The organism is Mesorhizobium sp. CNPSo 4684, assembly GCF_057784315.1.
Genome location: NZ_JBWLUX010000025.1, coordinates 1 through 56,594, shown reverse-complemented (window position 1 = coordinate 56,594; position 56,594 = coordinate 1). Strand labels below are relative to the sequence as shown.

Annotated in this window: 53 protein-coding genes, 1 tRNA gene and 1 pseudogene (1 of these 55 running past the window's edge); 25 read left to right on the top strand and 30 right to left on the bottom strand. The window is 63.7% G+C overall.

Annotated features, from left to right (window positions below):
• The 4 genes from AC04SG_RS22560 to AC04SG_RS22545 form a co-directional block, all read left to right on the top strand.
• Positions 1-260: the 3' portion of a DMT family transporter gene (locus AC04SG_RS22560; RefSeq protein WP_488552849.1), read on the top strand. 625 nt of this gene lie to the left of the window's left edge; the window shows 260 of its 885 coding nt (coding positions 626-885); its start codon lies off the left edge, out of view; its stop codon occupies positions 258-260.
• Positions 261-325: 65 nt separating this feature from the next.
• On the top strand, positions 326-1,348 hold the full coding sequence (locus AC04SG_RS22555; RefSeq protein WP_488552877.1) for a LacI family DNA-binding transcriptional regulator: 1,023 nt from the start codon (positions 326-328) through the stop codon (positions 1,346-1,348).
• Positions 1,345-2,328, top strand: a complete 984-nt coding sequence (locus AC04SG_RS22550; protein WP_488552848.1) for a 2-hydroxyacid dehydrogenase — start codon at positions 1,345-1,347, stop codon at positions 2,326-2,328. Before AC04SG_RS22555 ends, AC04SG_RS22550 begins: the two co-directional genes overlap by 4 nt.
• Before the next feature lie 92 nt (positions 2,329-2,420).
• On the top strand, positions 2,421-2,828 hold the full coding sequence (locus tag AC04SG_RS22545) for a hypothetical protein (protein WP_203277663.1): 408 nt from the start codon (positions 2,421-2,423) through the stop codon (positions 2,826-2,828).
• Positions 2,829-2,837: 9 nt separating this feature from the next.
• On the opposite strand, the gene AC04SG_RS22540 is transcribed toward AC04SG_RS22545, so the two are convergent.
• Positions 2,838-3,611, bottom strand: a complete 774-nt coding sequence (locus tag AC04SG_RS22540) for a gamma-glutamyl-gamma-aminobutyrate hydrolase family protein (RefSeq protein WP_488552847.1) — start codon at positions 3,609-3,611, stop codon at positions 2,838-2,840.
• Positions 3,612-3,907: 296 nt separating this feature from the next.
• Here AC04SG_RS22540 and AC04SG_RS22535 point away from each other — a divergent pair, with 296 nt between their 5' ends.
• Positions 3,908-5,017, top strand: coding sequence for a TRAP transporter substrate-binding protein (locus AC04SG_RS22535; protein ID WP_192255072.1), 1,110 nt, complete (start codon positions 3,908-3,910; stop codon positions 5,015-5,017).
• Between the two features lie 254 nt (positions 5,018-5,271).
• Here the strand turns inward: AC04SG_RS22535 and AC04SG_RS22530 are convergent, their stop codons facing one another.
• From AC04SG_RS22530 to AC04SG_RS22515, 4 genes are all read right to left on the bottom strand, one after another.
• Complete coding sequence (locus tag AC04SG_RS22530) at positions 5,272-6,300, bottom strand: zinc-dependent alcohol dehydrogenase family protein (RefSeq protein ID WP_488552846.1); 1,029 nt, start codon at positions 6,298-6,300, stop codon at positions 5,272-5,274.
• Between the two features lie 119 nt (positions 6,301-6,419).
• On the bottom strand, positions 6,420-8,198 hold the full coding sequence (locus tag AC04SG_RS22525) for a TRAP transporter large permease (protein ID WP_488552845.1): 1,779 nt from the start codon (positions 8,196-8,198) through the stop codon (positions 6,420-6,422).
• Positions 8,195-8,800 (bottom strand): TRAP transporter small permease subunit, encoded by a 606-nt coding sequence (locus tag AC04SG_RS22520; RefSeq protein ID WP_488552844.1) that lies wholly within the window; start codon positions 8,798-8,800, stop codon positions 8,195-8,197. Before AC04SG_RS22520 ends, AC04SG_RS22525 begins: the two co-directional genes overlap by 4 nt.
• A gap of 198 nt (positions 8,801-8,998) precedes the next feature.
• The gene (locus AC04SG_RS22515; RefSeq protein WP_488552843.1) at positions 8,999-9,904 is read right to left on the bottom strand and encodes a branched-chain amino acid ABC transporter permease; all 906 of its coding nucleotides are present in this window, start codon (positions 9,902-9,904) and stop codon (positions 8,999-9,001) included.
• Positions 9,905-10,056: 152 nt separating this feature from the next.
• Between AC04SG_RS22515 and AC04SG_RS22510 the strand changes: the two genes are divergently transcribed.
• The 10 genes from AC04SG_RS22510 to AC04SG_RS22465 all read left to right on the top strand — a co-directional run bounded on the left by AC04SG_RS22510 (position 10,057) and on the right by AC04SG_RS22465 (position 22,066).
• Positions 10,057-10,668, top strand: coding sequence for a CGNR zinc finger domain-containing protein (locus AC04SG_RS22510; RefSeq protein WP_112563752.1), 612 nt, complete (start codon positions 10,057-10,059; stop codon positions 10,666-10,668).
• Entirely contained in the window at positions 10,661-11,191 is a 531-nt protein-coding gene (locus AC04SG_RS22505) for a hypothetical protein (protein WP_488552842.1), read from the top strand. Before AC04SG_RS22510 ends, AC04SG_RS22505 begins: the two co-directional genes overlap by 8 nt.
• A gap of 216 nt (positions 11,192-11,407) precedes the next feature.
• Positions 11,408-14,878 (top strand): indolepyruvate ferredoxin oxidoreductase family protein, encoded by a 3,471-nt coding sequence (locus AC04SG_RS22500; RefSeq protein ID WP_488552841.1) that lies wholly within the window; start codon positions 11,408-11,410, stop codon positions 14,876-14,878.
• A 136-nt stretch (positions 14,879-15,014) separates the two neighbouring features.
• The gene (locus AC04SG_RS22495) at positions 15,015-17,327 is read left to right on the top strand and encodes a putative bifunctional diguanylate cyclase/phosphodiesterase (RefSeq protein ID WP_488552876.1); all 2,313 of its coding nucleotides are present in this window, start codon (positions 15,015-15,017) and stop codon (positions 17,325-17,327) included.
• A 174-nt stretch (positions 17,328-17,501) separates the two neighbouring features.
• Complete coding sequence (locus AC04SG_RS22490) at positions 17,502-18,269, top strand: N-acyl amino acid synthase FeeM domain-containing protein (RefSeq protein ID WP_488552840.1); 768 nt, start codon at positions 17,502-17,504, stop codon at positions 18,267-18,269.
• Positions 18,270-18,376: 107 nt separating this feature from the next.
• Positions 18,377-18,526 carry a DUF3096 domain-containing protein gene (locus AC04SG_RS22485; protein WP_488552839.1) on the top strand — a complete coding sequence of 50 codons (150 nt, stop codon included), beginning with the start codon at positions 18,377-18,379 and terminating at the stop codon, positions 18,524-18,526.
• A gap of 157 nt (positions 18,527-18,683) precedes the next feature.
• A complete protein-coding gene (locus AC04SG_RS22480) occupies positions 18,684-18,908 on the top strand; it encodes an aa3-type cytochrome c oxidase subunit IV (protein ID WP_488552838.1) in 225 nt (74 codons plus the stop codon).
• Positions 18,909-18,989: 81 nt separating this feature from the next.
• Positions 18,990-20,237 (top strand): Re/Si-specific NAD(P)(+) transhydrogenase subunit alpha, encoded by a 1,248-nt coding sequence (locus AC04SG_RS22475; protein WP_488552837.1) that lies wholly within the window; start codon positions 18,990-18,992, stop codon positions 20,235-20,237.
• Entirely contained in the window at positions 20,237-20,662 is a 426-nt protein-coding gene (locus AC04SG_RS22470) for a proton-translocating transhydrogenase family protein (protein ID WP_435053189.1), read from the top strand. Before AC04SG_RS22475 ends, AC04SG_RS22470 begins: the two co-directional genes overlap by 1 nt.
• A gap of 6 nt (positions 20,663-20,668) precedes the next feature.
• Positions 20,669-22,066 carry an NAD(P)(+) transhydrogenase (Re/Si-specific) subunit beta gene (locus AC04SG_RS22465; RefSeq protein ID WP_488552836.1) on the top strand — a complete coding sequence of 466 codons (1,398 nt, stop codon included), beginning with the start codon at positions 20,669-20,671 and terminating at the stop codon, positions 22,064-22,066.
• Positions 22,067-22,140: 74 nt separating this feature from the next.
• On the opposite strand, the gene AC04SG_RS22460 is transcribed toward AC04SG_RS22465, so the two are convergent.
• Positions 22,141-23,055, bottom strand: coding sequence for a hypothetical protein (locus tag AC04SG_RS22460; protein WP_488552835.1), 915 nt, complete (start codon positions 23,053-23,055; stop codon positions 22,141-22,143).
• Positions 23,056-23,064: 9 nt separating this feature from the next.
• Positions 23,065-23,352 (bottom strand): hypothetical protein, encoded by a 288-nt coding sequence (locus tag AC04SG_RS22455; RefSeq protein WP_352582502.1) that lies wholly within the window; start codon positions 23,350-23,352, stop codon positions 23,065-23,067.
• A gap of 48 nt (positions 23,353-23,400) precedes the next feature.
• On the opposite strand from AC04SG_RS22455, the gene AC04SG_RS22450 reads away from it, so the two are divergent.
• Positions 23,401-24,852, top strand: coding sequence for a hypothetical protein (locus AC04SG_RS22450; RefSeq protein WP_488552834.1), 1,452 nt, complete (start codon positions 23,401-23,403; stop codon positions 24,850-24,852).
• A 96-nt stretch (positions 24,853-24,948) separates the two neighbouring features.
• Here the strand turns inward: AC04SG_RS22450 and gyrB are convergent, their stop codons facing one another.
• The 3 genes from gyrB to AC04SG_RS22435 form a co-directional block, all read right to left on the bottom strand.
• Positions 24,949-27,420: a DNA topoisomerase (ATP-hydrolyzing) subunit B gene (gyrB, locus tag AC04SG_RS22445; RefSeq protein ID WP_488552833.1), complete on the bottom strand. Its 2,472-nt coding sequence runs from the start codon at positions 27,418-27,420 to the stop codon at positions 24,949-24,951.
• 146 nt (positions 27,421-27,566) lie between these two features.
• Positions 27,567-30,197 carry a caspase family protein gene (locus AC04SG_RS22440; protein ID WP_488552832.1) on the bottom strand — a complete coding sequence of 877 codons (2,631 nt, stop codon included), beginning with the start codon at positions 30,195-30,197 and terminating at the stop codon, positions 27,567-27,569.
• A gap of 84 nt (positions 30,198-30,281) precedes the next feature.
• Complete coding sequence (locus AC04SG_RS22435) at positions 30,282-30,851, bottom strand: NADPH-dependent FMN reductase (RefSeq protein ID WP_488552831.1); 570 nt, start codon at positions 30,849-30,851, stop codon at positions 30,282-30,284.
• A 217-nt stretch (positions 30,852-31,068) separates the two neighbouring features.
• On the opposite strand from AC04SG_RS22435, the gene AC04SG_RS22430 reads away from it, so the two are divergent.
• On the top strand, positions 31,069-32,439 hold the full coding sequence (locus tag AC04SG_RS22430; protein ID WP_488552830.1) for a cytochrome P450: 1,371 nt from the start codon (positions 31,069-31,071) through the stop codon (positions 32,437-32,439).
• A 15-nt stretch (positions 32,440-32,454) separates the two neighbouring features.
• On the opposite strand, the gene AC04SG_RS22425 is transcribed toward AC04SG_RS22430, so the two are convergent.
• From AC04SG_RS22425 to AC04SG_RS22390, 8 genes are all read right to left on the bottom strand, one after another.
• A complete protein-coding gene (locus tag AC04SG_RS22425; protein ID WP_488552829.1) occupies positions 32,455-33,435 on the bottom strand; it encodes a complex I NDUFA9 subunit family protein in 981 nt (326 codons plus the stop codon).
• A gap of 163 nt (positions 33,436-33,598) precedes the next feature.
• A complete protein-coding gene (locus AC04SG_RS22420) occupies positions 33,599-34,051 on the bottom strand; it encodes a DoxX family protein (protein WP_488552828.1) in 453 nt (150 codons plus the stop codon).
• A gap of 321 nt (positions 34,052-34,372) precedes the next feature.
• Positions 34,373-35,374 carry an Ldh family oxidoreductase gene (locus tag AC04SG_RS22415; RefSeq protein WP_192255113.1) on the bottom strand — a complete coding sequence of 334 codons (1,002 nt, stop codon included), beginning with the start codon at positions 35,372-35,374 and terminating at the stop codon, positions 34,373-34,375.
• A 112-nt stretch (positions 35,375-35,486) separates the two neighbouring features.
• Positions 35,487-36,296 carry an ABC transporter permease gene (locus tag AC04SG_RS22410; RefSeq protein WP_488552827.1) on the bottom strand — a complete coding sequence of 270 codons (810 nt, stop codon included), beginning with the start codon at positions 36,294-36,296 and terminating at the stop codon, positions 35,487-35,489.
• A complete protein-coding gene (locus tag AC04SG_RS22405) occupies positions 36,296-37,009 on the bottom strand; it encodes an ABC transporter permease (protein WP_312887792.1) in 714 nt (237 codons plus the stop codon). Before AC04SG_RS22405 ends, AC04SG_RS22410 begins: the two co-directional genes overlap by 1 nt.
• Before the next feature lie 158 nt (positions 37,010-37,167).
• Positions 37,168-37,965 (bottom strand): transporter substrate-binding domain-containing protein, encoded by a 798-nt coding sequence (locus tag AC04SG_RS22400; protein ID WP_488552826.1) that lies wholly within the window; start codon positions 37,963-37,965, stop codon positions 37,168-37,170.
• Positions 37,966-38,019: 54 nt separating this feature from the next.
• Positions 38,020-38,835, bottom strand: a complete 816-nt coding sequence (locus tag AC04SG_RS22395) for an ABC transporter ATP-binding protein (RefSeq protein WP_488552825.1) — start codon at positions 38,833-38,835, stop codon at positions 38,020-38,022.
• Positions 38,836-38,978: 143 nt separating this feature from the next.
• Positions 38,979-39,134 (bottom strand): hypothetical protein, encoded by a 156-nt coding sequence (locus tag AC04SG_RS22390; protein ID WP_488552878.1) that lies wholly within the window; start codon positions 39,132-39,134, stop codon positions 38,979-38,981.
• Here AC04SG_RS22390 and AC04SG_RS22385 point away from each other — a divergent pair.
• The 4 genes from AC04SG_RS22385 to AC04SG_RS22370 all read left to right on the top strand — a co-directional run bounded on the left by AC04SG_RS22385 (position 39,061) and on the right by AC04SG_RS22370 (position 43,040).
• Positions 39,061-39,933, top strand: a complete 873-nt coding sequence (locus tag AC04SG_RS22385) for a dimethylarginine dimethylaminohydrolase family protein (protein WP_488552824.1) — start codon at positions 39,061-39,063, stop codon at positions 39,931-39,933. The genes AC04SG_RS22390 and AC04SG_RS22385 overlap by 74 nt on opposite strands.
• Positions 39,903-40,571 (top strand): TetR family transcriptional regulator C-terminal domain-containing protein, encoded by a 669-nt coding sequence (locus tag AC04SG_RS22380; protein ID WP_203277644.1) that lies wholly within the window; start codon positions 39,903-39,905, stop codon positions 40,569-40,571. Before AC04SG_RS22385 ends, AC04SG_RS22380 begins: the two co-directional genes overlap by 31 nt.
• A complete protein-coding gene (locus tag AC04SG_RS22375; protein ID WP_488552823.1) occupies positions 40,568-42,148 on the top strand; it encodes a 5-guanidino-2-oxopentanoate decarboxylase in 1,581 nt (526 codons plus the stop codon). Before AC04SG_RS22380 ends, AC04SG_RS22375 begins: the two co-directional genes overlap by 4 nt.
• Positions 42,149-42,332: 184 nt before the next feature.
• Positions 42,333-43,040 carry an SDR family NAD(P)-dependent oxidoreductase gene (locus AC04SG_RS22370; protein ID WP_488552822.1) on the top strand — a complete coding sequence of 236 codons (708 nt, stop codon included), beginning with the start codon at positions 42,333-42,335 and terminating at the stop codon, positions 43,038-43,040.
• A 21-nt stretch (positions 43,041-43,061) separates the two neighbouring features.
• Here the strand turns inward: AC04SG_RS22370 and AC04SG_RS22365 are convergent, their stop codons facing one another.
• The 6 genes and pseudogenes from AC04SG_RS22365 to aroA all read right to left on the bottom strand — a co-directional run bounded on the left by AC04SG_RS22365 (position 43,062) and on the right by aroA (position 48,758).
• Positions 43,062-43,364 carry a hypothetical protein gene (locus AC04SG_RS22365; protein ID WP_488552821.1) on the bottom strand — a complete coding sequence of 101 codons (303 nt, stop codon included), beginning with the start codon at positions 43,362-43,364 and terminating at the stop codon, positions 43,062-43,064.
• Positions 43,365-43,459: 95 nt separating this feature from the next.
• Entirely contained in the window at positions 43,460-44,281 is an 822-nt protein-coding gene (locus AC04SG_RS22360) for an MOSC domain-containing protein (RefSeq protein WP_488552820.1), read from the bottom strand.
• Positions 44,282-44,538: 257 nt separating this feature from the next.
• Positions 44,539-46,236, bottom strand: a complete 1,698-nt coding sequence (rpsA, locus tag AC04SG_RS22355; RefSeq protein WP_112563700.1) for a 30S ribosomal protein S1 — start codon at positions 46,234-46,236, stop codon at positions 44,539-44,541.
• A gap of 207 nt (positions 46,237-46,443) precedes the next feature.
• Positions 46,444-47,094, bottom strand: coding sequence for a (d)CMP kinase (gene cmk, locus AC04SG_RS22350; protein ID WP_488552875.1), 651 nt, complete (start codon positions 47,092-47,094; stop codon positions 46,444-46,446).
• Between the two features lie 30 nt (positions 47,095-47,124).
• A pseudogene (locus AC04SG_RS22345) lies at positions 47,125-47,403 on the bottom strand (DUF6881 domain-containing protein); the annotation flags it as partial.
• Entirely contained in the window at positions 47,400-48,758 is a 1,359-nt protein-coding gene (aroA, locus tag AC04SG_RS22340; protein WP_488552819.1) for a 3-phosphoshikimate 1-carboxyvinyltransferase, read from the bottom strand. The pseudogene AC04SG_RS22345 and the gene aroA, both read right to left, overlap by 4 nt.
• A 206-nt stretch (positions 48,759-48,964) precedes the next feature.
• Here aroA and AC04SG_RS22335 point away from each other — a divergent pair, with 206 nt between their 5' ends.
• The 3 genes from AC04SG_RS22335 to AC04SG_RS22325 all read left to right on the top strand — a co-directional run bounded on the left by AC04SG_RS22335 (position 48,965) and on the right by AC04SG_RS22325 (position 50,088).
• Entirely contained in the window at positions 48,965-49,357 is a 393-nt protein-coding gene (locus AC04SG_RS22335) for a TIGR02300 family protein (RefSeq protein WP_181056631.1), read from the top strand.
• 172 nt (positions 49,358-49,529) lie between these two features.
• A tRNA-Ala gene (locus tag AC04SG_RS22330) sits at positions 49,530-49,605 on the top strand.
• A 156-nt stretch (positions 49,606-49,761) separates the two neighbouring features.
• Positions 49,762-50,088, top strand: coding sequence for a hypothetical protein (locus AC04SG_RS22325; RefSeq protein ID WP_488552818.1), 327 nt, complete (start codon positions 49,762-49,764; stop codon positions 50,086-50,088).
• Between the two features lie 48 nt (positions 50,089-50,136).
• Here AC04SG_RS22325 and AC04SG_RS22320 read toward each other — a convergent pair whose 3' ends face one another.
• Genes AC04SG_RS22320 through msuE form a run of 5 tightly spaced genes read right to left on the bottom strand, consistent with a single transcriptional unit; the run spans position 50,137 to position 54,822 of the window.
• The gene (locus AC04SG_RS22320; protein ID WP_488552817.1) at positions 50,137-50,901 is read right to left on the bottom strand and encodes an ABC transporter ATP-binding protein; all 765 of its coding nucleotides are present in this window, start codon (positions 50,899-50,901) and stop codon (positions 50,137-50,139) included.
• A 24-nt stretch (positions 50,902-50,925) separates the two neighbouring features.
• The gene (locus tag AC04SG_RS22315; RefSeq protein WP_488552816.1) at positions 50,926-51,924 is read right to left on the bottom strand and encodes an ABC transporter substrate-binding protein; all 999 of its coding nucleotides are present in this window, start codon (positions 51,922-51,924) and stop codon (positions 50,926-50,928) included.
• Positions 51,925-51,963: 39 nt separating this feature from the next.
• Positions 51,964-52,812, bottom strand: a complete 849-nt coding sequence (locus tag AC04SG_RS22310; protein WP_488552815.1) for an ABC transporter permease — start codon at positions 52,810-52,812, stop codon at positions 51,964-51,966.
• A 25-nt stretch (positions 52,813-52,837) separates the two neighbouring features.
• Positions 52,838-54,214, bottom strand: a complete 1,377-nt coding sequence (locus AC04SG_RS22305) for an LLM class flavin-dependent oxidoreductase (protein ID WP_488552814.1) — start codon at positions 54,212-54,214, stop codon at positions 52,838-52,840.
• A 50-nt stretch (positions 54,215-54,264) separates the two neighbouring features.
• A complete protein-coding gene (msuE, locus tag AC04SG_RS22300) occupies positions 54,265-54,822 on the bottom strand; it encodes an FMN reductase (protein WP_488552813.1) in 558 nt (185 codons plus the stop codon).
• A gap of 332 nt (positions 54,823-55,154) precedes the next feature.
• Between msuE and AC04SG_RS22295 the strand changes: the two genes are divergently transcribed.
• Positions 55,155-56,174, top strand: coding sequence for an LLM class flavin-dependent oxidoreductase (locus AC04SG_RS22295; protein WP_192255148.1), 1,020 nt, complete (start codon positions 55,155-55,157; stop codon positions 56,172-56,174).
• A 171-nt stretch (positions 56,175-56,345) separates the two neighbouring features.
• Here AC04SG_RS22295 and AC04SG_RS22290 read toward each other — a convergent pair.
• Positions 56,346-56,594 (bottom strand): fumarylacetoacetate hydrolase family protein (locus tag AC04SG_RS22290; RefSeq protein WP_488552812.1); only part of this gene is annotated, 249 nt, incomplete at its 5' end.

The following is a 56,594-nucleotide window of genomic DNA, read 5'->3' as shown; positions in this document are numbered from 1 at the left end:
CCGGCGGCCACTGGCTTCTGGTGCAGGCCTACCGCCTGGCGACCACCACGGCGCTGGCGCCGTACCCCTATTCGCAAATGGTCTGGATGATCCTGTCCGGCTGGATCATCTTCCACCAGTTCCCCGACCGCTGGACGCTGGTTGGCGCGGCAATCATCGTCGCCAGCGGCCTCTACATCATCCATCGCGAGCACCGTCTGCGGCTGCGCAATCGCACGACTGTCGACGTCGAGGCGGAGGCGCTGGCGAAAAAACTTTGATTTGCTCCGAATCCGATGGCATAACGCCGCATTTAAAAAATTTAAAAAACTCGGGGAGCGAAGGGCTGGCACAGAAGATCAAGCTTTCGACGATCGCGGATGCGCTTGGCGTGTCCACGGCCACGGTCTCCCTCGCATTGCGCGACAGCCCGCTGGTCGCCGGTGCCACGCGCGATCGCATCAAGGAACATGCCCGCGCCATCGGCTATATCTACAACCGCCGCGCCGCCTCGCTGCGCACCTCGCGCTCGGGCATTGTCGGCGTCGTTGTGCACGACATCATGAACCCGTTCTTCGCCGAGATCCTGCGCTCAATCGAGAGCGAACTCGACCGCAGCCGGCAGACCTTCATCCTGTCCAACCATTACGACCAGCTGGAAAAGCAGCGCACCTTCATCGACACGCTGCTGCAGCTTGGCGCCGATGGCGTTATCATGTCGCCGGCGATCGGCACACCGGCTTCCGACATCGTGATGGCAGAGGAAAACGGCCTGCCGGCGGTGCTGATCGCGCGCACCGTGGAAGGTGCCGACGTGCCGGTGTTTCGCGGCGACGATGCCTACGGCACAGCACTTGCCACCAATCATTTGATCTCGCTCGGCCACAAGCGCATCGCCATGATCGGCGGCACCGACCAGACCTCGACTGGACGCGACCGCTATCAGGGTTACCTCAACGCCATGGAAGCGGCCGGACTTGAAGTCAGGCCGTCCTGGCGCATTTCCGGCCCGCGCACAAAGCAGGGCGGATTCGAGGCGGCTGGACAGTTTTTGGCGCTCAAAGACAAGCCAACCGCCGCCTGCTGCTGGAATGATCTCGTCGCCATCGGCCTGATGAACGGCATTGCCCGCGCAGGCCTGGTGCCGGGCGCCGATATCTCGGTCACCGGCTATGACGATCTTGAGGAGGCGGCAATCGCGACACCGGCACTCACCACCGTCTGGAACGGCCAGCGCGAGGTCGGCCGCCGCGCCGCCAGCGCGCTGCTCGACAAGTTGAACGGACAGGCGGTACGGCCGTCGCAGGAACTGATCAAACCGGAACTGCATGTGCGCCAGTCGACCGGCAAGCCGGTGGAGCGTGTATGACCAAGGCCGAACAATTGAATTCCGTCGCCGTTCTGGTGCCGGGGCATTTCAACGACCATGCGGTCGAGCGCATCGACCGCACCTTCAGACGGGTCAAGATCGAACGCGCCGATCCCGCGCTGGTCACCGACGAAATGCGCCGTGACGTGCGCGCTATTGCATCCTTCGCCGGCGTCAACGCTGCGATGATGGATGCTTTGCCCAAGCTCGAACTCATCGCCTCCTTCGGTGTCGGCTACGATTCGGTGGATGCCGTTCACGCGGCCAAGAAAAACATCATGGTCACCAACACGCCCGATGTTCTGACCGAAGAGGTCGCCGACACCACGATCGGCCTTCTGCTTAACACCGTGCGTGAGTTGTACACGGCCGAGAAATGGCTGCGCGACGGCAGCTGGGTGAAGAAGGGCAACTATCCGCTGAGCCGGCTGACCTTGCGCGGCCGTCATGTCGGCATTTTCGGCATGGGCCGCATCGGCCTGGCCATTGCGCGGAGGCTGGAAGCGTTCGGGCTGCCGGTCGCCTACCACAACCGGCGCAAGGTCGAAGGTCTCGCCTACCAGTACCACCCGACGCTGAAGGGCCTTGCCGAAGCGGTCGATACGCTGATTTCCGTGGTGCCGGGCGGTGCTTCCACCGAGAAGGCGGTCAATGCCGAAATCCTGGCGGCGCTTGGCGCCAATGGCGTGTTCGTCAACATCGGCCGCGGCAGCACGGTCGACGAGCCGGCTCTTGCGACGGCCCTTGCGAACGGCGTCATCGCCGCCGCCGGGCTCGACGTCTTTGCCGACGAACCGAATGTGCCCAAGGCCTTGCTCGAAGCGCCCAACACCTCGCTGTTGCCGCATGTCGGTTCGGCCTCGCACCACACGCGCCGCGCCATGGCGGACCTGTGCGTCGACAATCTGGTGTCCTGGTTCAGCGAGCGCCGGCCGCTGACGCCGGTGCCGGAGACGGCCCATGTGAAGGCATCCGGTTAACGCCGGGGCGCGACGGCCACATTTATTAACGTCAGCTTAACCCTTCGAAATGATTATTCATCCGGGGCGCGTATGCGTGGATGAATACCAGAATGAAGACACTTTCCGTATTGACCGCCGCGGCGGCGCTGTTCGGCGGCGTTCAGCTGTTTCACGGTGGCGCTGGGCAAAGCGCTGCCGACGAGGTCATGCCGTCCACCAGCTTCAGGCTGGTCGCCAATGGCGACGAAGGCGACTGCGCGGTCACCCGCGGCGCCGCGATTAACGATGGCCTTTTATTGTTGACGGTGGCGCCGAATTGCCGCCGGCTGCTGCCCGGCATTGAGCGGGCGAAATTCTGGCGCGAGGAGCAGGACGGCACGGTGGCTTTCAGCGCCGACGGCATCGACCCGATCGTCACCTTCTCGGTTGCCGACGGCGATGGGTACGAATCCTACGCGCCGGCCTTGCCGCTGCTGTCGTTGGCGACAACCGACAGCCCAGATCAATCCGGCAACTGATACGATCGATTATTCGGCCGCAGCCCGCGCGCCGGCTTTCGCCGCCGCATGCAGGCGCACCGCATCGCCGAAAGCGCGGAAAATCTTGGCCGAGTTGCTGTCCGACTTGACCCAGTATTCGGGGTGCCATTGCACGCCCACGGCAAAGGCGCGGGCATCCTTCACCGAAACAGCCTCGACCGTGCCGTCGCCGGCCACCGCTTCGACCTGCAACTTGGAGCCAAGCCGGTCGATCCCCTGGCGGTGCAGCGAGTTGACCTTGATGTCGCCGGCGCCGAACACGCCGGCCAGGCAGCTGCCGGGCTTGATCGAAATGGTCTGGTGGATGGCGAAGCGTTCGTCCTGGTTGTCGCTCACCGGCGCGCGATGGTCGAGCGAGCCTTCGCGCTCCTGGATCTCGGTGCCCAGTGTGCCGCCCAGCGCCACGTTCAATTCCTGGATGCCGCGGCAGATGGCAAGCAGCGGCACGCCGCGCTCGATCGCCCTGCGGATCAAGGGCAGCGTGGTGGCATCGCGGGCCGGATCGTAAGGGCCGTTGGCCTCGCTGGCGTCGCCGCCATAGAGCGAGGGATGCACGTTGGATTTCGAGCCGGTGACCATGACGCCGTCGACCGACGACAACAATTCATCGAAATCGAGCCGGTCGCCGAAGGACGGCACCAGCAGCGGGAACACGCCGGCACCGGAAAGTGCCGCCTCGATATATTGCTGTGGGGCGGCATGCCAGGTGTAGTTGTCGAACTGACGGACGTCGGTCGAGATGGCGACGAGCGGCTGGTGCATTTTGGGTCCGGATTCCCTTTGGCGCGAAGCGAATAGCTATTGTGCCTGCAAAATAGGCGATCCGAAGGCGCTTTTCCATGGCAAGTTTCGTTGTCTCGCATGGGCCACGCCATAAACGTTAGACTATAGTTGCAGGCCGGGCGCCAAGCCTGCGGATTTGTCACCAGCGCCGCCGTCAAATCCCGCTGCCATGCTGGACTCGACCCCTTGCCCGTGTATTGTTTCGGGCAAACCGATACCGGGGCGTGAGGAGATGTCCCTGATATCGGTTTGTTGGTCCAATAGGGAGGAACTGCATGGATCGTCGTTCATTCATCCGCAAGGCCGGGGTCACCGGCGTGGGCGCCGCGGCGGCTGCCGCCACGCTTGCCGCGCCGGCAATCGCCCAGTCCAATCCGAAAGTGACGTGGCGGCTGGCGTCATCCTTCCCCAAGTCGCTCGATACGATCTATGGCGGCGCGGAAGTCTTCTCGAAAATGCTGTCGGAGGCGACAGACGGCAATTTCCAGGTTCAGGTCTTTGCATCCGGTGAACTGGTGCCCGGCCTGCAGGCCGCCGACGCCACCACTGCCGGGACGGTCGAGGCCTGCCACACGGTGTCATACTATTACTGGGGCAAGGACCCAACATGGGCGCTCGGTGCTGCAGTGCCGTTCTCGCTCAATGCGCGAGGCATAAATGCCTGGCACTATCACGGGGGCGGCATCGACCTGTTCAACGAGTTTCTCGCCACGCAAGGTCTTTTCGGCCTGCCCGGCGGAAACACCGGCGTGCAGATGGGCGGCTGGTTCCGCAAGGAGATCAACACCGTCGCCGACCTTTCCGGCCTCAAGATGCGAATCGGTGGCTTTGCCGGCAAAGTTGTCTCGAAGCTCGGTGTCGTGCCGCAGCAGATCGCCGGCGGCGACATCTATCCGGCACTGGAAAAAGGCACGATCGACGCCGCCGAATGGGTCGGCCCCTATGACGACGAGAAGCTCGGCTTCTACAAGGTCGCGCCCTACTACTACTATCCCGGCTGGTGGGAAGGCGGCCCGACCGTCCATCTCTTGTTCAACAAGGCGAAATACGAAGAGCTTTCGCCTGCCTACAAGTCGCTGGTGCACACCGCCGCGCAAGCGGCGGACGCCAACATGCTGCAGAAATACGACTATCTCAATCCTGCGGCAGTGAAGCGGCTCGTGGCCGGGGGCGCGAAATTGCGCCCGTTCAGCCAGGACATCATGGCCGCCTGTTTCGAGAAGGCCAACGAGGTCTACGCCGAGATGGAAGCCTCGAACGCACCGTTCAAGAAGATCTGGGACTCGATCAAGGGCTTCCGCAAGGAGCACTATCTCTGGGCGCAGGTGGCCGAGTACAATTACGACACCTTCATGATGGTCCAGCAGCGCAACGGCAAGCTGTAGGCTAGTTCCCTTCTCCCCGTCACTATCCGGGGAGAAGGTGCCGGCAGGCGGATGAGGGGCGGCGCTGGCTTAGGCGACTGAATCGCCTGGGCCTGCGTGGAGGTCTGAAGCGCAAACTCGTGCTTTATTCATCCAACATTGGCGCCGCCCCTCACCTGCCTGCCGGCATCCTCTCCCCGTATAGTGACGGGGAGAGGGAAGCTGTCATCGACGGCTTCGCCAATCGCCAACGTTGCAAGACGGAGGCCTGCACCTCAGCCTATTCCAGGCACCACCAGCACCTTGACCTCGCCGGGCGCGGCCGGATTGGCGATCACCGAGGGGGCTTCCTCGAGGCCGACCTGTCTTGAAACGAGCTTGTCGATCTCGATTGCCCCAGACGCGACAAGGTCCGCCGCCCGCCTGTGGGTGAAGGGGTTGATGAACGAGCCGAGAACCTTCAGTTCGCGAAACAAGAGGTCGAACGGTTCGAAGGGCACCTTCATGCCTTGCGGCATCACGCCGACAATCACAACCGTACCGCCCGACTTCGCCAGCCGCATCGATTGTTCGACGGTATCGGGGACACCCGCGCATTCGAGCACCACATCGACCCCACCGGGCACAAGGCCGGCCGGGCCGGCGATGGCCTCGATCGGATCAACGGTACTTGGGTCGACCGTCGCCGTTGCACCGAGCTCTTCGGCGAGCCCCCGGCGGGAGGCCTGCCGGGTCGACAGGATGATTGTCGACGCTCCTGCGAGCCTGACCAATTGCACGGTAAGCAGGCCGATGACACCGCCGCCGAGCACCACCACAGAAGCGCCGGGCCTGATGCCGGCGAGATCGACAGCGTGCAGGCAGCATGCCAGCGGCTCGCAGAAGGCGCCATGCGTTGGCTTGAGGTTTGCAGGCAGAAGGAAAGCCTGGCTCTGCGGCATCACGACATAGTCGGCGAAGCCGCCGTCGCGATGGATGCCGATGGCCCTGAGATTGCTGCACAAATTGACGCGGCCTGCCCGGCAATGACTGCAGCGCCCGCAGGAGATGTTGGGATCGCCGGTGACGCGGTCGCCCACGGCGATGCCGGAAACCGCTTCTCCGACAGCCTCGACGATGCCGCAGAATTCGTGACCAAGTGTAACCGGCGGGCTCGAAGGGAATTCGCCGTGGAGGAGATGACGGTCGGTGCCGCAAACGCCGCAGGCTTCGATGCGCACCAGGACATCCTGCGGCCCCGCAACGGGCTTGTCCACTTCCCGCAGCGCAATGCTACCCACGTCTTCCAAGCGCACAGCTCTCATGACGTCCTCCCTCAGAGCAATTCCAGGAAAAGTGCAAGCGATTTTCCGTCCGGAATTGCGTCAAAACAAAGAGATAGAGCGTTTCGCCGTTTCCGCAAAACGGCGAAACGCTCTGGCCATCAGTTGAAGTTCGGCGGCTGCGACAGGTCGGTCGCCGGCGCCGCCGGCTTGGCGGGTGGCGTCTCGCCGAAGTTCGGTGGCTGCGACAAATCGTTCGACGATGGCGCCGCGGGTGATGCGCCGCCATCGGCTGGCGGTGGTGTGCCGAGTGGCGCAAGGCCTGGCATGTCCGGCAACTTGATCTCGATCGTACCCGGATCGACGGCCGCACCCTTGTAGCGCATGACCATTTGCGGGAAGGCGATGGTCAGACCGATCATGATCACCTGGATACAGACGAAGGGCACCGCGCCCCAATAGATCTGGCCGGTGGTCACCGGCGCGATCTGCTTGCCGGTGAGGCGGTCGAGATAGGGCACGCGGGCGGCGACAGAGCGCAGGTAGAACAATGCAAAGCCGAAAGGCGGGTGCATGAAGGAGGTCTGCATGTTGACGCCGAGCAGCACGCCGAACCAGATCAGGTCGATGCCGAGCTTGTCGGCAGCCGGCGCCAGCAGCGGCACGATGATGAAGGCGAGCTCGAAGAAATCGAGGAAGAAGGCGAGCACGAAGACCAGGATGTTGACGCCGATCAGGAAGCCGACCTCGCCGCCCGGCAGCGAGGTCAACAAATGCTCGACCCAGACGTGGCCGTTGACGCCATAGAAGGTCAGCGAGAACACCCGCGCGCCGATCAGGATGAACAGCACGAAGGACGACAGCCGCGTCGTCGACGCCAGCGCCTGCTTGATGACATCCAGCGACAGCCGCCCCTTCATCGCGGCCATGGCAAGGGCGCCGACCGCGCCCATGGCACCGCCCTCCGTCGGGGTGGCGATGCCGAGGAAGATGGTGCCCAACACCAGGAAGATCAGCGCCAGAGGCGGGATCAAAACGATGATCACCTGCTGCGCCAGCCTGGACATCATGTTGATGTTCAGGCCCTTGTCGGCGATAGCCACAATGTAGATCAGGATCACGCCAACGCTCGCGCCCAGAATGTCGGCATTGTCGCCATGCGTCGGCGCAAGATAGCGATAGGCCGCATAGGAAGCCGCGACTGCCACCAGCAGTGCCGCCAGGAGCGACACGACACCGTGGCCGAGGGTGCGGGCCGCCAGCGGCAGCGCCGGCATTGAGTTCGGCCGGACGATCGACATGATCAGGATGTAGAGCGTGTAAAGGCCGGTCAGGACCAAGCCCGGGATCAGCGCGCCGGCATACATGTCGCCGACCGAGCGGCCGAGCTGGTCGGCGAGCACGATCAGCACCAGCGACGGCGGGATGATCTGCGCCAGCGTGCCGGATGCCGCAATCACGCCCGATGCCAGCCGTCGGTCATAGCCATAGCGCAGCATGATCGGCAGCGAGATCAGTCCCATGGCGATGACCGACGCCGCCACTACGCCGGTGGTGGCAGCCAGCAGCGCGCCGACGAAGATCACCGCATAGGCAAGCCCGCCACGGATCGGCCCGAACAGCTGGCCGATCGTGTCGAGCAGGTCTTCCGCCATGCCTGATCGTTCGAGCACGATGCCCATGAAGGTGAAGAACGGAATGGCCAGCAGCGTGTCGTTCGACATCACCCTGCTGCCGTAGAAATTGTCCGGCAAGGCGTGCAGCAGCGGCCAGGCGAGGTTGATCGAGCCGCCCGAATAGGGCGACAGCAGGACGCCGATGAAGAAGAACATCAGGCCGTTGGCGGCGAGCGAGAAAGCGACGGGGTAGCCGATCAGCAGGAAGATGACCAGCGAGGCGAACATGATCGGCGCCATGTTCTGGGCGATGAACTCGATCATGGGCGCGCCTCCTGGGCGAGCGCCTTGGCTTCTTCGGCAAGGGCTTTCGCCTCGAGCTCGGCCTGTTCGTGCGCAGATATGAACGGATTGGGATCGTCCATGTCGCCGCGCATGATGGCGATCTTCTTGATGATCTCGGAGATGCCCTGCAGCGCCAGCAGGAAGAAGCCGACGAGCAGGATCGCCTTTGCCGGCCAGATGATCAGGCCGCCGGAATTGTTCGACATCTCGCCGCTGCGAAACGACAGCGACACATAGGGCACGAAATAGATCACCATCAGAGTCACGAACGGCATCAGGAAGAAGACATGGCCGAGCAGGTCAATCCAGTGCTGCACGCGGCGCGAGAACATGCCGTAGACGATGTCGATGCGGATGTGGTCGTTCTGCTTCAGCGTATAGGCGGCGGCCAGCATGAAGGCGGCGCCGAACAGGTACCACTGCAGTTCCAGCCAGGCATTGGACGAGATGTCGAACATCTTGCGGATGACGGCATTGGCGGCGCTGACCAGGATAGCCAGCAGTATCAGCCACGATATCCATCTGCCGATGAACTCGTTCATACGGTCAATCGTTCTGGATAGAGCGAGCAGCCCTGCCATGCATTCCTCCCTTGTGTCGAAGGCGCGCCGGCTCCCCTTGTTTTCCGTCGCGCCGCTGTGGCCCAACGGTATGCCGTGCGTGGTCCGGCGGGTCAACATGGCAGGGGCGCGATCAACGCCGTTGTGACTTGAGGCAGGGGATAAAGTGCCGGCCGGCTGCTGCGTCATGCAACCAAAGTCTGATGCAGGATGCGGCGATCAGGCGATCTTTTGCTGGTCGCGGCCGGGACCGATCAGCACGAGTGCTGCGACCAGGAACAGATACATCCAGCCATCGCGCCATTCGATCGGGAAATAGCCGGCCCATAACGACTCCGCCATGCCGAAGGCGGCCGCACCGAGCGCAGCCCGCGGCGGCGAGAGATAGCCGCCCACTGCCGTGACAAACAGGATTTTCAGCCCGTAGACGAGGCCTGAGCCGAAGCTGACATTGCCGTAGTAGAGCCCGGCCATGACGCCGGCCAGCGCGGCGCAGAAGCCGCCGAACAGCACCGCTTGCCGGAACACGCTGCGCACATCGACGCCGCACAAGGCGGCCGCGTGGGGATCGTCGGAGACGGCCCGCCAGCGGCGGCCGAAGCCGGAGCGGGCGAACGCCCAGGCGGCGAGCATGATTGCCGACAGTACTATCGCGCAGTCGATGAGCTGGATGAGAGTCAGCGTCGCCTGGAAGCCGGCGCCTTGCGCGAAAACAACGGGCTGCGCCAGCATCGGCGGCAGCCACCAGTCATGCGTGTCGGCGGCAATGCGGCTGGCTTCCGACAGCACCAGCAGGATGCCGAGCGTCGTCACCACAATGGCATTGGGCGTACGGTCGGCCAGCGGTTCGAAGACGCTGCGCGACAGCACGTGGCTGATCAGTGCGGCGTAGAGGAAAGCCGTGACGACGCCGAGCACCACCGCCGCCAGCAAGGTCAGCCACAGTACCTGATAACCGAAGGCCACGGTCAGGATCATCGTCTGGCCGCAAAAGGCGAACAGCGCACCATAGGCGAGATTGGTCCGATGCAGGATGCCGTTGGTCAGCACGTAGCCAAAGGCGAGCAGCGCATAGAGCGCGCCTGAATGCAGCCCGTTCAGCATCTGCTGGAAGAAATAGAGCATAGACAGACCTCAGAGCATGTCGCCCAAAAGTGCAGAGCGGTTTTGGGGCGACGACATGCTCAAACAAAAAGGCAGCGGAGGCTGCGCCCGGGCCAAGGTTTGCATCGTGGAATCTAACTTGTCAAACGCGATTTATCGGTTAGATTTCTGATATGACGGTATCCTGGACCCCGCATCGCTTCACTGGCGGCATGCTTGCGCTCGACACGGCCAACACCGTGGTGCTGCGCAACGATCCCGAAAAGACCTTCGACCGGTTTGCCGATCCGGCCGAGATCGCACGCTTTGCCGAGGCCGCCACCGGCTTTCGCGGCGCCGAGCTTGGCGGCAGGCGGCTGGAGGCTGCCTCGCCGGACAGGATCGCGCCCGTGGTTCTGTCGATCCGCGAGACGACCGACCGCCTGTTTCGCGGCGCGGTGTCGAAAGGTGCGCTTGCCGCCGACGATCTGGCTGTCTTTCTCAAGGCTTGCGCCGGCGGTCTTGAGCACAGCCCAGCTGAAATCGGCGCGCCGGGAAGGCCGTTCGGCGATCCGGCGACACCGATCGCCTTTGAGGCGGCGCTGGCGGTTTCAGCCTTGTCGCTGCTGCGCGACGATACGGTTGCCAGGCTCAGGATCTGTCCCAATTGCAGCTGGCTGTTCGTCGACAGAAGCCGCAATTCCAGCCGCCTCTGGTGCGACATGGCGGTGTGCGGCAACCGCCAGAAAGCAAGCCGTCACTATCGCCGCCGCCGCACGGCGCCTCATGAGGTCAAGAATGCCTAGGGGGTTTTTTCGTTCGATCCTTGTCGGCGCAGCATTCATTGCCGCCGTCGCGCTCGGCGCCTGCCGCAACACCGGCGGTGATGGCAAGCTGTTCGAGGTTTCCGGCAAGGTCGTCGTCTTCAACTACCGTCTCGCCCGGGCGACCTATGTCGTGACGCTGCGGCCCCTGCAGCCGATGGGCGAGGGCCAGGTGGCGGTCGCCAGCTTCCAGAACCCCGCCGGCGGTCCTCCCCTGGTGGTCGAGCAGAAGGTTTGGCCGAAGCTCGACAAGGTCAGCCTGGAGAGCCCGGCGCTGACCTGTATCGTCAAGGACAAGCCTTATGCGATCTCCATCAGCATCAGGGGTCCTGACGGCACATTCCTGCAGAAGATCGAGACCACGCTGATCTCGACGGAGGACCAGTCGATCCTGCCCGACCGGCCGCTGGTGGTCGACCAGCTCTATACGGCCAATCCTGACCTTGCCGGCCATCCCGACGGCAAGCTGCCGGGCGAGCCCAAGCCTGATTGCTCGAAAGGCTGACGTGTTTTGCCCGACGCGACTCAGTAGAAATTTTCGGTCGCCGCACAGCCGCTGAGGATCGGTTTCGTGCGGGAGCAGCGATAACGGGCGACCGTTCATTGCGCTTTGCCTGGCACTTTCGATTTCGTTTGACCTGCCTTGCAAGCGGAGAAAGACTGCGCCATCTCACTCCTACGTTGGCTGCCTGCCCCCCCGCCGCCGCAGAGGAAATGCCTGATGACGCTGCATGACGTCGCGCTCGACGACAAGTTCGATCTTGGCAAGGAGCGCATCTTCCTGTCCGGCGCGCAGGCGGTCATCCGCATGCTGTTGATGCAGCGCGAGCGCGACCGCCGCGCCGGCCTCAACACGGCTGGCTTCGTCTCCGGCTATCGCGGCTCGCCGCTCGGCGGCCTCGACATGCAGCTGTGGCGGGCGAAAAAGCAGCTGGCGCAGGCCGATATCGTCTTCCAGCCCGGCCTCAACGAGGAGCTTGCCGCCACCGCCTGCTGGGGCTCGCAGCAGACGGAATTGCTGGGCGAGGGGACGCATGACGGGGTGTTTTCGGTCTGGTACGGCAAGGGGCCGGGCGTCGACCGTTCGGGAGATGTCTTCCGCCACGCCAACCTCGCCGGTTCGTCGAAGCATGGCGGCGTGCTCGCTCTGATGGGCGACGACCACATGGCCGAATCCTCGACCAATGCGCATGCCACCGAATTCCTGTTCGTCGACACCATGGTGCCGATCCTCAACCCGGCCGGTGTCCAGGAGATCATCGACTACGGTCTCTACGGCTTTGCCATGTCGCGCTTTGCCGGCACATGGGCGGCGATCAAATGCGTCAAGGACAACATCGAATCGACGGCCTCCGTCGATGCCGCGCTCGAGCGGCTGGACATCGTCGTGCCGGAGTTCGACATGCCGCCCGGCGGTCTTAACATCCGTCATGAGATCGACATGCTCGGCCAGGAGGAGCGGCTGCATGAGCACAAGCGCGCCGCCGCGTCCGCCTTCATCCACGCCAACGGGCTGAACCGCATCGTCTATTCCGGCGGCCGCAGCCCGAAGCTCGGCATCATCACGCTGGGCAAGAGCTATCTCGATGTCCGCCAGGCGCTGGAAGACATCGGCGTCGACGAGGCCGCCGCCAACCGCATCGGCATCCGCCTGTTCAAGGTCGGCTGCCCGTGGCCGCTCGACCTGCAGCATATCTCCGAATTCGCCCGCGGCCTCGACACCATCGTCGTCGTCGAGGAGAAGCGCTCGCTGATCGAGGTGCAGCTGCGCGAAAACCTCTATGGCACCGCCACCCAGCCGGCCATCGTCGGCAAGAAGGACGAGCGCGGCGACTGGCTGTTCCCGGCCAAAGGCGCGCTCGACCCCAACGAGATCGCCATTGCGCTGGGCGAGCGGATTCTGCGCACCATCGGTCCCTCGGAAGAGATCGCCGCGAAGGTGGCGAAGCTGCGCCAGTTCCAGGCGATGCTTGCCGATGCCAGCGATATTGGTTCGCGCACGCCGTTCTTCTGCTCCGGCTGCCCGCACAATTCCTCGACCAAGGTGCCCGACGGCTCGATCGCTGCCGCCGGCATCGGCTGCCACTTCATGGCGCTGTGGATGGATCGCAACACGGTCGGCTTCACCGCCATGGGCGGCGAGGGCGCGCAATGGGTCGGCCAGGCGCCGTTCTCCAAGCGCGACCACATTTTCCAGAATCTCGGCGACGGCACCTACAACCACTCCGGCACGCTGGCGATCCGCTTCGCGCTGTCGACCGACGCCAACATCACCTACAAGATCCTCTACAACGACGCCGTCGCCATGACCGGCGGCCAGCCGCATGAGGGCGGCCTGACGGTGGACATGATCGCAAGGCAAGTGCGTGCCGAAGGCGTCGAGCGCATCGCCATCGTCACCGACGAGCCGGACAAATATGCCGGCAAGGCCGAATTCCCGGCCAGTGCCACCATCCATCACCGCGACGACCTCGATCTCGTCCAGCGCGAGTTGCGCGACGTCAAAGGCGTCTCGGTGCTGCTCTACGACCAGACCTGTGCGGCCGAAAAACGCCGCCGCCGCAAGCGTGGCACCTTCCCGGATCCCGACAAGCGGGTGTTCATCAACGAATTGGTCTGCGAGGGCTGCGGCGATTGCGGCGTGCAGTCGAACTGCGTCTCGATCCAGCCGGTCGAGACCGAGTTCGGCCGCAAGCGCAGAATAGACCAGTCGAGCTGCAACAAGGATTTCTCCTGCGTCAACGGCTTCTGCCCGTCCTTCGTCACCGTCCACGGCGCCAAGATCCGCAAGGCTGAAGGCATTGCCGGGCGGACCGATCCGCTCGATGGCGTGCCGGTCCCGGCTGAATTCCCACTCGGCAGCGAGGGTTGGGCGGCGATCATCGACGGCGTCGGCGGCACCGGTGTCGTCACCATCGGCGCGGTGCTGGGCATGGCTGCCCATCTCGAGGACAAGGGCTGTGGCATGATCGACATGGCCGGCCTCGCCCAGAAGGGCGGTTCGGTGTTCACCCACGTCCGCATCGCCCGCACCCCGGACGATATTCATGCCATCCGCGTTTCGGCAGGCAAAGCCGACCTGGTGCTCGGCTGCGACCTCGTCGTGTCCGGCGCCAAGAAGGTGCTTGGCGCGGTGCGCGAAGGCCATACCATCTTCCTTGCCAACACCGCCGAGATCATGCCCGGCGAATTCGCCCGCTCGGCTGATTTCTCGCTGCCGATCGAGCGGCTGAAGAAGGCGATCCGCGCTGCCGCCGGCGACGACAAGGCGCATTTCTTCGACGCGACGCGAACCGCCACGCAATTGTTCGGCAATTCGCTCGGCGCCAACATGTTCATGCTCGGCTTCGCTTTCCAGCATGGCGGTCTGCCGTTGTCGGCCGAAGCCGTTGAAAAGGCTATCGAATTGAACGGCGAAGCGGTGGCGATGAACATCGCCGCATTCCGCTGGGGCCGTCGCGCCGCGCATCAGCCGGAGTTCGTGCGCGGCCTCATTGCGCAGCCAAGCAAGGCCGCGCCGATCGCCGAGACGCTGGACGATGTGATCGCCCGCCGCGTCGCTTTCCTCACCGCTTACCAGAACGCCGCCTATGGCCGGCGCTATGCCGAAAAGCTGGCGGTTTTGCGTGCCGCCGAGGCAAAGGCCGTGCCCGGCTCGACCGCGGTGACCGAAGCTGCGGCCAAAAACCTGTTCAAGCTGATGGCGATCAAAGACGAATATGAGGTGGCGCGGCTCTACACCGACGGCTCCTTTGCCACGGAACTGTCAAAGCAGTTCCAGAGCTACGAAAAACTCGAATTTCATCTGGCGCCACCCATCATGGGCAGGCGCGGCAATGACGGCAAGCCGAAGAAATCGAACTTCGGGCCGTGGATGATGAAGGGCTTTCGCCTGCTGGCGGCGCTGAAAGGCTTGCGCGGCACGGCTTTCGACGTGTTCGGCTACAGCGCCGAGCGGCGCATGGAGCGACAGCTTCTGGCCCGCTATGAGGCCGATCTCGAGCTTGTCGCGGCGGCACTTGCCCCAGGCAGGATCGAGGCCGCCGTGGCGCTAGCCTCGGTGCCGGCGCTCATTCGCGGCTACGGCCATGTCAGGCAGGCCAGCGCTGAAAAGGCCGATGGCGAGCGCAAAAGGCTTGTCGAGCGGCTGGCCAACACGCCGGCGCGGCCTGAACTTCAGGCCGCGGAGTGACGCCTTGTTTACCTGAACAAGAATTTTCGCGGTTTACGCCGGGACAGCCGACTTGACGGCAGACGCCGAAACGGCATCTCTAAACCTTTCTTAAGGCGATTATGCCATGACTGCGGTTCGTGCGACACCGCAGGCCATGCAAGAAAACAAAGCCGCAGAGATAGGTGAGGACGTCTATGCTGGGTTCGTGCGATCGTTGTTCAACGATCCGGGGATCCTGCTGATTGGCGCGTTTTGCCACGGCCTTATCGGTATTCTCGTTTTCTTTACCTCAGGGCACCCGGCCTATCTTGCACTGGCCGCACTTATGCTTGCGGCCGGCCTCTACCGTTATTACGGCATCCGCAAAGGCCTGCGCGTCGGCAGTTTCGAGACTTATGAACAGGCCAAGAAGTGGGAGCGCTACTACCTGGTTGGCGGCACCATCCAGGCTTTCTTCATGGGGCTTTTCTGCTTTACCTCAATTTATCTCATTCCCGATGTCTTCGGGGAAAGCGCTGCCATTGCCGTCATAATGGGCTCGACGGTGACCATCGTCGGCCGCAATTACGGCTCCAAGACCATGGTCGCGGTGCAGGCCTTCACGGTCGTGATGCCGATCGCGGTCGGGCTGATGCTCAAGGGCCATATCGGCGATTTCATCCTCGGCCTCTACATTGTGCCGTTCATCTTCATCATCACCCGCATGGCCAGCCACGTTCGCACGGTGCTGTTCAACGCCATTTCGGAGCGCAAGACGGCCGCCAGGCTCGCCGAGCGCTTCAACCGAGCGCTCAACACCATGTCGCATGGCCTGGTCATGCTCGGCCCCGACGGCAAGGTCGTCGTCGGCAATGCCGAAGCCGCGCATCTGATGTCGCTGCGCTCACCGGACCAGCTGCTCGGCCGGTCGATCCATTCCCTGCTGCTGCGCGGCGTCGCCGGCGGCATGCTGGCGCCCAAGGACTGCCGCTATGTCGAGGCGCAGCTGACACGCGCGCTGCGCGAGGGTCGCGACCGCAAGGTGCTGGTCTCCTTCTCCAATGGCCAGTACTTCGAGTTCTCGGCACGCGAAGGCAATCAGGACCTCGGCGTCATCACCTTCGAGGACGTCACCGCCCGCGTGGAGGCGGAAGAAAAGATCCGCTTCATGGCACGCTACGACAGCCTTACCGGCCTGCCAAATCGCGCCTATTTCCATGAGCTGGTCGGCGAAGCCATGGCGTCGGGCAGCCGCGACCGCCTGTGCGCGCTGGCGGTGATTGATCTCGACGATTTCAAGAGTGTCAACGACACGCTCGGCCATCCGGTTGGCGATGGGCTGATCTACGCCGTTGCCGAACGCCTGGCGGCCGTCGCCGGTCAAGGTGTCAATGTCAGCCGCTTCGGTGGCGACGAGTTCATGATCTTCTTCGACCGGGTCGAGGATGAAAGCCATCTGACCGGCCTGCTCGACCAGATTTTCGCCGATCTGCAGGGCGAGGTGGATGTCGCCGGCCACGGCCTGCGCATCCAGGCCAGCGCCGGCGCTGTGCTGTCCAAGGTGGAGGACACGGATGTCGACGCCATGATCGTCAAGGCCGATCTGGCGCTCTACAAGGCCAAGGAGCTCGGCAAGAACAACTGGCGGCTGTTCGAGGCCGCGATGGATGCGGCGTTCCGCAACCGCCAGCTGATGAAGGCGGACCTGCGCACCGCCGTTGAAGGCAAGGCGCTGCGGGTGGTCTATCAGCCGATCGTGGCGATGAGCACCATGCGCATAGCCAGTTGCGAGGCGCTGTGCCGCTGGGATCATCCCGATCTCGGGCCAGTTTCGCCCAGCGTCTTCATTCCGCTGGCCGAAGAAATGGGCATCATTTCCGAGATCAGCACGTTCGTGCTCGAGGCGGCGTGCGTCGAATGCGCCAAATGGCCCGGCCAGACCAGCGTCTCGGTCAACCTTTCGGCCAAGGATTTCCGCAACCGCGACGTCGTCCAGAAGGTGCGCGATGCGCTCGCCAGTTCGGGGCTCGCCGCCGGCCGCCTCGAGATCGAAGTCACCGAAACCGCGCTGCTCGACGACAAGTCGCTGACGCGCCAGTATATCGAGGAGATGAAGCAGCTTGGCGTGCGCATTGCGCTCGACGATTTCGGCACCGGCTATTCGAGCCTGAGCTATCTCCACAAGCTGCCGCTCGACAAGATCAAAATCGACCGTTCGTTCCTGATGGACGTGACCCAGAACAAGCGTTCGCTTGACCTGTTGAAGGGCGTTGTCGACCTGACCCGGGTGCTCGGGCTGACCGTCACCATCGAAGGCGTGGAAACCTTCGAGCAGCTCAAGATCCTGGTGCATTCGGTGAAGCCGGATCTCGTCCAGGGCTTCCTGTTCGGCGCGGCACTGAGCGCGTCGGGCATCGAGACCATGTCTAATGTGACCTGGCCTTTCGCCGCGGAATTGCGGCCGGTGGCAAAACTCGCAAAACCCTGAATTTGTCGCGATTAAATTGCGCTTGAAACGCCGCTTTAAAAGGCGTTGTATTGTCTAGGCGTTAACCAATCGTTAAGGTTAATGTTCGGTAAACGGAGACGATTTAAGTTTCATCTTCTTGTTCCTTCGGTCGTCCGGTATTGTTCTCGTGCGGCGGTGGTACGAGGGGAAGTAATGGACACGCATCAGTCAAGCCTGCCTTCGGGTGCGGCAGGCAAATCCCAGCCGATTTCCCTGTTCGCACGCAATGTGCTCGACGTTCTGGAGCGCATCGAATACCGGCGCTGCGAAAGCGGCGAGGATCTCGAAGCAGTCTACCGGCTGCGCTACAAGGCTTTTCACACGCACGGCCTGCTTGACACCATCGTCGAACAAAAGCTCGCCGATCATCTTGACGAGGCGCGCAATTGCTACTGCTTCGGCGTCTTCATGGACGGCGAGCTCGTCAGCACCGTCCGGCTCCATCACCTGACCCGCGAGGCCCCTGAAGCGCCGATCATGACGGTTTTCGGCGACCGGCTGCTGCTGCGGCTGGCGCGCGGCGAAACCTTCATCGACCCGAGCCGGCTGGCGATCGATCCGCAAATGTCGTCGGCCAACCGGGCCTTGCCCTATGTCACGCTGCGGCTCGCGGTCATCGCCAACACCTTCTTCAACGCCACCAGCTGCATTTCGATGATCCGCGAAGAGCACACGGCGTTCTACCATCGCATCTTCGGCTCGGTGCAGGTCGGCGAGCCGCGCCTCTATCCGCCTTTCACCATGCCGATCTTCTTCTATGAATCGATCTGCGAGCAGAACATGGCGCCGACGCTGCAACGCTTTCCCTTCTTCCAGTCGACTGCGCTGGAGCGGCGTATGCTGTTTGCCAAGGCGCCTGTCGGCGAGCTCGCGCCGCTGACCATCCTGCCCACAGCCAAATATTTCCGCGAAGCTGCGTAACGCTGACAAAGCACGCGAAATATAGCACGTTGCTTCTGGAGCTTTCCCGCGGCTTCGGCGTTCTGGATGACGCGGCGCCTGACGCGTCCATCGAAAGGGAAACCGACATGACCACCCACTCGCTTGCGCTCACCCCCCTGATCTCGCTGATCGCCGGCGTGCTGATCCTGGTGATGCCGCGGCTCCTCAACTACATCGTCGCCCTTTACCTGATCGTCGTCGGACTGCTCGGCCTGTTCCCGCATCTGGCCGGCTGAAATCCTCAACCTTCGACTGAGGCCGGCGCGAAGCCCGGATAGCCGGCTTTCAACATTCCTTTGAGGCTGTTGTCACCGGTCGTGCGGCAATAGCGCCATTGCTCTTGGCCCGGCTTTTCGCTATGTGCCTCAAAGATGTCTTCGAAGGGGTATTCCTATGGCTGATCACACGCCGACCGGTCCTGTCGAACTGGGCGCGAAGATGGATTATGCGGAGCACGACCGCACCTATCACGGCTTTCTGGCGCTGGCCAAATACGGTTCGCTATTTTGCGGCGCCCTGCTCCTGGCCATGGCTTTCGGCTTCTTCGCAGGTGGCTTCTTCTCGGCGGTCATCTTGTTCGCGCTGATCCTGGCCGTCGGCGCCTTCATTCTCCGATAGACTTTCAGACCCTTTGCCGGAAGGCGGCCGGACTCCGGCCGCCATGTTGCGCAAACAGGTTCCAGCCGAAAGGATCATGCGGTGGGGCAGACGGTTTTCATCCCTCGTGAACTCGACGCCAACGAGCCGCGTGTTGCTGCTTCGCCCGACACGGTGAAGCGACTTGCGGCGTTGGGGTTGGACGTCATCGTCGAGACCGGCGCCGGCACCAGGTCGCGCATTCCCGACGAGGAATTTGCCAAGGCAGGTGCCGCGATCGGCAAGGCTGCGGATGCCGGCAAAGCCGATGTGGTGCTGAAGGTGCGCCGGCCGACGGATGCCGAGCTGAAGGGCTACAAATCGGGTGCGGCGGTCATCGCCATCATGGATCCCTACGGCAACGATGCCGCTGTAGCGGCTCTGGCCAAGGCCGGCGTCACCGCCTTCTCGATGGAATTCATGCCGCGCATCACCCGCGCCCAGTCAATGGACGTGTTGTCCAGCCAAGCCAATCTTGCCGGCTACCAGGCGGTGATCGACGGCGCATCGGAATATGACCGGGCGCTGCCGATGATGATGACGGCGGCTGGTACGGTGCCGGCGGCTAAGATCTTCATCATGGGCGTCGGCGTCGCCGGCCTGCAGGCGATCGCCACCGCGCGCCGCCTCGGCGCCGTCGTCACCGCCACCGACGTTCGTCCCGCCGCCAAGGAACAGGTGGCATCGCTCGGCGCCAAGTTCCTCGCCGTCGAGGACGAGGAGTTCAAGGCGGCCGAGACGGCAGGCGGCTACGCCAAGGAGATGTCGAAGGAATATCAGGCCAAGCAGGCGGCGCTCACCGCCGAGCACATCGCCAAGCAGGACATCGTCATCACCACCGCGCTGATCCCCGGCCGTCCGGCGCCGAAACTGGTATCGGCAGCGATGGTCGCCTCGATGAAGCCGGGCTCGGTGATCGTCGACCTCGCCGTCGAGCGCGGCGGCAATGTTGAAGGCGCGGTCCCAGGTCAGGTGGTGACCACGGCCAACAATGTGAAGATCGTCGGACACCTCAATGTGCCCGGCCGCGTCGCTGCGTCGGCCTCGCTGCTTTACGCCCGCAACCTGTTCGCTTTCGTGGAAACACTGGTCGACAAGACAACGAAGACGCTCGCCATCAACCGCGACGATGACCTGGTCAAGGCGACGATGCTGACCGATGGCGGCAAGGTCGTGCATCCGGCCTTCGCCAAGGCGCCGGAAAAGCCGCATGTCGAGCCAGCGGCCATTTCGGCGACAACCATGGTTGCCGACGCCGCGCCAAAGAAGGCCGCGCCGAAAAAAGCCGCCAAGCCGAAGGGGATCGCGTGATGGATCAGACCTTGCAGAAAGCCCTCGACCAGCTTGATCAAGCAAGTGCCGCCGTCCGGCTCGCGGTGCAGAATCTGGCCAATGCCCCCGGCGGTGCCGAAGCGGCGGGTGATGCCGCGCACGCCCTGTCGGGTGGCGCCATCGATCCCTTCGTCTTCCGCTTCGCCATCTTCGTGCTGGCGATCTTCGTCGGCTATTACGTTGTCTGGTCGGTGACCCCGGCACTGCACACGCCGCTGATGGCCGTCACCAACGCCATCTCCTCGGTCATCGTCGTCGGCGCGCTGCTGGCCGTCGGCATCTCGGCCTCGGGCATTGCCACCGGCTTCGGCTTCGTCGCGCTGATGCTGGTCTCGGTCAACATCTTCGGCGGCTTCCTGGTCACCCAGCGCATGCTGGCCATGTACAAGAAGAAGGACAAGTAGAGCGCCATGAACGCCAACTTCGCGTCCTTCCTCTATCTGGTCTCCGGCGTCCTGTTCATCATGGCGCTGCGCGGCCTGTCGCATCCGACCACCAGCCGCCAGGGCAATCTGTACGGCATGATCGGCATGGGCATCGCCATTGCCACCACGCTGGCTCTGGCCGTGCCTTCGGCCGGCGGCTTCGGCCTGATCGTGCTTGGTCTGGCCATCGGCGGCGGCGTTGGCGCCGTCACCGCGCGCCGCATCGCCATGACCTCGATGCCGCAGCTGGTCGCCGCTTTCCACTCGCTGGTCGGCCTCGCCGCCGTCATGGTGGCCGCTGCCGCCATCTACGCACCGGAAAGCTTTGGCATCGGCACCAATGGCGACATCCACGCCCAGGCCCTGATCGAGATGAGCCTTGGCGTCGCCATCGGCGCCATCACCTTCACCGGTTCGGTCATTGCCTTCCTCAAGCTCGACGGCCGCATGTCGGGCAAGCCGATCATGATCGGCGGCCGTCACCTCATCAACGCCGTCCTCGGCGTCGCGCTGATCGTGCTGATCGTGCTTCTGGTCACCACCGAGGCGAAGCTGGTGTTCTGGCTGATCGTCGCCGCCTCGCTGCTGCTCGGCGTCCTGCTGATCATCCCGATCGGCGGCGCCGACATGCCGGTCGTTGTCTCGATGCTGAATTCCTATTCCGGCTGGGCAGCCGCCGCGCTTGGTTTCACCCTCGGCAATCTGGCGCTGATCATCACCGGCGCGCTGGTCGGCTCGTCCGGCGCGATCCTGTCCTACATCATGTGCAAAGGCATGAACCGATCGTTCATCTCGGTCATCCTCGGCGGCTTCGGCGGTGAAACGGCTGCGGCGGCCGATGACGGGATAGAGCGCACGGTCAAGCAGGGCTCGGCCGATGACGCCGCCTATTTGATGATGAACGCGCAGAAGGTCATCATCGTGCCGGGCTACGGCATGGCGGTCGCCCAGGCGCAGCATGCGCTGCGCGAAATGGCCGACAAGCTGAAGGCCAATGGCGTCGACGTGAAATACGCCATCCACCCGGTCGCCGGCCGGATGCCCGGCCACATGAACGTGCTGCTTGCCGAAGCCAACGTGCCCTACGACGAAGTGTTCGAGCTGGAAGACATCAATTCCGAGTTCGCGCAGGCCGATGTCGCCTATGTCATCGGCGCCAACGACGTCACCAATCCGTCGGCCCGTGACGACAAGAGCAGCCCTATCTACGGCATGCCGATCCTCGACGTCGACAAGGCGCGAACCTGCCTGTTCGTCAAGCGCTCGCTCGGCTCCGGCTATGCCGGCATCGACAACACGCTGTTCTACAAGGACGGCACCATGATGCTGCTCGGCGACGCCAAGAAGATGACCGAGGAAATCGTCAAGGCCATGGATCACTGATCCAGCCGATTCAGAAGGAAAAAAAAGCCCGGCCTTGGTGCGGCCGGGCTTTTGCCTTCAGTGGCGTAGCTGCTTCAGCGGTTGGCGATAAAAACCGCTTCCTGCTCGTCGCGTTGCCTGCCGCCCAGCGCTGCGGCAGCACTGGCGATGAAGGCGCCGATAACCAGCGATAGGGCGCCAAGCAGGGCAAAGGTGGCGCTGCCTTTCCTGGCGGTGTCGGCGGCCTGCTTTGCCTTGACCTTGGCGTCCTCGACCTTGGCCACAAGCGCGTCGACGCGTGCTTTGGCGTCGGCCTCCGAGAGACCGGTGCGGGCGGCGACCAGCTGCGACAGATAGGTCTTGTCGTCAGCCGAAATCCCGCCTGCCGCCGCACTGGCGATCAGGATGCGCGAGGCCTGTCCGACCGCTGCGGCGTCGCTGTCCGGATTGGCGGCCGCCAGCTTGGTGGCATCGGCGGGCCGGAACAACGAATCCACGAGATAGGACGTCGCATTGTCGGCCGATGCGCCAGCATTGGCGGATGCGCCGGCCGAAGCACCCATGGCGGCGCCCGACGCCACAGTCGAAGCCGCCTGCACACCTGACCCGATCACAGCAGAAAGCGCCGAACCGAGCACGCCGACGACCAGCAGCGTCGCCAGCGCCCAGGCGAGGAAGCCGTGCGCGGTGTCGCGGAAATAGACCTCGTCGGTGTGAACGCCGACCCATTTGGTCCGCAGGCGTCCGGCGAGGTAGCCGCCGACACCGGAGGACAGCCATTGCACGATGATGAGCCAGATCGCTCCGGACACCGCGAAGGTAGTCAGCGAGGCGCCGGTGCCGGACCATGGCGAGACCATGGTCAGCCCCAGCCCCGAGCCGAGCAGCATGAGGATGAAGGTCAGCGTCGAGGCCGCAAAAGCGCCGGCGATGATCGGTCCCCAGCTGACGGCCGTGGCGGAGGATTCTTCCGAAGCGGATAGGTCAATAGCCGATACGGTGGGCTGCATCGACGCCTCCTACCGCACGAACAGCATGATGAGAATGATGATCGGGATCGGAATACCGAGCAACCAGAGCAAAATACCGCGTCCCATGAAAGCCTCCTTGAGAAATCGTGATCGATGGTTTGACAATGTCTTGCGGCGACTTCCGTTCCGGCGGGCAATGAAATGATTTTGTTTGCCGGGAATGGAACTATTTGGCGCGTTGGCACGCGCCAAGACTGCAAAACTGTGGATTGGTTCACGGAGTTCCGCATCGGCTGCGGTGTATTGTTGGCTCGGGGAAGCATCCGGGGGTAGCATGGAAACAATCCCGTCCAGTCGACGGGATTGCCGTCAACGGAGACGTTGGTGCCCAAAGCTGTCGCCTCGCCGGTTTCCAAAAGAGCGCCGCACAAGCCCAGCCAGGCGGTGGTGATCGTACATGGCATGGGTGAGCAGCGGCCTATGGATACGCTGCGCGGCTTTGTCCACGCGGTCTGGAGCAGCGATCCCACCCGCGCTCCGCCTTACGCCCAGATCCCTGATCCCGACAATCCCAGCGCCACGATTAACCAGAGCTGGATCACGCCCGACAGCCGGACCAAGTCGCATGAGCTGCGCCGCATCACCACGCCCTACGATGTCGATGGCCGCCGCACCGATTTCTACGAACTCTATTGGGCCGACATCACGCAAGGCACGACGCGCGGACGGCTGGCCGCCTGGGTGACCAACCTGTTGTGGCGCAAGCCCGCCGATATTCCGCCTGACGCCCGCAAGCTCTATGTCGCCACGCTTTTGATCGTCATCCTCATTCTCGGCGCGGCACTGGTGCTGGCGACGTCGGTCTGGCAGCAGGCTGTGTCCGTGGCTACCGGCCTCGTGATCACCGCTCTCGCCTCTTTCATCATCTGGGCGGTCGACCAGTTCGCCCTGCCCTATTTCGGCGACGTCGCCGCCTATGTGCGCGCCGAGGCGGCAACGATCGAGAAGCGGGCGCTGATCCGCGACCGCGGCCTGACGCTGCTCAGGCGTCTGATGATGGACGACAGCTATGACCGGATCGTGCTGGTCTCGCACAGCCTGGGATCGATCATCGCCTATGATCTGCTGCAGATCTTGTGGGCCGAGTTCCGGCCGCGAAGGCTGGAAGCGGTCCGCGACAAGGCCAAACTGGCGGCGGTCGAGGCCGTCGACAATGCAACGCTCGGCTCTGATGGGTTAGCGTGGCCAAAGAACCTTGAAGACCTCGCGGGATTCCGGCGCGGCCAATGGGCGCTCTACCAGCAGCTTCGGACCAAGGATGCCGACCATCCGTTGCCGTGGAAGATCAGCGATTTCGTCACCCTTGGCAGCCCGCTCTCCCACAGCGAGTTCCTGGTGACCTACAATCTCGCTGAATTCAGGCGCGGCCTTGCCGAGCGGCTGTTTTCGGCTTGCCCACCGATTGCCGATAGCGGGCGGGCCGGAGGCACCGTGCTTTATCAGGAAGGTCACAGCGCTGCAGGCAAGGCGCAGCGCGCGGTGCATCATGGCGCGGTGTTTGCGGCAACGCGCTGGACCAACGTCTTCGATCGCGGCAATGGCTGGGCGACAGGCGATCCCATTTCGGGACCGATGACGGAAAATTTCGGCCCCGGCGTCGAGAATATCCAGGTCGAGCTGCACAGCGCGCTCGGCCGCCTCTTCACCCACACGCTCTATTGGTCATTGACGGCAACCGGCGGCGAGGTCGCCCCGCCGGCAGACGCCGCGCCGCGCTCGCATCTGCAAGTGCTGCGCGACGCCGTCGACCTTGGCCGCAAACTGGAACCGAGCTGAGCGGCGGTGTCGAGAGCGGTTCATCGGTGGAGATTGGCGGAAGCCTTCCCGACTTCGTCATCCTAGGATGACGAAGCGATAGCGAGGCGTCCGTCCTCAAATATCCAGATTGGCTACCGACAGCGCGTTGTCCTGGATGAATTCGCGCCGCGGTTCGACCTCGTCGCCCATCAGCCGCGAAAACAAGCTGTCAGCATCGGTCGCGTCATTGACCTTGACCTGCAGCAGCGAGCGCACATTCGGGTCGAGCGTGGTTTCCCATAGCTGCTCGGCGTTCATCTCGCCAAGGCCCTTGTAGCGCTGCATGGTCAGGCCCTTGCGGCCGGTCGCAAACACCGCGTTGAGCAGCGCCAGCGGCCCCGAAATGGTTTCGGAGACATCCTTGCGGCGCAGCACCGGCGGCTCGCCATAGACCTCTATGAGGCGCGGCGCATAGCGGTCGAGCTGGCGTGCGTCGGCCGAATTGATCAGCCCGGCGTCGAGCTGCGCGAATTCCTTGACGCTGCGCACCGTGCGCTCGAAGACATAGCCGCCGACGCCTTCATTGGAGGTCGACAGGCGGCCGGTCCAGCCGCGCTCGGTGTCCTCGGCGATGATGTCGAGACGCTGGGCGACGCGTTCGGCCATGGCGTTGGCGCGGCCAAGATCGTTGAGCACATCGGCATTGAGCGCGCCGGCAATCGCCGCCTGCTCGACCACGCCCCTGTTGTAGCGCGTGTGCAGACCGTTGATGAGCTGGCGCACCGCCAGCGCATCGTCGATGGACCCGCGCAGATCCTGCCCGGCCCGCGCCTCGCCGGAGGCGAGTGTCAGCGACGCCTCCTCCAGCCCGGAGCCGATCAGGAACTCCTCGAAAGCGCTTTCGTCCTTGATGTATTGCGAGCTTTTTCCGCGTGTCACTTTGTAGAGCGGCGGCTGGGCGATGTAGAGATGGCCGCGCTCAATCAGCTCCGGCATCTGCCGGAAGAAGAAGGTGAGCAGCAAGGTCCTGATATGAGCTCCGTCGACGTCGGCGTCGGTCATCAGGATGATCTTGTGGTAGCGCAATTTGTCGGCGTTGAACTCGTCCTTGCCGATCGAGGTGCCGAGCGCGGTGATCAGCGTGCCGATCATCTCGGAGCCGAGCATGCGGTCGAAGCGGGCACGCTCGACATTGAGGATCTTGCCGCGCAAAGGCAGGATCGCCTGGTTCTGGCGCGAACGGCCGCCCTTGGCCGAGCCGCCGGCCGAGTCACCCTCGACGATGAAGATTTCGGATTTCGCCGGGTCGCGTTCCTGGCAATCGGCCAGCTTGCCGGGCAGCGAGGTGACGCCGAGCGAACTCTTGCGGGTGATGTCGCGCGCCTTGCGCGCCGCCTCGCGCGCGGCGGCCGCCTGGATCACCTTGTCGATGACCACCTTGCCTTCGGTCGGGTGTTCTTCGAGCCAGGTGCCAAGCGCCTCGTTGACCAGGCCTTCGACCACCGGACGGACTTCTGAAGAAACGAGCTTGTCCTTGGTCTGCGAGGAGAATTTCGGGTCAGGAACCTTGACCGATAGCACCGCCGTCAGGCCTTCGCGGCAATCGTCGCCGATCAGCGCCACCTTTTCCTTCTTGGTCAGACCCGAGGACTCGCCATAGCCGGTGATCTGGCGCGTCAGCGCGCCACGAAAGCCGGCGAGATGGGTGCCGCCATCGCGCTGCGGGATGTTGTTGGTGAAGGCAAGCACATTCTCGTGGTAGCTGTCGTTCCACCACATCGCCACTTCGACGGTGATACCGTCGCGCTCGGCCTTGATGGCGATCGGCTTGTCGATCAGCGGTTTCTTGACCCGGTCGAGATATTTGACGAACTCTTCCAGCCCGCCATCATAGTGCAGCTCATGACGCACGAGATCGGCATGGCGGGCATCGGTCAAAATGATGCGCACGCCGGAATTCAGGAAGGCGAGTTCGCGCAGCCGGTGCTCCAGCGTGCCGAAGTCGAACTCGACCATGGTGAAGGTTTCTGACGACGGAAAGAAGGTGATTTCGGAGCCGCTGCGCCCTTCATAGGTGCCGGGCTGCTTGTTCTGCTTATAACTGCCGGTGGCCTTGAGCGGCGCGTCGGAATTGCCGTGCGTGAAGCTCATTTCGAAAATCTGGCCGTTGCGGCGGATTTTCAGCTTCAGCCAGGCCGAGAGCGCATTGACCACTGAGACGCCGACGCCATGCAGGCCGCCTGACACCTTGTAGGAATTCTGGTCGAATTTGCCGCCGGCATGCAGCTGCGTCATGATCACTTCGGCCGCCGAAATGCCTTCGCCGGTGTGGATATCGGTCGGAATGCCGCGGCCATTGTCGATAACGGTGACCGAACCGTCGGGATTGAGCGTCACCGTCACCAGGTCGGCATGGCCGGCCAGCGCCTCGTCGATGGCGTTGTCGACCACCTCATAGACCATGTGATGCAGGCCCGAGCCGTCGTCGGTGTCTCCGATATACATGCCCGGCCGCTTGCGGACAGCGTCCAACCCCTTCAAAACCTTGATGGAATCGGCGCCGTATTCGGCTTCGACGCCGTTGGTGTTCTCGGTCTGGTCGCTCATGAAAACCTGTTGTCTAGATGCCGCTTGTGCAGCGCGAAAAATCGACCCCGAATCGCGCCTCTGATATTGGTTAGATATAGGCGCTAAAGGCGGTTTTTCCAAGGTTTGCGGGGATTTCGGGGACCGAATCCCCAGCCGGCAGCCGGCTATTTTTTTCGGGCGTTGGAATGGGCCAGAAGGTTGCGCAAATATTTGATCATGAATTTGTCCCCGGGCGCCAGCCGTCCCGTACGGTCGAGCTCCAGCGTCAGCTTGAGCGCCTTGGTCAGCGCAGCCTTCGGATCCCTCGCCACATAGGCATAGGCGACGTAGGCGCGCGCCAGATCGATTTGCCAGATCGCATTGTCCGGATCGGCCTGGGCCAATTTCTGGGCAATGGCGAGGCTGGCTTCGAATGCCGCCTTGGAGCCCTCAAAGTGACGTCGGTCGGTTTCCAGATAGCCGATCTTCTGCAGGGTGATCGACATATCGCGCTGCCAGTTCGAATTGGCAGGATCGAGCCTGGCCAGCCGGTCGGCTATAGCAAGACTGTCCTGATAGTTTTGCAGAGCACCGCTGGCATCGCCCTGCTCTCTAAGCACCTCGGCGACCTGTTCGAGACACACAGACAGGTCGCGCTGCCAGTCCGTGTTGCCGGGATCGATGGCGGCAAGGTCGCGCGCCGTGGCCAGCGCCTGCTGGAAAGACTCCAGCGCGAGCGGCCAATCCTTCTGGTCGCTGTAAGCTTTGCCGATCTTGACGTAACCGACCGACAGGTCGCGCTTCAAATCGGTGTTGTTTGAGTCGCGCCGCACAAGCGCTTCGGCGATCACCTGGCTCTTGTTGTAGGCGTCGAGCGCACCGGCAGCGTCGCCACGCTCGCGCAGAACATCGCCGATTCTGGTGTAGCTGACGGAGACAGCGTGCTGGTGCCTGGGGTCATCGGGATTATTCTGCGCCAGCGCCAGCCGAATTCTCAGGCTCTCTTCGAACGCCGTCTGGGCGCCATCCAGCTGGCCGGCGGTGCGGGCAAGATCGCCGATTTCGTCATAGGTAATGGTCAGGTCGCGCAGCAAATAGACGCTGTTCGGCTCGGCATTGGCCAATTGCTGCTTGATGGCCAGGCTTTGCTGATAGGCCTGGGCTGCCGCACCCACATCACCTTGCGTCGCCAGCACATTGCCGATCTTGTCATTGGCCATGGCCAGATCGCCGAGCCAGTCTTTTTTGTCACGGGCCTTTGCGGTCAGATCCTGCAGCATGTCCCTGGCCGCCTCATAGTTTTGCAGAGAGGCCGACAGGTCGCCTTGCGCCATCTTTATGTTGGCGAGCTTGATATGGCCGATGGCGAGATCGCGTTTGACGCTGGGGTCGGTTTCCTGACGCGCCCGCTGCTCGAGATTGGCCAGCAGTGCGGTGAAGGCGCGGCCGGCTGCTTCGACATTGCCGACCGTCGTATAGAGGATACCGAGTTCTTCCAGCGTGCGGCTCTGCCGGTCGGCCTGTTCCAGGCTGAGCGAGGTCTGCCCGGCCTCGCCGTAGAGCGACAGCACCGTTTCATAGTCCTTGATGGCGGTGGCATAGTCGAGGCTGGCGCGTGCCGCGCCGCCTGACAGAAAGCGCGTCGCGGCCTCGGAAAGGGTGCGGCTGACGAATTTGGACTTCAATGTGTTGCGCGAGACATTGTCGATGTCGGCGGCCTTGGCAAGGATCACGCGTGCGCCATCGAAGGCGCCGAGCGACAACTGCTCTTCGGCCTGCCGGCGCAGCGCCGTCACCGTCGGATCATCGGCGGCCAGGGTCTTCATGTCGTCACGCACCTTGACGAAGGCGTCGGCGGCCTCGCGCAGCCGGGCGTCCAGGCTTTCGCCGGAGAGATGGCTGTTATCGGTGCTGATCAGCGCGCCATAGAGCGGCGCCAGCGGCATGTCGGCATCGCTGGCGACCCGTTCGACCGCGCCGCGCATCTCGGGCGTCACATCCGCCATGGCGAGCAGCAGCCGTTCGCGCTCCGGCAATTGCTCCTTGGCCGCCGAGGCAAAGAACAGCTTCGGCAGTCCGTTCTCGACATAGGGCAATTGCTTGCCGCGGCTGAGGTCATAGACCTCCTGCTGCACCAGCGTCAGCACCGAGCGTATCTCAAGCCCTTCGGTACCGAGATATTTGGTCAGCGCCGCTGTAAAGGGCGAATTCGCGCCGGTTCCGTCGGCGGCCGTCTCGCCGGGCGCGGCCGAGAAGGCGAACAGGATGTTTTCCGCCTTGCCGATGCGCCCGAGACCCGGCTTGACCTTGTCCACCAGATCCTTGATCAGCGATGTCGCGCCGCGCCCGTCGCCGCTGGTCCCGGAGAACGGATCGCTGCGGCAGGCATCGAGCACGATCAGCCCGACCTTGGCAGTGGCTGCAACCGCATCGCGCACCTCTTCCAGCGGCAGGCTGGTCTTTTCCAGCTGGTCGAGCGAAGAGGCATCGGCGTCGACCGGCAACAGCCGGTTGTCGCCGGAGATTTCGACGCCATGGCCGGAAAAATACACCAGCGCCACATCGGCGCCCTTGGCGTCCTCGCGAAAATCGTCCAACGCACGGCGCATGCGCCTGAGGTCGCGGTTGGTTTCGAGGACGACTTCGAAGCCAAGCTTTTTCAGCGCCGCTTCCATCGCCTCGCCGTCATTGACCGGATTGGAGAGCTTCCGCACCAGCCGATAGTCGTCATCGGCAATGACCAGCGCCACGCGCCGCTCCGCCGCAGCGATAGCGGTCGTCGCAAGCATCAGCAGCAAGGCAAACAAAAACCGCAAGTCGAACCGCCCCCCGGCTCAGTCACCTGCCGACCATTCCATCTCTTTATGGCATGAGCAAGCCGGGGCCGAATACCGGCTGCTTTACGCAGCCCGCATCGGCTTCAGCGCCTCGCTCCAGCGCGACAGCTCATCCAGCATGGCTTTGGTTCCGCCCTGCACCTGCTCGCTGGCCTTGAAGGAGCCGTCGCTCTCCAGCAGTTTCTGGTACAGCGGCAGCGCGACGCCTTCGGGGATCGGCATGATGCCGACCGAGGTCAGCAGCGGCTTCAGCGCCTGCGCGGCGCGCAGGCCGCCGGAGACGCCGCCATAGCTGAAAACGGCGGCTGGCTTGTATTTCCATTCGCGGAGCAGGTAGTCGATGGCGTTGACGATCGCCGGCGCAACGAAATAATTGTACTCCGGCGCCACGAACACAAAGGCGTCGGCGGCATCGATGGCCTTCGACCAGGCTTTGGTGTGGTCGTTCTGATAATTGCCAAGCCTCGGGTGATGCGGTTCGTCCAGAACCGGCAGGTGGAATGCGGCAATGTCGGTCAGCACCGGTTCGAATTTGCCGTGTTCGCGCGCAAAACCCTCCAGCCAGTGGGCGAAGACCGGCCCGGCGCGGCCGGGCCGCGTGCTGCCGATGATGATGTTCAGCTGGTGCTTCAAGGCGGGCTCTCCTGGGCGGTTGGCAGTATCTGTTGGTGACTGTCACCTACTGCAGAGTGCCCTGCTGGACAAGGCGCAGCCGTTTCACAGGCGGTCACGATCCGATGAACAGGCTGTCAGTCGAAGCATGCCCGCGATGCAGGGTTCCGGTCTGCCCTTCGGTCACATGGACGCCCCGATTGCCAGCCACTACATTGAGGCATCAGCGGAGTACCTCATGGACACGCAGCCCGTCCCCTTCGTGCCGCCGGCGCCCAAGCCGCGCACGACGCCGCCTTCGACGCTGGAGATGATGCGGATCGTTTATCGCAATCCGCTCGAATTGTGGGGCGAGCACACCTACAACGAACCCTGGATTTCGGCGAATGGCGTCGGCGGGCATCTGATCGTCGCCAACGATCCCGGCCTCATCAAACACGTGCTGATCGACAACGCCAAGAACTACAAGATGGCGACGGTGCGCCAGATGATCTTGCGCCCGATCCTGCGCGACGGCCTGCTGACCGCCGAGGGCGAGGTGTGGAAACGCTCGCGCAAGGCGATGGCGCCGGTGTTCACGCCGCGCCACATCTTCGGCTTTGCCGAGCCGATGCTGCGGCGCACGATGCAGTTCGTCACCCGTTACGAGAGTGGCGGCATGTCCGATATCGCCCACGACATGACGCTGCTCACCTACGATATCCTGGCCGAAACGCTGTTTTCCGACGAGATTTCGGGCGAGCCCGGCAGTTTCGCGCAGGAGATCGACCGCCTGTTCGAGACCATGGGCCGCGTCGATCCGCTGGATCTGTTGCGCGCGCCCGAATGGCTGCCGCGGCTGACCCGCATCCGCGGCCGCAAGACCATGGCGTACTTCCGCAAGATCGTAACCGATACGGTCAAGATGCGCGAGGAACGGCTGAAGCGCGACCCCGACACCGCGCCGCAGGATTTCCTGACGCTTCTGCTCAGGGCCGAAGGCCCGGACGGGCTGACGCGCGCCGAGGTCGAGGACAACATCATCACCTTCATCGGCGCCGGCCACGAGACGACCGCGCGGGCGCTCGGCTGGACGCTTTACTGCCTTGCCGAAGCGCCGTGGGAGCGCGAAAAAATCGAGCGCGAGATCGATGCGGTGCTGGCGCGCGAGCCCGATCCGACGAAGTGGCTGGACGCCATGCCCTTCACCCGCGCCGCCTTCGAGGAGGCGCTGCGGCTCTATCCACCGGCACCGTCGATCAACCGCGAGCCCATCGAGACGGAGACCTGGAACGACCTGGTGCTGCCCAAGCGCGCCGCCGTGCTGGTGATGCCCTGGGTCGTGCACCGGCACAGAAAATTGTGGGACAGGCCCGACGCCTTCATGCCCGAGCGCTTCCATCCGGGAAACCGCGAGAAGATCGACCGCTTCCAATATCTGCCTTTCGGCGCCGGTCCGCGCATCTGCATCGGCGCCAGCTTCGCCATGCAGGAGGCGATCATTGCGCTCGCCATCATGCTGTCGCGCTTCCGCTTCGATGTGACGGCCGAAACCAAACCGTGGCCGGTGCAGAAATTGACGACGCAGCCGCAGGGCGGCCTGCCGATGCAGGTGACGCGGCGCGTTTAGGGCGTGACGCCTTAGTTACGCGATGCCTGCGGGCTTGCGCTGGAACTGGCCGGCGGCGCGGAAACGCCAGAGGTAGCTCGGTAGGATGCTGCCAATCGACTGCGGCTGGATATCGAGGCCGGCAAGCGTCCTGTTGGCCTTGATCGCCGCCTCCGAGACGATGTTGTGCTGGCGCAGCTGCAGCACCTGGTCCTTGGTCAAAGGCGGATTGGGCAACAGGCCGAGGATCGAGGCCTGCAGGTTGGCCACCCACCACGGCACCGGCACCAGGAGCCGCTTGCGTTCGATGACGGTCAGCAGCTCTTCCATGCACTCCTTGAAGGTGAGCACCTGCGGCCCGCCGAGCTCGTAGATCTGGCCGCCCTTGATCTTGCCTTCGACCGAACGCGCCACCGCCTCGGCGACATCGCCGACATAGACCGGCTGGAACTTGGTCTGGCCGCCGCCGATCAGCGGCAGCACCGGCGAATAGCGCGCCATGTCGGCGAAACGGTTGAAGAAGCTGTCTTCCGGTCCGAAATTGATCGAGGGACGGAAGATGACGGCGTCGGGAACGGTCTCCAGCACAGCCTTTTCACCGAGCGCCTTGGTTCGGGCATAGTCGGACTCGGCGTTGAGGTCGGCGCCAAGCGCCGAAATGTGGGTGAGCCCGGCACCGACCGAGCGCGCGGCCTCGGCAACGGCGCGGGCCCCGAACTCGTGCAAGGTGTTGAATTTCTGCCGGCCGCTCTCATGCAGGACGGCGACCAGGTTGATGACGTGGTCGGCGCCCTGGACGGCGCGGTCGACCGACCAACGCACGCGCACATTGGCCTGCACCGGCTGGATCTGGCCGACATTGCCGAGCGGCTGCAGATGGCCCGCGAGATCGGGCCGACGCACCGGAACCCGGATGCGGTAGCCGCGCTTGGCCAGCGCCCGCACGATGTGACGGCCGACAAAACCGGAGCCGCCGAAGACGACCACGAGCTTGGGGATTTGCAGGATTTCGGTCATGGCTGGCTCCGGCGCTCGAAAGCTTGGCTGAAGCCGTTTCATAGTCCGTTTTGGCTCAAAGGCAAAGGGTGACGCGTCGTCGCTGCCACCCTCCTTTCTGAGCAATTCCAGGAAAAGTGTGAAGCGGTTTTCCGTCCGGAATTGCGTCTAAGTAAAGCACCTTTCAGAACGCCTTGCCGATGCGAGCGTCGACCGATTGGCGGTTGCCGCCGCGGATGACGAAGAACAGCAGGATCGCCGCCCAAAGAAGCGACTTTTCGGCGCCGGAAAACCCCTGGCCGACCGTGATCCAGTGGAACCAGACGGTGACCAGAAGCACGAACATACCGGCAAAGGCGGCCGGACGGGTCAACAGGCCGATGGCGATCAAAATGCCGCCGAAGAATTCGGTGCAGGACAAAAGCAGGGACCAGAACGCACCGGGATAGAAGCCGAGACCTTCGACCATTTCGGCGGCGCCGAAAGGGTTGGTGATCTTCTGCGAGCCGTGGATGGTGAGAAACCCACCGGCGATGACGCGAAGCAGGGTTTCCACGCCGTCATGCAGCGACGAATACAGGCGGCCAAACGCCGGGATGATCAGTCTCTCGCGGGAAGCGTCGGTGGTTACGGACATCGTAGCTCCTGTTGTGATGACCCCTTGCAAACGCCCGATGGTCCCCGGCAAGTCAAGTTAACAAAAGTTAACTTTCAACGTCATGTTTAGCGCGGCTGGCATGAGACGCAGAAAACCCCGCCGAAGCGGGGTTTTCCGGGTGACGCAACGGTCGAGACAGGGCTCGAGGCGGCTGACCTGAGACGGCAAACGCCCGCCCCGGCCCTAAACGCATCCGACAGAAGACACCGACCGGGCAAACCCGACCCGGCAGCTATTGGTCGCCGCGATCGGCAGAAAGGTTCAGCAGGGCGCGGAAAAATTCGCTGTCGCAGGACTGCTTCAGCTCGAATAGCGTTCGGCGAATTCGGAAATGCGCTGCACCACGGCCTTGGGGGCGTTGATGCCGCGGGCCTGCGCCTTTTCCGCCGCTTCGGCGCGGGCTCGGCCCGGCACGTGGACGCCGAAGCGCCGCCGCAGCCGGTCGAGCTGGTCCTTCATGCGCTGCTCGAAATCCGGATCGAGCAGTTTTGGCTCGACAGCGAGCACGAACAGGCCGGTTCCCGGGCTGTCCGGTCCGCCGGTGAACCATGGCGCGTCGAGCGACCAGTTGGCGCCCGACAGGCCGGCCGCCAGGACTTCGACCATGAGCGCGATGTTGGCGCCGCGCTGGCCGCCGAAGGCGAGCATGGCGCCCTTCATGGCGGCAGCCGGATCGGTGGTCGGATTGCCGCTGGCGTCCAGCGCCCAGCCTTCGGGGATCTTCTTGCCGTCCTCGGCCGCCTTGCGGATGTTGACGAAGGCGGTGGCGCTCGACGACTGGTCGATGACCAGCGGCGCGCCATCGGCGGCGGGCGCGGCAAACGACATCGGATTGGTGCAATAGACCGGCTTGACCGAGCCCGAGCCGGCCAGCACCGCCGGCCCGTTGGTGGCGGCGAAGGAGACCAGACCCATCTGGGCGAGACGTCCGGTGAAATAGCCGAGCGCGCCACACGTATAGGCGTTCTTCTGCGAAAAGATGGCGACGCCGAACAGCTTTGCCGCCTTGGCGAGGTCGTCGATGGTGCGGTCGAAGCCGGTATGCGCCAGGCCGCCGCGTGCATCGGAAAGATAGACGGCGAGCGCCGGCCGGGTGATCACCGGGTCGGCATTGCCGTCGATTCGGCCGGCTTCCAGCGCTTCGAGGTAATCGATGAAATGGGTCAGCCCGACGGTCGACAGCCCTTCCGCCTCGGCGGCGATGATCGAGGCAGTGAGCGACTGCGCCGCCTCTTCATTGGCGCCGGCGCCAAGAGCTGCCATCCGGCAAAGCCCGGTTGCCTGGTCGAGAGAGAGTTGCATGGTGCGGACCCGATTGGTGGTGAGTGAGTAGGGAGTAGTCAGTACGGAGTAGCGAAAGCAAGCCGTTTCGCGGTCATATGCTGACTACTCACTACTGCCTACTCACTATTCCCTAACCCACCTTGTTCGGAATCCGCGCCTCGATCTTGCTGAACGCAAACACCAGAATACCGGTGATCGTCATGTAGATCAGCGCCAGGAGCAGCAAGGGCTCGTAGGTCAGGTAAGTGTCCTGCCGCACCTTGGACGAGACGGCGAAGATGTCGATGACGCTGATCGTCGCCACCAGCGGCGTCGACTTCAGCTGCAGCACGGTTTCGCCGGTCAGCGTCGGCAGCGCCCGGTAGATGGCCTGCGGCAGCCAGATGCGGCGGAAAATCTTCCAGCGGCTCATGCCGAAGGCGCGGGCGGCTTCGATCTGCCCCTTGGGCACGCCGGCAAAGGCGCCGCGCATCACTTCGCCCTCATAGCCGGCGAAGGACAAGGTCAGCGCCAGCACGCCGTAAGGCCAGGCTTGCCTGAGATACGGCCACATCCAGGATTCGCGGATCCACGGATATTGCGGAAACAGCGAGCCCAGCCCGTAATAGAGCAGCCAGAGCTGGATCAGCAGCGGCGTGCCGCGGATGACGGTGCAGAATGTCTTGGCCGGTGCGGAAAACCAGAACGGGCCGGCGGCCTGCGCCAGCCCGAGCGGCACGGCGAGCAGGAAACCGAGAAAGCAGGTGACAGCGAGGATCCACAGCGAACGCCAGATGCCCAGCAATCCCATTTCATAATATTGCGGCAGCCAGTCCCAGCGCATGAAGAAGGCCGCACCGAGAACCAGTGCGATCGCGACCAGGATCAGCACGATGCGATGCGGCTGCAACCATAGCGACGTTCGGGCCGCAACATTGATGATGGCCGCTTCTCCCGCCATCAGCGCGCATCCTTGAGCGAAGGCATGCCGCGCCGCGACCAGGCCTCGACGCGGCCGATGAGCAGGTTGGAGACCAGCGACAAGATGAGATAGAGCACGCCCGCGGCGAAAAAGAAGGTGAAATAGGCCTTGGTGACGCCCGCGGCCTGCCGCGTTGCCAGCGCCAGCTCGTAGAAGCCGACGACTGCCAGAAGGGCCGTGTCCTTGGTGGCAATGAGCCAGAGATTGGCGAGGCCCGGTATGGCGAAGGGCAGCATCGCCGGCAGCGTTATGCGCCGCAGCATGAGGCCGGGCGACATGCCGTAGGCGCGGGCCGCTTCGATCTGGCCCTGTGGAATGGCCAGGATCGCACCGCGGATCACCTCGGTCGAATAGGCGCCCTGGACAAAGCCAAGCACGGCGATGCCTGCCGCAAGGCCGCTGATATCGACCCGCTGATAGCCCATGGCGGTCAGCGCCTGGTTGATCAGGTCCGTTCCGGCATAATAGAGCAGAAGGATCAGCACCAGTTCGGGTACGGCGCGCACCACGGTCGTGTAGACGGCGAGCAGGTCGCGCACGACCGGGCCGCCATAGAGCTTACCGAAGGCGCCGCCGGTGCCGATCAGAAGACCGAGGACCGTGGCGCCCAGCGCGATCTCGATCGAATGGAGCAGTCCAAGCAACAGCGTGCCGCCCCAGCCTGGCGGGTAGGGCGAAAGAAGCTCGATGATGCCGGCCGCCGAGGCCGAAAGAAGTGCGTCGATCAGCGTCGCCCCCGGATTGCTGGCTCTAACCGCCAACGGCAGCGCCGGCGGCAAGCATGTCTGGGAAAGATCGGGCAGGAAGGCATGGCGCTAAGCACCATGCCCCCTAGCTCATGCAGGGATCGTCAGTTCGACTGCGCGCCGCCGCCACCGTAAATGTCGAAATCGAAGTACTTCTTCGAGATCTCGTCATATTTGCCGTTGGCGCGGATCGCCTTGATGCCGGCGTTGATCTTGCCCTTCAGCTCGGTGTCTTCCTTGCGCACGCCGGCGCCGACGCCCGGTCCGAGCACTTCGTCGTCGGGAGCCACCATGCCCTTCAGGTCGCAGCAGGCCTTGCCCTGGTCCGACTTCAGGAATTCGCCGAGCGCGATGGAATCGGCCTGCACCGCGTCGAGGCGGCCGGCGGCAAGATCGTTGTTGGCTTCATCCTGGGTCTGGTATTCCTTGATCTCGGCTGCCCCAGTGAAGTGCTTCTTGGCGTAGACGGCATGCACGGTCGAAACCTGGACGCCGACGACCTTGCCCTTGAGGTCGTCCGGCGTGGCACCGAATTTCTGGTCCTTCGGGCCGATGATGGCGGTCGGCGTGTTATAGTACTTGTCCGAGAAGTCGATCGTCTTCTCGCGTTCGGCGGTGATCGACATAGAGGAGACGATGAGGTCGATCTTCTTGGTCGTCAGCGCCGGGATGATGCCGTCCCAGGCGACAGGCGTGATGACGCAGTCGAGCTTCTCCTCGGCGCAGACGGCGTCGATGAAGTCGATTTCCCAGCCGACCCATTTGCCTGAGGCATCCGGCGAGGTGAAGGGCGGATAGGGCTCGGCGGCGACGCCGATCTTGACCGGATCGGCCTTGGCCACGCCCATGGCAGCGACGCCGAGCAGCAGCGCTGCGGCGAAGGTCTTCAGAACAGTCTTCATAGTCACGACTCCCAGTTTGTTGTTGGTTCCCGGTTTTCTTCCGTCCCGGCCTTCCTAGCCGATGTTGCGGATGAACTGCTTCAGCCTTTCGGATTTCGGTGCGCCGAAGATCTGCTCCGGCGGCCCCTCTTCCTCGACCAGCCCGTTGTAGAGGTAGACGACATGCGTCGCGACCTCGCGGGCGAATTTCATTTCATGCGTCACCAGCACCATGGTGCGCCCTTCGCGCGCCAGGTCGCCGATCACCTTCAGCACCTCGCCGACCAGTTCCGGGTCGAGCGCCGATGTCGGCTCGTCGAACAGCATGACGCGCGGGTTGATGGCCAGGGCGCGGGCGATCGCCGCGCGCTGCTGCTGGCCGCCTGAGAGATAGGCCGGATAGACGTCGCGCTTTTCGGCGAGGCCGACACGCGCCAGCAGCTTTTCGGCTTCCCTGATCGCCACGTCGCGCTTGACGCCGAGCACGTGCACAGGAACCTCGATGACGTTCTCGATCAGCGTCATGTGGCTCCACAGGTTGAAGTTCTGGAACACCATGCCGAGTTTGGAACGGATGCGTTCGATCTGCCGGCGGTCGGCGGGAATGGTGTGGCCGTGGCTGTCGGCCTTGAGCTTGATCTCCTCGCCATTGACACGGATGATGCCGCTGGTCGGGTTCTCCAGGCAGTTGATGCAGCGCAGCAGCGTCGATTTGCCGGAGCCCGAGCCGCCGATGATGGCGATCACCTCGCCGTCGCGCGCCGACAGCGAGACGCCCTTCAGCACATGCAGCTGGCCGAATTTCTTGTGCAGGTTCTCGACATGGATGGCTTCGGCCGCCCTATTCAGCGCCTTGCCGGATGGGACTGTGGCGACTCCCACCGCGCTCACCGGGAGACCTCTACCACATGGTCGACGGCAGATCGTCGAACGTCTATCCGGCTAATCAACATACGCTGTAATGCCACTCCAGACTTCAGCATGGACTCAAGAGCGCGAGCCCGTCAATCCCGCTCATTACGGCACTTGCGGCCTTATTGTGCAAGTGTATAAATAGCGTTCGATGAAATTTCTTCCATTTTTTTCACCCTGAACACGGCATTGAAAAGGGCATCGATGAGCGCTTTCGGATCACAGTCCATGGCGGCGCCGCTGCGGCGTGTGCTGATGCGGTCGGCAGCCAATGCCATGCGCGGCGCCGACAGGGCTACCTGGCACTATGGCCCGGGTTTCGACCCGGCGAAAGCGGCGTCGCAGCACGCGACCCTCGCAGAGCTGGTGGCGGCTTCCGGCGCCGAAATCGAATGGATCGATGACAAGGCCGACGGACTGTCGGACTCTGTATTCACGCACGACCCGTCGCTGATGACCGACCGCGGCGCGCTGATCCTGTCCATGGGCAAGGCATTGCGCGCCAGGGAGCCATCGCTGCATGAGGAAACCTACACACGCCTGGGTATTCCTATCCTCGGCCGTGTCGAGGCTCCCGGCCAGGTCGAAGGCGGTGATTGCGTATGGCTGGATAACAGTACGCTGGTGATCGGGCGCGGCGTGCGCTCCAACCAGGAAGGCATCCAGCAGGTGTCCAACCTGCTGACGCCGCTGGGCATTTCCGTCTACGGCTTCGATCTGCCGCTGTGGCAGGGCGAGGAGGCGTGCCTGCATCTGATGTCGGTGATCAGCCCGCTGGCCGACGACCTCGCTTTGGTCTATTCACCGCTTTTGCCGGCTCCGTTCTATCAGTTGCTGAAGGCACGCGGCATCCGGCTGGTGGAAGGCGACGCCGAAGAGTTTGCCGCGTCCAACGGCCTCAGCCTGAACGTGCTGCCAACCAGCCCGCACAAGGTCATTGCCGTTGCAGGCTTTCCCAAGACCCAGGCCGCGATGGAAGCAGCCGGCTGCACGGTTGAAATCTTCGACGCGGATGCGCTCTGCATCGCCTGCGAAGGTGGGCCGACATGCCTGACGCGGCCCATCCTGCGCCAATGAATGAGCGCCGCAAGTTCCGTCGCGAGGGCGAGGAGCGACGGCGGCAGGACCTGATCGACGCGACCCTGGACAGCGTGGCGGAACATGGCCTGGAGGGCGCCAGCCTGCGCGCCATCGCCTTGCGCGCCGGTGTCACCGCCGGGCTGATCCGGCACTATTTCCCCGGCAAGGAGGAATTGCTGCAGGAAGCCTACGCGGCGCTGATGGGCCGCATGACCGAGCAGGCGAAAGCGGCATTGCTGATGGAAAATTCTTCGCCGCGCCAGCGCCTTGCGGCCTTCGTCACCGCCAACCTCAATGCGCCGATCATCGATGCGCGGGTGTTTTCGCTCTGGGCAACCTTCATCGGCCGCGCCGGCGCGGATCCGTCGCTCGCCCGAGCGCACCGCGAAGGCTATCTCGGCTTTCGCAACGAGGTGGAAGCGGTCGTGGCCGAAGTGCTCGGCGCCGAACAGCGCAGGCCGGACGCAAATGAGCTGCGCCGCCATGCCATCGCGATCAACGCGATCATCGACGGGCTCTGGGTCGAAGGCTGTCTGGCCGCAGAGATGTTCTCGCCTGGCGAATTGGCGGCGATCGGCGTCAAAGCCATAGAGGCCGAGCTCGGCCTCGCACCGGAAAGGGGAAAAGACAAATGACAACGCTCGGCGAAGCCCTCATCACGCTGCTCGAGGCGCATGGCGTCGACACCGTCTTCGGCATTCCGGGCGTCCATACGGTCGAGCTTTACCGCGGCCTGGCGCGCTCAAAAATCCGCCACATCACGCCGCGGCACGAACAAGGCGCCGGCTTCATGGCCGATGGCTACGCGCGCGCCAGCGGCAGACCGGGCGTCGCCTTCGTCATCACCGGGCCGGGGCTGACCAACACCATCACCGCCATGGGCCAGGCACGCGCCGATTCGGTGCCGATGCTGGTGATTTCGGGCGTCAACGCGATGCCGACGCTGGGCAAGGGGCTGGGCTTCCTGCACGAGCTGCCGGACCAGCGCGGCATGATGGAGAAGGTGGCGCTGTTTTCGCAGCGCGTCACCGAGGCCAGCGAGTTGCCCGGCGCTTTGGCGCAGGCCTTCGCGCTGTTTTCGTCCTCGCGACCGGGGCCTGTGCATATCGAAATCCCGACCGATGTCATGGTCAAACCGGCCGACGGCATTGCTGCCTTGCTAAGCAATGCAGCGCCGCCGGCGCCGGATGGCGCGGCCATTGCCGCAGCTGCCAAGCTCATCGCCGCCGCGCACCGGCCGCTGATCCTGGCCGGCGGTGGTGCCAAGCGCGCCGGTGAGCCCTTGCAGCACCTGGCCGAGCGGCTGGGTGCGCCTGTCGTCCAGACCGCCAATGCGCGCGGCCTGCTGCACGCGCATCCGCTTTGCGTACCCGCCAGTCCCAGCCTGAAGGCAGTGCGGGCGCTGATGGCCGACGCCGATCTGGTCATCGCCGCCGGCACCGAATTCGGCCCGACCGACTACGACGGCTACAGCGATGGCGGTTTTGTCTTGCCGGCCAACCTGATCCGCATCGATATCGGCGCCGACCAGATCGCCCGTCGCCCGGTGAGCGTCGGCATCCAGGCCGATTGCGCTGAGGCGATCGAAACCTTGCTTGCCGCGACAGGCCCTGAACATGTCGCAGCGAAGGACGGCGAGAGCCGCGCCGACGCGGCACGAAAGGCGGCCTTTGCCGAACTGAGCCCTGCCTACGCGGCACAGGTGCATGCGGTGGAAACCATCCGCGACGCCTTGCCGGGCGCCATAATCGTCGGCGATTCCACACAGCCGATCTACGCCGCCAATCTCTACTACGACCACGACCGGCCGGGCGGCTGGTTCAACGCCGCCACCGGCTTCGGCGCACTCGGCTATGGGCCGCCGGCGGCGATCGGCGCCGCGCTCGCCATGCCCGGCGTGCCGGTGGTCTGCCTCACCGGTGACGGCGGCTTCCAGTTCACCTTGCCGGAACTGGGCGCGGCGCTCGATGCGCCGGCGCCGGTCATCTTCGTCGTCTGGAACAACAGAGGCTATCGCGAGATCGAGACTTCGATGCTCGATGTCGGCGTCGAACCAGTCGGCGTGTCGCCGGCGCCACCGGATTTCTGCAAGCTGGCCGAGGCTTACGGCATTGCCGCCGAACGGCTTGCCGGTACTGCTGATCTTGCCGATGCGCTCAAACGCGCACGCGCAACCGGGCTACCGCACGTCATCGAAATCACCATCGATTGACGCTTTGCCATCCGCCGTACGTCCATGCGCCGGCAACGGGGCTGCCGGCTGCTTCGAGCGATGCAAAGACGCAACACTGCCATGTCGAGATGGCGGTTGAGTGATCGTGCAAAAGGCGCGACGCTTTGCGTCGGCGCGGCATAACGACAGACAAAAATCATAAAAAACGACAGGAGCGTCCAGGATGACGGAAACACTTCAGGGAAAGCATATCGTGGTGACCGGTGGCACCGGGGCGCTCGGTGCAGCGGTTGTCGGCAAATTGTTGGCCGACGGCGCGATCTGCCACGTGCCGAATGCCCATGCCTCGGCCCCCACGCATTTTCCCTTCACGGCACATGATCGCGTCCGGCTGGCGCATAATGTCGATCTCGCCGATCCCGCCAAGGTCGACGCCTTTTACGACAGCGTTCCTGATCTGTGGGCCTCCATCCATCTGGCCGGCGGCTTTGCCGGAGCACCTGTCGAAAAGATCGAATCGGCATCCTTTGCCGAAATGATGGACACCAACGCCCGCACTGCCTTCCTGTGCTGCCGCGCGGCAGTGCGCTCGATGCTTGGCTCGGCTACTGCGGGCCGCATCGTCAATGTCACGGCCCGCGCCGGGCTCGACCCGCGTCGCGGCGCCGGCAAGGTCGCCTATGCTGCGAGCAAGGCCGCGGTGGCGGCAATGACGGTGGCAATTGCGGAAGAGCTGAAGCACAAGGGCATACTGGTCAACGCGGTCGCGCCCTCGACGCTCGATACGCCCGCCAACCGTGCCGACATGCCGGATGCCGATGTCACCAAATGGGTCAGCCTGGAAGCCGCCGCCGAAGCCATCGCCTATCTGGCATCGCCGGCCAATCTGGCGATGAGCGGCACTCTGGTGCCGCTTTACGGCCGCGCCTGAAGGGGCGCCGCGTAGGGCGTCTCATTTGCAGACGAGCTTGCCTATCTGCAGCTTGAACTTGCGTGGGCCCGGCATCGGTTCCGCGCTCGCATCGTCGACGGTAAACACATCGAGCGTGCAGCCGCCGCCACCCACCCGGTAGTGGTCGTTTCCGATATGCTCGATCACGTCGATCGGGCCGTGATTTTCCAGCCTGCGCGCAACATCGCCGCTGTCGGTGATGGCGTCGATCTCGGCCTTGCGCTGCCAGTAGGGAGGTAATGCAGCCGACGCCGCCGCAGTGCCGATCAAAAGGAATGCCGCGACAAAACCGATACGGGTCATGGGGCCTCCGATCGTCTGGCTTCCACTAGCGGCCATTGCCGACCTGGCGAGCATGGCGGCCGCCGACGCTCTACGGCATTAGAAGAACCCGCGGACTATGTCAGGTTGGAGACGCCCGCCTCCACGACCTCGACTGCGTCGCCGATCGAGATCGTGCCGGCGTTGTTGGGAATCGCATTCTGGCCGAAAATGATGCCGCCCTTGGCGGAGCGGTGGAGTTTGCCAAGCGTCTGCAACGGCTCGCGCGGGTCCGGCTGCTCGCCGCTGTGCGGATCGCGGGTGGTGATGACACAGCGCGAGCAGGGCTTTGCGATCCGCAACTCGACAGCGCCGATGCGGATCGTCTTCCAGTTGTCTTCGGGCCATGCGCCTTCTGCGTCGATGACGATGTTCGGGCGAAACCGCGCCATCTCGATGGGCCCGGCAAGATGGCTGTTCAGATGGGCCAGCGAGCCCGTCGTGGCGACCAGCAGCGGAAAACCGTCGGCAAAGCCGACGTAATCGCCAGGCTGGCCGAATTCAGGGTCGACCGGCCGGTTTGTCGGATCGTCGAAATAGACGAGATCGACAGGCCGGCCAAGAATCGCCGAGAGATATGCGCCGGCGGCCGGATCGGCCGACCGCGCAACAACCATGTCCTTCCAGATCTTGACCTGACGGAGTGCGGCGCCTGGGCCTGGAGCCTCGACGGCGTGCGAACCATGCCTGTCATGCTTCAACAGAATGCCGGTGCCGCGATGCTCGACGTCGATCGTCGTCATTGCCGGTATCTGGCGAATGGTGAGGAACTGTCCGTCCTTGTCGACGACCATCCAGCGACGGTCCCCTTCCATGCCCATGGTCTCGATATCGGCGCTCGGAACGGCATGGCCGCGCAGACTCTTGACCGGATAGCGATAGAGTTCGACGACCTTCATGCGCAATGCTTCTCTGTTGCCCCGAAGGGCATGACTTCCCAAGTTTACGCCGGCAACGACATGCGCTGACCCTACAGCCGCCCGTGCCGAATTGAAGGGGTTCCACCGTCTTTGTCTTGTGCCAAACCCCATCGCAATTCCCGGCTCTCACCGCGCATGAAAAAACCCGCGAGCCTTGCAGCCCGCGGGTTTTCTTGGTTCAGGCCGCGCGCGAGGCGCGACAGCAACCGAGGCTTACACGCTGCGCGCGAAGCGGCTTAGCTGCCCTGCTTCTTCAGCGCGGCGCCCAGAATGTCGCCCAGCGAAGCGCCGGAGTCGGTCGAGCCGTACTGTGCGACCGCTTCCTTCTCTTCGGCGATTTCCAGCGCCTTGATCGAGACCTGCAGCTTGCGGGTCTTCTTGTCGAAGGCGATGACGCGGGCGTCAACCTTCTGGCCGACGGTGAAGCGCTCGGGGCGCTGCTCGTCGCGGTCACGGCTGAGGTCGGAGCGCTTGATGAAGGTCTCGATGCCGCTGTCGACCAGCCGCACTTCCAGACCGCCATCCTTGACGCCGATGACTTCGCAGGTGACGACCGCGTTCTTGCGCAGTTCGCCTGAAGTCGCGGCTTCGCCGACCGTATCCTTGGCCAGCTGCTTGATGCCGAGCGAGATGCGCTCCTTGTCGATGTCGACGTCGAGCACCTGCGCCTTGACCATGTCGCCGCGATTGTACTCTTCGATGACCTGCTCGCCCGGACGGGTCCAGTCGAGGTCGGACAGGTGCACCATGCCGTCCACGTCGCCTTCGAGGCCGATGAATAGGCCGAACTCGGTCTTGTTCTTGACCTCGCCCTCGACCTGGCTGCCGACCGGATGGCTCGAAGCGAAAGCCTGCCACGGATTCTCCAGCGTCTGCTTGAGGCCGAGCGAGATGCGGCGCTTGGCCGGATCGACCTCGAGCACCACCACGTCGACTTCCTGCGTCGTCGACAGGATCTTGCCGGGGTGCACGTTCTTCTTGGTCCACGACATTTCCGAAACGTGGATGAGGCCTTCGATGCCCGGCTCCAGCTCGACGAACGCGCCGTAGTCGGTGATGTTGGTGACGGTACCCTTGATCTTCTTGCCGATCGGGAACTTGGTGCCGATCTCGGACCACGGATCCGACTCGAGCTGCTTCATGCCGAGCGAGATACGGTGGGTTTCCTGGTTGATGCGGATGATCTGCACCTTGACCGTCTGACCGATGTTGAGGATTTCGGTCGGATGGTTGACGCGGCGCCATGCCATGTCGGTGACATGCAGCAGGCCATCGATGCCGCCGAGGTCGACGAACGCACCGTAGTCGGTGATGTTCTTGACGACGCCTTCGACAACCTGGCCTTCTTCGAGGTTCTGCACGATTTCCGAACGCTGTTCGGCGCGGCTTTCCTCGAGCACGGTGCGGCGCGACACGACGATGTTGCCGCGGCGGCGATCCATCTTGAGGATCTCGAAGGGCTGCGGGTTGTGCATCAGCGGGGAGACATCGCGGATCGGGCGGATATCGACCTGGCTGCGCGGCAGGAAGGCCACGGCGCCGTCGAGGTCGACGGTGAAGCCGCCCTTGACCTGGTTGAAGATGACGCCTTCGACGCGCTCACCCTTGGTGAACTTCTCTTCGAGCTTGACCCAGCTCTCTTCGCGGCGGGCCTTGTCGCGCGACAGGACGGCTTCGCCCAGTGCGTTCTCGATGCGCTCGACCATGACTTCGACAGTGTCGCCGACCTTGAGCGTCGAGTCCTTGCCCTTGACGCCGAATTCCTTCAGCGGCACGCGGCCTTCGACCTTGAGGCCGACATCGATGATGGCCATGTCTTTTTCGATCGCCAGGATCGTGCCCTTGACGACCTGACCTTCGCCGGAGTGACCGGTGGTAAATGATTCTTCGAGCAGGCTCGCGAAATCGTCGCGAGTGGGATTTGCAGCTGACATATTTTCTCCTGGAGTGCCCCGCATCTGGAAGCGGGACGGGCGCCGTGGGTTAGCGTTGCGTTGGCCTGCCGGCGTTCCGGGCTACAAAAGCCCTGGGCCGCCTAAGCGGCAATTCCGGCGCATGAAGAATGCTGGCAGGCTGGTTTGTGCCCGATATGGGTATTTTCTTCGCTTCCGGCAATCGGTGGCAGCGGGAAAAACCTTCAATCAGGCTTTATCTCTCTTGGCCAAGGCGTCGTCTATGATCGCTTTGGCCGCCAGAAACGCGGCCTCTATAGCCATTTCGGAGGTATCAAGCAAGTGCGCGTCCGCCGCCGGCTTCAGCGGCGAGTCGGCGCGGCCCATGTCGCGCTCGTCGCGGCGCTCGATATCGGCGAGGATTTCGGCAAAATTGGCTGAGCCGCCGATGCTCTCGATCTCCGCCAGCCGGCGCTGCGCGCGCACCTCGGCGCTCGCCGTCACATAGAGTTTTATGTCGGCATCGGGACACACGACGGTGCCGATGTCGCGTCCGTCGAGCACCGCGCCGGGCGGCGTCTTGGCGAAGTCGCGCTGCTTTTCGACCAGGATGCGCCGCACGGTCGGATAGACCGCGACCTTCGAGGCAGCCTCGCCAACCGCATGCGCCGATAGCATCGCCCGGTCGAGCTTCGCCAGATCGACCTGACGCGCGGCGGTCTCGGCCGCCGAGACATTGTCGAGGGGTAGCGCGTGCTGGAGCAATGCGTAGGCCACGGCGCGATAGGTGAGGCCGGTGTCGAGCAGGTTGAGGCGGTAATGGTCGGCGAGCCGGCGGGCAAGGGTGCCTTTGCCGGCGCCGGCGGGACCGTCGATGGCGATGGTGAAGACGTGTGTCATTCGAAACCTCGATGCAAGTGCCTCACGCCATTGGCGCTCGAAGTCAACCGCCGTGACTTCCGAGGCTTCGAACTGGCTGTCCGAATTGATCTCTGCGAGATCAGGAAAGCCTTCTGTCGAATTTCCGGTCCCTCCGACTTCTGTATCCTCCGACCCGTCAAGGGCGGGGCCGCGAATGGCGAAGCCCACGGAGCCATCGGCATAGAATTCTATTGTTCGGTTCTGAAAATTGTCGTCGGCGACTTCATACCAGAGGTGGGACGGCTCCTCTGGTATATCATGTTTCCAATGAACGAAAACGTATCTCACCCGATCTCCGCGCCCAGCCCCGTCATCAGATCCATGAACTCCGGAAAGCTCGTCGCGATCATGGCGGCGTCGTCGATGGTCACCGGCTTTTCCGTCGCCAGCCCCATGACCAGAAAGCTCATGGCGATGCGGTGGTCGAGATGAGTCTGCACGGTCGTATCCTGCCCGTTGGGGTGACGGCCGAGACCCTTGCCACCGGGCTTGCCGCGCACCGCGAGCGAAGCTTCACCCTCGGTGCAGTCGACGCCATTGATCTTCAGGCCGTTGGCGACCGCCGCCAGCCGGTCGGATTCCTTTACCCGCAGCTCTTCCAGCCCCTGCATCAGCGTCTCGCCCTCGGCGAAGCTCGCGGCAACGGCCAGCACCGGATATTCGTCGATCATCGACGGCGCCCGCTCGGGCGGAACGGTGACGCCTTTCAACTCGGAGTAACGCACGCGCAGGTCGGCGACATCCTCGCCGCCGGCATTGCGCGGGTTCAAGATGTCGATCTGGCCGCCCATTTCCTGCAATGTCAGAAGCAGGCCAGTGCGGGTCGGGTTCATCAGCACGTTTTCGATCACGATGTCGGAACCTGGCACGATCAGTGCCGCGACCAGCGGGAAGCCGGCCGAGGATGGATCGCCGGGCACGGCGATGGTCTGCCCGGTCAGCTTGCCCTGGCCTTCGATGAAGATGTGGCGCACGCCGCGCTCATCGGTCTCGACCGAGAGATTGGCGCCGAAGCCCTTCAGCATCTTTTCAGTGTGGTCGCGCGTCATCACCGGTTCGATGACGGTGGTGATGCCCGGTGTGTTGAGACCGGCGAGCAGCACGGCCGACTTCACCTGCGCCGAAGCCATCGGCACGCGGTAGGTGATGGGGGCTGCGTGCTTCGGCCCATGCAACGTGATCGGCATGCGGTCGCCGGGCGTTGCCTTCAGCACCTGCACGCCCATCTGGCGCAAGGGTTCGAGCACGCGGCCCATCGGCCGCCCGGATAAAGAAGCGTCGCCGATGAAGGTCGTTTCCATGTCGTAGGTGCCGACAAGACCCATGGTGAGGCGTGAGCCGGTGCCGGCATTGCCGAAATCGAGCGGGCCTTCCGGCTGCAGCAGCGCGCCATTGCCGGTGCCGCGGATCACCCATTCGGCGCCGCGCTTCTCGATATGCGCGCCCATCGCCTTCATGGCGGCAGCCGTGCGCATCACATCCTCGCCTTCCAGCAGACCGCTGACGCGGGTTTCGCCGGAGGCCAGGCCACCGAACATCATGGAACGGTGTGAAATCGACTTGTCGCCCGGCACGCAGGCAGTGCCGGAAAGGGCGGAGGATTTGCGGGCGGTGGCCGGCTTGGCAGCGGCGGCGTGAGACATGGAATTTCCCTGGACGGAATGCCGGCGCACCGGCGCTTTTCATTTGTTGCGGCGGTCTCGTATCACGGCGGGCACAAATGGTCATCCCCATGGTCGTCACTTGGCGCGGGGCCTTTCAGTACTTGGTTTTGTGACGCCGGCTTTTCGCTTTGACAGCGCGGTAAACTGTGGTTATGGGGACCACTCTTTTACTGACGAGGCTTGCCGTGGCAAAAAACGAACTTGGCACAAAGCGTGTCGACCCTGAGACGGGTCGAAAATTCTACGACCTGAACAAGGACCCGATCGTCTCGCCCTATACGGGCAAGACCTATCCGCGTTCCTACTTCGAGGAAGGCAAGATCGCCGCCATCGAAGAGGAAGAGGAAGTGGCCGAGAAGGAAGTAGACGCCGAGGAAGAAGAAGGCGTTGAAGTCGTCTCGCTTGAAGAGGCCGACGAAGACGTCAAGGCCGGCGACGACCTTCCCGATCTGGGCGACGACGAGGACGATGTGGACCTCGGCGACGACGAGGACGATACCTTCCTTGCCGACGAAGAAGAAGAAGATGACGATGTCGCGGACATGATCGGCGTCGGCGACGACGACGACGAGGTCTGATCGGCTGCGGGCGCGTACGCCCGCAGGCTTTCTTGAGCTGTGACGAAAAAGCGGTTCTTGCAGGCTTGATATTCAGGGAAGGCGGGGTTAGAAGCCGCCTGCACTAAACGGCGCGGTGTTGAAACCGCTCCGGACCTCTACGCCGGCAACGGCGCCGGCTGACTGCCGGAGTGGGGCCATAGCTCAGTTGGGAGAGCGCTTGAATGGCATTCAAGAGGTCGTCGGTTCGATTCCGATTGGCTCCACCAAACAGTCTCTTTCCGACGCTCGGTTTCGCGGCATTCATGCTTGTCGGCTGCCAGTCGGCGCCTGAACCAGCCCCTGCTCCTGAACCTCAGCCCATTGCACCGGCCACGGCTTCTGCTCCGGACGGTGCAGCCGTCCTCGATCCGTCGGTGCGGGTCATGCCCCCCGGCGAGGGCATCCCGGCCAAATATGTCGCATTTTCCGGCATATGGGGCGGACGTCTCGATGGGATGTATGACGGCAAGCTCGCCGTGCTGACGATTTCGCGCAGCGGCAATGTCACCGCCACCTACGCCTGGGGCGATGTCGCCGACAACAAACCGGGCGTGGCCGACGGCGAAGGCAAGATTTTCGGCAACACGTTGAAACTGCGGCGGCTTCCCAATGGCGGGGACGTCAGCGCGGTCATGCAGGCGGACGGGACGCTGACCGTCACCTACGGGCTTGCCGACCGCACCTATACGGGCACGTTCACCAAGCAGTAGCCGCGAGAGCGAACCTCCGGTGTCAGCCCCGGCTGGCGCCTGCCTCGATCAATGCAGGCCGAATTCGCGCAGCAGCTCTTCGCGATAGCGCACGAAGCGGGTTTCGCTGCGTTCGCGCGGGCGTGGCAGGTCGATGTCGATCAGCCGCGCTGTGCCGCCCTTCTCCTTGGGCAGGATCAGCACGCGGTCGGCTAGATAGATCGCCTCTTCCAGATCGTGGGTGACCATCACCATGGTGACGGTCTCCTCGCTCCAGATGCGCGCCAGTTCCTCCTGCATGCCGATCTTGGTCATGGCGTCCAGCGCCCCCAGCGGCTCGTCGAGCAGAAGAATCTCGGGCTGGACGGTCAGCGCCCGGGCGATGCCGACGCGCTGCGCCATGCCGCCCGAAAGCTGGCTCGGAAAAGCATCGGCGAATTCGGCAAGGCCGACCAGCGCAACGTAGAAGCGGGCGCGTTCCTCGGCCTGCCTCTTGGGTACGCCGCGGACTTCGAGACCGAAGGCGACATTGCCGAGCACGCTGAGCCAAGGCAGCAGGCGCGGCTCCTGGAAAATCACGGCGCGCTCGGCGCCGACGCCATGCACCGGCTGGCCGTCGATCGCGACCGCGCCGCTGTCGGCAGCCTCCAGTCCGGCCAGAATACGCAGCAACGTGGTCTTGCCGGAGCCGCTGGCGCCGACGATGACCAGGCATTCCCCCGACCGTATGTCGAGGCTGAGCGTCCGCAGCACGGCAAGCCGGCGGCCGCCGAGGCTGAAGGATTTGGAGAGGTCGCGGATCGAGACCTCTCCGCCACGGTTTGAACCGGTCATCTCATCTCCCAGCTATTTTGGAGCTCAGTTGGTCTTGGTTTCGCCGGGCCGGTACAGAATGTCGGCGGCTTTCAGCTTGCCCTTGGCCAGGCGGCCGTCACGCTCCAGCACGGCGACCCAGAAATCGATATCGCGGTCGGTCGCCTGCGCACCTTCGCGCAAGCCAAAGCCGGTCCAGTAGCGGGCGAGATCGCCGTTTTCGCCGCGCTTGTTGAGGATATTGGCCAGCACCTTGCGGGCTTCGTCCGGGTTCTGGCGCGACCAGTCTGAAGCGCGCGCCGACTGTTCGACGAAGTTGCGCGCCGCATCCGGATTGGCGGCAATGAAGTCGCGCCTGAGCACGACGAAGCCGCCGGCGAGTTCGCCGAGCACCTGGGTGTCGTCGAACACGCCGCGCACGCCGCCATTGGCAACCAGCGCGCCGGCAAACGTTGCCTGCCAGTAGCCGAGCCCGGCTATATCGACCTGGCGCGAGCGCAAGGTCTGCTCCAGCTGCGGGCCAGGCACGACAACGAGGTTGGCAGCGTCCGGCGGCAGGCCGACGCTGTGCAGGGCCTCACGCACCGTATAATCGAGATGGGCACCGAGCGTGTTGACCGAGATGGTCTTGCCGGCAATGTCGGCGATCGATTTGATCGGGCTGTCTTCCAGCACATAGAAGACGCTCTTCACATCCTTGTTGATGCCGTTGCTCGGATAGGCGGCGACGAAGTCATTGCCGCCCGAGATCGAGTTGATCACCGCCGCGGTGGCGGCCGAGCCGATGTCGACGCTGCCGGAAGACAACGCAAACAGCGATTCCGGTCCGCCAGAGGCGTAGCCGACATTCTCCAGCTCGACGCCGAGCCCTTTGTAGTAGCCGAGCTCGGCGGCGAGCTCATGCGGGGAGATGCTGCCACGGCTGGCGAGATAGCGAAATTTCACCGGTGCGGTTTCGGCAAAGGCGAGGCGCGGCAGGCCGGTGGCGATGAGGCCGGCGGCAAGCGGTGCGCCGGCAAGCAGGGAACGGCGGGTAATTTTCATGATCCGGTCTTTCCTGAGTGGAGGGTGAGGGACGGGCTGCTAGTTGACTGGGTTGCTCCAGCGGCAGAGCCGCCGCTGCAGCGCGACCAACGCCTGGTTGGCGATCAGGCCGAGCCCGGCGAGGATGACGATTGCCGCAAACATCAGCGGGATCTGGAAATTGTACTGCGCGTTCATCACCTGGAAGCCGATGCCCTTGTTGGCGCCGATCATCTCGGACGCGATCAGGAGCAGCAGCGCGGTGGTGGCGCTCAGCCGCAAGCCGACGAAGATCGACGGCACGGCGCCCGGCAGCACGACGCGGCGAAACACGGTGAGCCGGCTCGCGCCGTAGACGCGGGCCATTTCGAGCAGCTTGGGATCGACCTCCTTGACGCCGCTGGTGGTGTTGAGCAGCAGCGGAAACAGCGTTGCCCAGAAGATGACGAAGATCTTCGAGGTTTCGCCCAGCCCCAAGAGCAGGATGAACACCGGGTAGAGCGCCAGCGCCGAAGTCTGCCGGAATACTTGCAGGATCGGATCGAGCGCTGTTTCGACCGGACGCACCTGGCCCATGAACAGGCCGAGCGGGATGGCAACCGCAACTGCCGCCGCAAAGGCTATGCCGGCGCGCTGCAGGCTGATGGCGATGTCGCTGAGCAGGCTGCCGCCGGCAAGCCCCTTCCAGAGTGCGGTGATGATCATGTCGAGCGGCGGCAGCACCGCCGCGTTGACCCATCCGACGCTGCTCGCCACCTGCCAGAGCGCTAGGAAACCGACAAGCACACCGTAGCGCGACAGGAAGCGGACAGCCGCCCTGCCGCCGAAGCGCAGAAAGTCGTCGCCAGGCCCGTTTTCGCTGCGACTGGCGCGGATCGTGATCGGCCGATCGATGTGCTGCAATGTCATCGCGTCATCCCTTCAGCTACGAGGATCATTCGGCGGCAAGGACGGTCGAGCGGGCGACGGTCCACGGATTTTCCGGCCGCCTGAGGCCGAGATTCTCGCGCAGTGTGCGGCCTTCATAAGCGGTGCGGAACAGGCCGCGCCGTTGCAGTTCGGGAATGACCAGATCGACGAAATCGTCGAGCGCACCGGGCAGCCAGGGCGGCAGGATGTTGAAGCCGTCGGCCGCCTCGTTGGTGAACCATTCCTCCAGCTGGTCGGCGACCTGCGTGACGCTGCCGACGATGGTGTAGTGGCCGCGCGCCGTCGCCACCCATTGGTAGAGCTGGCGGATGGTGAAGTTGTGCTCGTCGGCGATCTGCCGGATCAGCGCCTGGCGGCTCTTCATGCCTTCGGTTTCCTTGCTCGGCGGCAGCGGGCCATCGAGCGGGTAGCCACGGATGTCGAGCGTCTGGCCGGCAAGCCCGTTGAGCAGCGCGACGCCATCTTCGGGCAGGATCAGGTCGTTGAGCTGCTGGTATTTGGCGCGGGCTTCTTCCTCGGTGCGGCCGACGAAGGGGGCGACGCCCGGCATGATCAGCACCTGGTCGGGGTCGCGGCCGACTTCCGCCACGCGTGCCTTGATGTCGCGGTAGAATTCCTGCGCCGTCTCCAGCTTCTGATGGGCGGTGAAGATGACCTCGGCCGAGTGCGCGGCAAGCCCGCGTCCGTCTTCGGACTGCCCGGCTTGTACGACAACCGGATGTCCCTGCACCGGGCGCGGCACGTTGAGCGGACCCTTGACGCTGAAATGCTCGCCCTTGTGGTCGATGTCGTGCAACTTGTCCTTGTCGTAGAAACGGCCCGACTGCTTGTCACGGATGAAGGCGTCGTCCTCCCAGCTGTCCCACAGCGCCTTGACCGTCTCGACATGCTCATGCGCCCGCGCATAACGCTCGGCATGGTTGGGCTGGATGTCGCGGTTGAAATTGCGCGCCGTCTCGTCGCCCGCCGAGGTCACCACGTTCCAGCCGGCGCGGCCGTTCGACAACAGGTCGAGCGACGCGAATTTACGCGCCAGTGTGTAGGGCTCCTCATAGGTGGTGGAGGCCGTGGCGATGAAGCCGAGATGCGTGGTCAGCGGCGCCAGCGCCGCAAACAGCGTCACCGGCTCGAAGCCGGCGATCTTGGCATTGCCGCCTTCGCGGGCGCCGAGGCCGACGGTCAGGTTGTCGGCCAGGAAATAGGCGTCGAACAGGCCGCGTTCGGCGGTCAGCGCCAGCTGCTTGTGGAACTCGAAATTGGTGGCGCCGTCGGCCGGCGCATCGGGATGGCGCCAGGCGGCGATATGCTGCCCGCCGCCGGGCAGGAAAGCGCCGAGCTTGATCTGCCGCGGCTTGCTATCGGACTTGCTGGCTCGGGTCATTGCAGGCGTCCTTCTGGTCTATACGGGAAGGGATGTTGCGTTGCTGATCTTCAGGCGGCACGGACGACGCTGTACGGCACGCCGGCCACCCGGCATGCCTCGGCCACCGCCTGCCGGCCTCGCGCCTGGACGGCTTCGGACACCAGCACGCCATTGGCGAAATCCTTGTCCGAGGCGTAGATCGCGGTCGGCAAGGTCTGCGCCTCGAAGAAGCCGAACAGCGGCCGCAACTGGTGCTCGACGACAAGCGAATGGCGCTCGCCGCCGCCGGTCGCCGCGAGGATGACCGGCTTGCCGCGCAACGATGACGGGTCGAGCAGGTCGAAGAAATGCTTGAACAGCCCGGTATAGCTGCCTTTGAAGGTCGGTGAGCCGACCACCAGCACATTGGCGCCCAGCAGCTGGTCGACAATGGCGCGGGCCGCCGCATCGAGATCGTCAAGTTTCTTGGCGAGCGGAAAGGATGGGCCGAGATCCTCGATGTCGAAAACGCTCAAGGCAGCACCGGCACGGCTCGCCACTTCACCAGCGATGTGGCTGACGAACGCCTTGGTCTTGGACGGACGGGTCAGGTTGCCAGACAACCCCACCACCAGCTTTCTCGACATTTTTGCGGCTCCTTGCACGATGGTATGTGCATTAAGGCTACCGATTTTGTAGAATTAAATGAGCGAGAAGATTTCAAAACCAGCCCGTCAAGCGAATGGAGTTTGCGGCACTTCGCCTTTCCTTGGTTCATTTGGCCCCAAAGCGACGCGGCAATGCCGGCTCGATATCCGCTGGCTCTGATAAAATAGACGATCCTGGTGCTTTGCACGCCGATGGGTATCGTCGCGAAACCGTCAAGGGTCGGCGCCATTGACACTGCGTTGCGTCAGATATGATTGAACCCAATCGCACGGGCGACGAAGTAGGGACCTGCAAAGAACAGGATGCACGCATGAAAAAGATCGGCTTTCTTTCCTTCGGCCATTGGTCGCCCTCGTCGCAGTCGCAGACGCGCTCGGCCGCCGATGCGCTTTTGCAGTCGATCGACCTGGCGGTGGCGGCCGAGGAGCTTGGCGCTGACGGCGCCTATTTCCGCGTGCATCATTTTGCCCGCCAGCTTGCTTCGCCCTATCCGCTTCTGGCCGCGGTCGGCGCCCGCACCAGCCGCATCGAGATCGGCACCGCCGTCATCGACATGCGCTACGAGAATCCGCTGTATATGGCCGAGGATGCGGGTGCTGCCGACCTGATCGCCGGCGGCCGGCTGCAGCTCGGCATCAGCCGCGGCTCGCCGGAGCAGGTAATCGACGGCTGGCGCTACTTCGGCTACGTGCCGCAGGAAGGCCAGAGCGACGCCGACATGGCACGCAACCACGCCGAGGTTTTCCTGAACGTGCTGCGCGGCGAAGGCTTTGCGCAGCCCAATCCGCGGCCGATGTTTCCCAACCCGCCCGGAATGCTGCGCCTCGAGCCGTTCTCGGCCGGCCTGCGCGACAGGATCTGGTGGGGCGCCGCCACCAACGCGACCGCCGAATGGGCTGGCAAGCTCGGCATGAACCTGCAAAGCTCGACGCTGAAGTTCGACGAGAGCGGACAGCCGCTGCACGTACAGCAGGCCGAACAGATCCGTGCCTTCCGTGCGGCATGGAAGGAAGCCGGCCATGCGCGTGAGCCGCGCGTGTCGGTCAGCCGCAGCATCTTCGCGCTGGTCGACGACCGTGACCGCGCTTATTTCGGCGGCAACGACAGCGAGGACCATTTCGGCTACATCGAACCCGAAAAACGCGCCGTGTTCGGACGTACCTACGCAGCCGAGCCTGATGTGCTGGTCGAGCAGCTGAAAGAGGACGAAGCAATCGCCGAGGCCGACACGCTGCTTCTGACCGTCCCCAACCAGCTCGGCGTCGAGTACAACGCCCACGTCATCGAGGCGATCCTGAAGCACGTCGCGCCGGCTCTCGGCTGGCGCTGACGCGGGCGCCGGCCCTCGGGCACGCAGACTTTAGAGCAATTCCAGGAAAAGTGTGAAACGGTTTTCCCGGGAAAAGCGCATAGCGCTTTCCCTTGGGAATTGCGTCAAAACAAGAGTTAGAGCAGATCGCCGTTTCGGTGAAACGGTGAACTGCTCTAAGACAAGAGGCGGCTAGACATCCGCCTTGAAGGTCTGCTTCTGCTGGCCGAGCCCCTCGATGCCGAGCTCCACCACATCGCCGGCCTTCAGGAACACCGGCGGCTTCATGCCCAGCCCAACGCCGGGGGGCGTGCCGGTGGAGATGATGTCGCCGGGATGCAGCGACATGAACTGGCTGAGGTAGGAGACGAGATAGGCGACGCCGTAGACCATGGTCTTGGTCGAGCCGTTCTGCATGGTCTTGCCGTTGACCGTCAGCCA

Bases quoted from the DNA above. Each gene is read 5' to 3' on its own strand.
- AC04SG_RS22550 (WP_488552848.1), top strand. From the start codon at position 1,345: ATGACCAAGGCCGAACAATTGAATTCCGTCGCCGTTCTGGTGCCGGGG.
- AC04SG_RS22545 (WP_203277663.1), top strand. From the start codon at position 2,421: ATGAAGACACTTTCCGTATTGACCGCCGCGGCGGCGCTGTTCGGCGGC.
- AC04SG_RS22540 (WP_488552847.1), bottom strand. From the start codon at position 3,611: ATGCACCAGCCGCTCGTCGCCATCTCGACCGACGTCCGTCAGTTCGAC.
- AC04SG_RS22535 (WP_192255072.1), top strand. From the start codon at position 3,908: ATGGATCGTCGTTCATTCATCCGCAAGGCCGGGGTCACCGGCGTGGGC.
- AC04SG_RS22530 (WP_488552846.1), bottom strand. From the start codon at position 6,300: ATGAGAGCTGTGCGCTTGGAAGACGTGGGTAGCATTGCGCTGCGGGAA.
- AC04SG_RS22525 (WP_488552845.1), bottom strand. From the start codon at position 8,198: ATGATCGAGTTCATCGCCCAGAACATGGCGCCGATCATGTTCGCCTCG.
- AC04SG_RS22520 (WP_488552844.1), bottom strand. From the start codon at position 8,800: ATGGCAGGGCTGCTCGCTCTATCCAGAACGATTGACCGTATGAACGAG.
- AC04SG_RS22515 (WP_488552843.1), bottom strand. From the start codon at position 9,904: ATGCTCTATTTCTTCCAGCAGATGCTGAACGGGCTGCATTCAGGCGCG.
- AC04SG_RS22510 (WP_112563752.1), top strand. From the start codon at position 10,057: ATGACGGTATCCTGGACCCCGCATCGCTTCACTGGCGGCATGCTTGCG.
- AC04SG_RS22505 (WP_488552842.1), top strand. From the start codon at position 10,661: ATGCCTAGGGGGTTTTTTCGTTCGATCCTTGTCGGCGCAGCATTCATT.
- AC04SG_RS22500 (WP_488552841.1), top strand. From the start codon at position 11,408: ATGACGCTGCATGACGTCGCGCTCGACGACAAGTTCGATCTTGGCAAG.
- AC04SG_RS22495 (WP_488552876.1), top strand. From the start codon at position 15,015: ATGCAAGAAAACAAAGCCGCAGAGATAGGTGAGGACGTCTATGCTGGG.
- AC04SG_RS22490 (WP_488552840.1), top strand. From the start codon at position 17,502: ATGGACACGCATCAGTCAAGCCTGCCTTCGGGTGCGGCAGGCAAATCC.
- AC04SG_RS22485 (WP_488552839.1), top strand. From the start codon at position 18,377: ATGACCACCCACTCGCTTGCGCTCACCCCCCTGATCTCGCTGATCGCC.
- AC04SG_RS22480 (WP_488552838.1), top strand. From the start codon at position 18,684: ATGGCTGATCACACGCCGACCGGTCCTGTCGAACTGGGCGCGAAGATG.
- AC04SG_RS22470 (WP_435053189.1), top strand. From the start codon at position 20,237: ATGGATCAGACCTTGCAGAAAGCCCTCGACCAGCTTGATCAAGCAAGT.
- AC04SG_RS22465 (WP_488552836.1), top strand. From the start codon at position 20,669: ATGAACGCCAACTTCGCGTCCTTCCTCTATCTGGTCTCCGGCGTCCTG.
- AC04SG_RS22460 (WP_488552835.1), bottom strand. From the start codon at position 23,055: ATGCAGCCCACCGTATCGGCTATTGACCTATCCGCTTCGGAAGAATCC.
- AC04SG_RS22455 (WP_352582502.1), bottom strand. From the start codon at position 23,352: ATGCTACCCCCGGATGCTTCCCCGAGCCAACAATACACCGCAGCCGAT.
- gyrB (WP_488552833.1), bottom strand. From the start codon at position 27,420: ATGAGCGACCAGACCGAGAACACCAACGGCGTCGAAGCCGAATACGGC.
- AC04SG_RS22430 (WP_488552830.1), top strand. From the start codon at position 31,069: ATGGACACGCAGCCCGTCCCCTTCGTGCCGCCGGCGCCCAAGCCGCGC.
- AC04SG_RS22425 (WP_488552829.1), bottom strand. From the start codon at position 33,435: ATGACCGAAATCCTGCAAATCCCCAAGCTCGTGGTCGTCTTCGGCGGC.
- AC04SG_RS22420 (WP_488552828.1), bottom strand. From the start codon at position 34,051: ATGTCCGTAACCACCGACGCTTCCCGCGAGAGACTGATCATCCCGGCG.
- AC04SG_RS22415 (WP_192255113.1), bottom strand. From the start codon at position 35,374: ATGCAACTCTCTCTCGACCAGGCAACCGGGCTTTGCCGGATGGCAGCT.
- AC04SG_RS22410 (WP_488552827.1), bottom strand. From the start codon at position 36,296: ATGGCGGGAGAAGCGGCCATCATCAATGTTGCGGCCCGAACGTCGCTA.
- AC04SG_RS22400 (WP_488552826.1), bottom strand. From the start codon at position 37,965: ATGAAGACTGTTCTGAAGACCTTCGCCGCAGCGCTGCTGCTCGGCGTC.
- AC04SG_RS22385 (WP_488552824.1), top strand. From the start codon at position 39,061: ATGAGCGCTTTCGGATCACAGTCCATGGCGGCGCCGCTGCGGCGTGTG.
- AC04SG_RS22390 (WP_488552878.1), bottom strand. From the start codon at position 39,134: ATGGCATTGGCTGCCGACCGCATCAGCACACGCCGCAGCGGCGCCGCC.
- AC04SG_RS22380 (WP_203277644.1), top strand. From the start codon at position 39,903: ATGCCTGACGCGGCCCATCCTGCGCCAATGAATGAGCGCCGCAAGTTC.
- AC04SG_RS22375 (WP_488552823.1), top strand. From the start codon at position 40,568: ATGACAACGCTCGGCGAAGCCCTCATCACGCTGCTCGAGGCGCATGGC.
- AC04SG_RS22370 (WP_488552822.1), top strand. From the start codon at position 42,333: ATGACGGAAACACTTCAGGGAAAGCATATCGTGGTGACCGGTGGCACC.
- AC04SG_RS22365 (WP_488552821.1), bottom strand. From the start codon at position 43,364: ATGACCCGTATCGGTTTTGTCGCGGCATTCCTTTTGATCGGCACTGCG.
- AC04SG_RS22360 (WP_488552820.1), bottom strand. From the start codon at position 44,281: ATGAAGGTCGTCGAACTCTATCGCTATCCGGTCAAGAGTCTGCGCGGC.
- rpsA (WP_112563700.1), bottom strand. From the start codon at position 46,236: ATGTCAGCTGCAAATCCCACTCGCGACGATTTCGCGAGCCTGCTCGAA.
- cmk (WP_488552875.1), bottom strand. From the start codon at position 47,094: ATGACACACGTCTTCACCATCGCCATCGACGGTCCCGCCGGCGCCGGC.
- aroA (WP_488552819.1), bottom strand. From the start codon at position 48,758: ATGTCTCACGCCGCCGCTGCCAAGCCGGCCACCGCCCGCAAATCCTCC.
- AC04SG_RS22325 (WP_488552818.1), top strand. From the start codon at position 49,762: ATGCCCCCCGGCGAGGGCATCCCGGCCAAATATGTCGCATTTTCCGGC.
- AC04SG_RS22320 (WP_488552817.1), bottom strand. From the start codon at position 50,901: ATGACCGGTTCAAACCGTGGCGGAGAGGTCTCGATCCGCGACCTCTCC.
- AC04SG_RS22315 (WP_488552816.1), bottom strand. From the start codon at position 51,924: ATGAAAATTACCCGCCGTTCCCTGCTTGCCGGCGCACCGCTTGCCGCC.
- AC04SG_RS22310 (WP_488552815.1), bottom strand. From the start codon at position 52,812: ATGACATTGCAGCACATCGATCGGCCGATCACGATCCGCGCCAGTCGC.
- AC04SG_RS22305 (WP_488552814.1), bottom strand. From the start codon at position 54,214: ATGACCCGAGCCAGCAAGTCCGATAGCAAGCCGCGGCAGATCAAGCTC.
- msuE (WP_488552813.1), bottom strand. From the start codon at position 54,822: ATGTCGAGAAAGCTGGTGGTGGGGTTGTCTGGCAACCTGACCCGTCCG.
- AC04SG_RS22295 (WP_192255148.1), top strand. From the start codon at position 55,155: ATGAAAAAGATCGGCTTTCTTTCCTTCGGCCATTGGTCGCCCTCGTCG.